General features: G+C 60.4%; 49 protein-coding genes (2 of these 49 cut by a window edge). 33 read left to right on the plus strand and 16 right to left on the minus strand.

The window, feature by feature from the left end; all coding sequences use genetic code 11:
• On the plus strand, positions 1-310 hold the 3' end of the coding sequence (locus tag AC522E_RS18220) for a LysR family transcriptional regulator (RefSeq protein WP_500747641.1). Its footprint begins 638 nt before the window's first position; the window shows 310 of its 948 coding nt (coding positions 639-948); the start codon falls outside the window, past its left edge; its stop codon occupies positions 308-310.
• Here AC522E_RS18220 and AC522E_RS18225 read toward each other — a convergent pair.
• From AC522E_RS18225 to AC522E_RS18235, 3 genes are all read right to left on the minus strand, one after another.
• On the minus strand, positions 264-1,451 hold the full coding sequence (locus tag AC522E_RS18225) for a multidrug effflux MFS transporter (protein ID WP_500747642.1): 1,188 nt from the start codon (positions 1,449-1,451) through the stop codon (positions 264-266). The genes AC522E_RS18220 and AC522E_RS18225 overlap by 47 nt on opposite strands.
• Positions 1,452-1,694: 243 nt before the next feature.
• On the minus strand, positions 1,695-3,350 hold the full coding sequence (locus tag AC522E_RS18230; protein ID WP_500747643.1) for an ABC transporter permease: 1,656 nt from the start codon (positions 3,348-3,350) through the stop codon (positions 1,695-1,697).
• Positions 3,347-4,423 carry an ABC transporter ATP-binding protein gene (locus AC522E_RS18235; RefSeq protein WP_500747644.1) on the minus strand — a complete coding sequence of 359 codons (1,077 nt, stop codon included), beginning with the start codon at positions 4,421-4,423 and terminating at the stop codon, positions 3,347-3,349. Before AC522E_RS18235 ends, AC522E_RS18230 begins: the two co-directional genes overlap by 4 nt.
• Positions 4,424-4,533: 110 nt before the next feature.
• Here AC522E_RS18235 and AC522E_RS18240 point away from each other — a divergent pair, with 110 nt between their 5' ends.
• From AC522E_RS18240 to AC522E_RS18250, 3 genes are read left to right on the plus strand one after another with little or no spacing between them, the layout of a single operon-like run.
• Positions 4,534-5,505 (plus strand): extracellular solute-binding protein, encoded by a 972-nt coding sequence (locus AC522E_RS18240; protein ID WP_500747645.1) that lies wholly within the window; start codon positions 4,534-4,536, stop codon positions 5,503-5,505.
• A gap of 25 nt (positions 5,506-5,530) precedes the next feature.
• On the plus strand, positions 5,531-6,523 hold the full coding sequence (locus tag AC522E_RS18245) for a hypothetical protein (RefSeq protein WP_500747646.1): 993 nt from the start codon (positions 5,531-5,533) through the stop codon (positions 6,521-6,523).
• A gap of 26 nt (positions 6,524-6,549) precedes the next feature.
• Entirely contained in the window at positions 6,550-7,434 is an 885-nt protein-coding gene (locus tag AC522E_RS18250; protein WP_500747647.1) for a MurR/RpiR family transcriptional regulator, read from the plus strand.
• Positions 7,435-7,451: 17 nt separating this feature from the next.
• Here the strand turns inward: AC522E_RS18250 and AC522E_RS18255 are convergent, their stop codons facing one another.
• The gene (locus AC522E_RS18255) at positions 7,452-8,228 is read right to left on the minus strand and encodes an SDR family oxidoreductase (RefSeq protein WP_500747648.1); all 777 of its coding nucleotides are present in this window, start codon (positions 8,226-8,228) and stop codon (positions 7,452-7,454) included.
• A 148-nt stretch (positions 8,229-8,376) separates the two neighbouring features.
• On the opposite strand from AC522E_RS18255, the gene AC522E_RS18260 reads away from it, so the two are divergent.
• The 16 genes from AC522E_RS18260 (at position 8,377) to AC522E_RS18335 (ending at position 29,113) form a co-directional block, all read left to right on the plus strand.
• Positions 8,377-9,522, plus strand: a complete 1,146-nt coding sequence (locus AC522E_RS18260; protein ID WP_500747649.1) for a mandelate racemase/muconate lactonizing enzyme family protein — start codon at positions 8,377-8,379, stop codon at positions 9,520-9,522.
• Positions 9,523-9,534: 12 nt separating this feature from the next.
• Complete coding sequence (locus AC522E_RS18265; protein ID WP_500747650.1) at positions 9,535-10,410, plus strand: RidA family protein; 876 nt, start codon at positions 9,535-9,537, stop codon at positions 10,408-10,410.
• Positions 10,407-11,159, plus strand: coding sequence for a creatininase family protein (locus AC522E_RS18270; protein WP_500747651.1), 753 nt, complete (start codon positions 10,407-10,409; stop codon positions 11,157-11,159). Before AC522E_RS18265 ends, AC522E_RS18270 begins: the two co-directional genes overlap by 4 nt.
• An 841-nt stretch (positions 11,160-12,000) precedes the next feature.
• Positions 12,001-12,507, plus strand: coding sequence for a chemotaxis protein CheW (locus AC522E_RS18275; RefSeq protein ID WP_500747652.1), 507 nt, complete (start codon positions 12,001-12,003; stop codon positions 12,505-12,507).
• Positions 12,507-13,952, plus strand: a complete 1,446-nt coding sequence (locus tag AC522E_RS18280; protein WP_500747653.1) for a CheR family methyltransferase — start codon at positions 12,507-12,509, stop codon at positions 13,950-13,952. The genes AC522E_RS18275 and AC522E_RS18280 overlap by 1 nt, the downstream gene beginning before the upstream one ends.
• A gap of 1 nt (position 13,953) precedes the next feature.
• Positions 13,954-14,556 carry a chemotaxis protein CheW gene (locus AC522E_RS18285; RefSeq protein ID WP_500747654.1) on the plus strand — a complete coding sequence of 201 codons (603 nt, stop codon included), beginning with the start codon at positions 13,954-13,956 and terminating at the stop codon, positions 14,554-14,556.
• On the plus strand, positions 14,553-16,229 hold the full coding sequence (locus AC522E_RS18290; RefSeq protein ID WP_500747655.1) for a methyl-accepting chemotaxis protein: 1,677 nt from the start codon (positions 14,553-14,555) through the stop codon (positions 16,227-16,229). Before AC522E_RS18285 ends, AC522E_RS18290 begins: the two co-directional genes overlap by 4 nt.
• Positions 16,230-16,256: 27 nt before the next feature.
• The gene (locus AC522E_RS18295; RefSeq protein WP_500747656.1) at positions 16,257-18,515 is read left to right on the plus strand and encodes a response regulator; all 2,259 of its coding nucleotides are present in this window, start codon (positions 16,257-16,259) and stop codon (positions 18,513-18,515) included.
• Positions 18,512-19,585, plus strand: a complete 1,074-nt coding sequence (gene cheB, locus AC522E_RS18300) for a chemotaxis-specific protein-glutamate methyltransferase CheB (protein WP_500747657.1) — start codon at positions 18,512-18,514, stop codon at positions 19,583-19,585. Before AC522E_RS18295 ends, cheB begins: the two co-directional genes overlap by 4 nt.
• Positions 19,582-21,321 (plus strand): response regulator, encoded by a 1,740-nt coding sequence (locus AC522E_RS18305; protein ID WP_500747658.1) that lies wholly within the window; start codon positions 19,582-19,584, stop codon positions 21,319-21,321. Before cheB ends, AC522E_RS18305 begins: the two co-directional genes overlap by 4 nt.
• Positions 21,318-23,237 carry a response regulator gene (locus tag AC522E_RS18310; RefSeq protein WP_500747659.1) on the plus strand — a complete coding sequence of 640 codons (1,920 nt, stop codon included), beginning with the start codon at positions 21,318-21,320 and terminating at the stop codon, positions 23,235-23,237. The genes AC522E_RS18305 and AC522E_RS18310 overlap by 4 nt, the downstream gene beginning before the upstream one ends.
• Positions 23,238-23,530: 293 nt before the next feature.
• Positions 23,531-25,132, plus strand: a complete 1,602-nt coding sequence (locus tag AC522E_RS18315; protein WP_500747660.1) for an ABC transporter substrate-binding protein — start codon at positions 23,531-23,533, stop codon at positions 25,130-25,132.
• 63 nt (positions 25,133-25,195) lie between these two features.
• On the plus strand, positions 25,196-26,206 hold the full coding sequence (locus AC522E_RS18320) for an ABC transporter permease subunit (RefSeq protein WP_500747661.1): 1,011 nt from the start codon (positions 25,196-25,198) through the stop codon (positions 26,204-26,206).
• A complete protein-coding gene (locus tag AC522E_RS18325; protein ID WP_500747662.1) occupies positions 26,203-27,114 on the plus strand; it encodes an ABC transporter permease subunit in 912 nt (303 codons plus the stop codon). Before AC522E_RS18320 ends, AC522E_RS18325 begins: the two co-directional genes overlap by 4 nt.
• Positions 27,115-27,116: 2 nt before the next feature.
• Positions 27,117-28,133, plus strand: coding sequence for an ABC transporter ATP-binding protein (locus AC522E_RS18330; RefSeq protein WP_500747663.1), 1,017 nt, complete (start codon positions 27,117-27,119; stop codon positions 28,131-28,133).
• Complete coding sequence (locus AC522E_RS18335; protein ID WP_500747664.1) at positions 28,130-29,113, plus strand: peptide ABC transporter ATP-binding protein; 984 nt, start codon at positions 28,130-28,132, stop codon at positions 29,111-29,113. The genes AC522E_RS18330 and AC522E_RS18335 overlap by 4 nt, the downstream gene beginning before the upstream one ends.
• 11 nt (positions 29,114-29,124) lie before the next feature.
• On the opposite strand, the gene AC522E_RS18340 is transcribed toward AC522E_RS18335, so the two are convergent.
• Positions 29,125-31,149, minus strand: coding sequence for an AI-2E family transporter (locus tag AC522E_RS18340; RefSeq protein WP_500747665.1), 2,025 nt, complete (start codon positions 31,147-31,149; stop codon positions 29,125-29,127).
• Positions 31,150-31,513: 364 nt separating this feature from the next.
• Here AC522E_RS18340 and AC522E_RS18345 point away from each other — a divergent pair, with 364 nt between their 5' ends.
• Complete coding sequence (locus AC522E_RS18345) at positions 31,514-32,152, plus strand: dienelactone hydrolase family protein (RefSeq protein WP_500750756.1); 639 nt, start codon at positions 31,514-31,516, stop codon at positions 32,150-32,152.
• A 36-nt stretch (positions 32,153-32,188) separates the two neighbouring features.
• Entirely contained in the window at positions 32,189-34,270 is a 2,082-nt protein-coding gene (locus AC522E_RS18350; protein WP_500747666.1) for a M3 family metallopeptidase, read from the plus strand.
• 257 nt (positions 34,271-34,527) lie between these two features.
• Here the strand turns inward: AC522E_RS18350 and AC522E_RS18355 are convergent, their stop codons facing one another.
• The 3 genes from AC522E_RS18355 to AC522E_RS18365 form a co-directional block, all read right to left on the minus strand.
• Positions 34,528-35,544, minus strand: a complete 1,017-nt coding sequence (locus AC522E_RS18355; RefSeq protein ID WP_500747667.1) for an aldose epimerase family protein — start codon at positions 35,542-35,544, stop codon at positions 34,528-34,530.
• Between the two features lie 3 nt (positions 35,545-35,547).
• Positions 35,548-36,426: an SMP-30/gluconolactonase/LRE family protein gene (locus AC522E_RS18360; RefSeq protein WP_500747668.1), complete on the minus strand. Its 879-nt coding sequence runs from the start codon at positions 36,424-36,426 to the stop codon at positions 35,548-35,550.
• A 65-nt stretch (positions 36,427-36,491) separates the two neighbouring features.
• The gene (locus AC522E_RS18365) at positions 36,492-37,691 is read right to left on the minus strand and encodes an amidase (protein WP_500747669.1); all 1,200 of its coding nucleotides are present in this window, start codon (positions 37,689-37,691) and stop codon (positions 36,492-36,494) included.
• 160 nt (positions 37,692-37,851) lie between these two features.
• Here AC522E_RS18365 and AC522E_RS18370 point away from each other — a divergent pair, with 160 nt between their 5' ends.
• The 8 genes from AC522E_RS18370 (at position 37,852) to AC522E_RS18405 (ending at position 45,792) form a co-directional block, all read left to right on the plus strand.
• Positions 37,852-39,057, plus strand: a complete 1,206-nt coding sequence (locus AC522E_RS18370) for an ABC transporter substrate-binding protein (RefSeq protein ID WP_500747670.1) — start codon at positions 37,852-37,854, stop codon at positions 39,055-39,057.
• Between the two features lie 54 nt (positions 39,058-39,111).
• Positions 39,112-40,959 carry an ABC transporter permease gene (locus tag AC522E_RS18375; protein WP_500747671.1) on the plus strand — a complete coding sequence of 616 codons (1,848 nt, stop codon included), beginning with the start codon at positions 39,112-39,114 and terminating at the stop codon, positions 40,957-40,959.
• A complete protein-coding gene (locus AC522E_RS18380; protein WP_500747672.1) occupies positions 40,956-41,729 on the plus strand; it encodes an ABC transporter ATP-binding protein in 774 nt (257 codons plus the stop codon). Before AC522E_RS18375 ends, AC522E_RS18380 begins: the two co-directional genes overlap by 4 nt.
• A complete protein-coding gene (locus tag AC522E_RS18385; protein WP_500747673.1) occupies positions 41,726-42,439 on the plus strand; it encodes an ABC transporter ATP-binding protein in 714 nt (237 codons plus the stop codon). Before AC522E_RS18380 ends, AC522E_RS18385 begins: the two co-directional genes overlap by 4 nt.
• A 173-nt stretch (positions 42,440-42,612) precedes the next feature.
• On the plus strand, positions 42,613-42,927 hold the full coding sequence (locus AC522E_RS18390; protein ID WP_500747674.1) for a 2Fe-2S iron-sulfur cluster-binding protein: 315 nt from the start codon (positions 42,613-42,615) through the stop codon (positions 42,925-42,927).
• Positions 42,928-43,007: 80 nt separating this feature from the next.
• Positions 43,008-44,054, plus strand: coding sequence for an NAD(P)/FAD-dependent oxidoreductase (locus AC522E_RS18395; protein ID WP_500747675.1), 1,047 nt, complete (start codon positions 43,008-43,010; stop codon positions 44,052-44,054).
• 65 nt (positions 44,055-44,119) lie between these two features.
• Positions 44,120-45,358 (plus strand): allantoate amidohydrolase, encoded by a 1,239-nt coding sequence (locus tag AC522E_RS18400; protein WP_500747676.1) that lies wholly within the window; start codon positions 44,120-44,122, stop codon positions 45,356-45,358.
• Positions 45,355-45,792 (plus strand): GNAT family N-acetyltransferase, encoded by a 438-nt coding sequence (locus AC522E_RS18405; protein WP_500747677.1) that lies wholly within the window; start codon positions 45,355-45,357, stop codon positions 45,790-45,792. The genes AC522E_RS18400 and AC522E_RS18405 overlap by 4 nt, the downstream gene beginning before the upstream one ends.
• Here the strand turns inward: AC522E_RS18405 and AC522E_RS18410 are convergent.
• The 6 genes from AC522E_RS18410 to ugpB form a co-directional block, all read right to left on the minus strand.
• A complete protein-coding gene (locus AC522E_RS18410) occupies positions 45,789-46,307 on the minus strand; it encodes a GNAT family N-acetyltransferase (RefSeq protein WP_500747678.1) in 519 nt (172 codons plus the stop codon). The two genes, AC522E_RS18405 and AC522E_RS18410, sit on opposite strands and share 4 nt — an antisense overlap.
• Positions 46,308-46,737: 430 nt before the next feature.
• Positions 46,738-48,369 carry an HAL/PAL/TAL family ammonia-lyase gene (locus tag AC522E_RS18415; protein ID WP_500747679.1) on the minus strand — a complete coding sequence of 544 codons (1,632 nt, stop codon included), beginning with the start codon at positions 48,367-48,369 and terminating at the stop codon, positions 46,738-46,740.
• A gap of 135 nt (positions 48,370-48,504) precedes the next feature.
• A complete protein-coding gene (locus AC522E_RS18420; protein WP_500747680.1) occupies positions 48,505-49,581 on the minus strand; it encodes a sn-glycerol-3-phosphate import ATP-binding protein UgpC in 1,077 nt (358 codons plus the stop codon).
• 110 nt (positions 49,582-49,691) lie between these two features.
• Complete coding sequence (gene ugpE, locus AC522E_RS18425) at positions 49,692-50,540, minus strand: sn-glycerol-3-phosphate ABC transporter permease UgpE (protein ID WP_500747681.1); 849 nt, start codon at positions 50,538-50,540, stop codon at positions 49,692-49,694.
• Complete coding sequence (gene ugpA / locus AC522E_RS18430) at positions 50,540-51,421, minus strand: sn-glycerol-3-phosphate ABC transporter permease UgpA (RefSeq protein ID WP_500747682.1); 882 nt, start codon at positions 51,419-51,421, stop codon at positions 50,540-50,542. The genes ugpE and ugpA overlap by 1 nt, the downstream gene beginning before the upstream one ends.
• A 119-nt stretch (positions 51,422-51,540) precedes the next feature.
• Positions 51,541-52,851, minus strand: coding sequence for a sn-glycerol-3-phosphate ABC transporter substrate-binding protein UgpB (ugpB, locus tag AC522E_RS18435; RefSeq protein ID WP_500747683.1), 1,311 nt, complete (start codon positions 52,849-52,851; stop codon positions 51,541-51,543).
• A gap of 208 nt (positions 52,852-53,059) precedes the next feature.
• Here ugpB and AC522E_RS18440 point away from each other — a divergent pair, with 208 nt between their 5' ends.
• Positions 53,060-53,725 (plus strand): hypothetical protein, encoded by a 666-nt coding sequence (locus AC522E_RS18440; protein ID WP_500747684.1) that lies wholly within the window; start codon positions 53,060-53,062, stop codon positions 53,723-53,725.
• 28 nt (positions 53,726-53,753) lie between these two features.
• Here AC522E_RS18440 and AC522E_RS18445 read toward each other — a convergent pair whose 3' ends face one another.
• The gene (locus AC522E_RS18445; RefSeq protein ID WP_500747685.1) at positions 53,754-54,959 is read right to left on the minus strand and encodes an NAD(P)/FAD-dependent oxidoreductase; all 1,206 of its coding nucleotides are present in this window, start codon (positions 54,957-54,959) and stop codon (positions 53,754-53,756) included.
• Positions 54,956-55,384, minus strand: coding sequence for an Lrp/AsnC family transcriptional regulator (locus tag AC522E_RS18450; RefSeq protein WP_500750757.1), 429 nt, complete (start codon positions 55,382-55,384; stop codon positions 54,956-54,958). The genes AC522E_RS18445 and AC522E_RS18450 overlap by 4 nt, the downstream gene beginning before the upstream one ends.
• A gap of 116 nt (positions 55,385-55,500) precedes the next feature.
• Here AC522E_RS18450 and AC522E_RS18455 point away from each other — a divergent pair, with 116 nt between their 5' ends.
• Complete coding sequence (locus tag AC522E_RS18455) at positions 55,501-56,607, plus strand: saccharopine dehydrogenase family protein (RefSeq protein WP_500747686.1); 1,107 nt, start codon at positions 55,501-55,503, stop codon at positions 56,605-56,607.
• A gap of 212 nt (positions 56,608-56,819) precedes the next feature.
• On the plus strand, positions 56,820-57,671 hold the 5' portion of the coding sequence (amaB, locus tag AC522E_RS18460; protein ID WP_500747687.1) for an L-piperidine-6-carboxylate dehydrogenase. 714 nt of this gene lie beyond the right edge of the window; the window shows 852 of its 1,566 coding nt (coding positions 1-852); the start codon lies at positions 56,820-56,822; its stop codon lies off the right edge, out of view.

Raw genomic sequence — 57,671 nt, forward strand, 5'->3', positions numbered from 1 at the left:
TATTGGGAACGCACTTCGCGGACCGCGGTTCGAACAATTCGCAATGGTCGCTCAGGCAGCCGTGGCTGGGCTCGGGGTCGGACTCATTCCTCATTTTCTGATTGCTGACGAGCTCGCCTCGGGCCGTCTCATCATCCTGTTTCCGCAGAGCCTGGTCAGCAGCGGCGCCTATTATCTTGTCTATCCAGAGCCTAAGGCAGAGGCGCCGCTCGTGCGTTCGTTCCGAGACTGGATCAAGGAGAAAGCTCAACAGGCTCCCGCCATTATGGATAAGACGCCCGGCGTTCCAGAACCGTCCAGCTCAAGGTAAAGGCGCCCCAGCCACAAGCCGCAATGGCGACCACCATGGAACGAGGCGTTCCGTCGAAGAAGGCGCTCACCAGGGCGATCATGACGGCACCCGTGCAAAGCTGCAGCGTCCCCATCAGGGCGGAAGCAGTTCCCGCAATTGGTCCATGAGTTTCCAGAGCCAGAATCGCAGTCGAGGGAATCACGAGACCGAGGCAGCCGAACGATGTAAACAGGAACGCCCAAAGGAGGTAGGGACTGTCAATCCCCCACAGCGTCAGCACGAATAGCGCCGTCGTTAGGACAGCAAAGATACTGATAGCCGATCGGACGACACGCTCCGCCCCGAAGCGCCGCATCAGGGTGCTGTTAAACTGGGCCCCGCCGATGAAGGCAATCGCATTCGACGCGAAGACCAAGCTGTAGCGGGACGGCGTGAGGCCGAAATGCTCGATAAACACCACGGAAGAACCTGCCAGATAGGCGAAGAAGCTCGCCTGACCGAGCCCCCCGATGAAGACAAGTCCAAGGAACCTCCAATCCTTGAGCAGGCTTCCATAGGCTCCGAGGACCTGACGGATGCTGCGATGCCCGGAATTTGCCTTCCGCGTCTCGGGCAGCAGGGTTGCAACGACGGCAAGTCCCAGAAGACCGATGCCGGCGATAACCCAGAAAATGACGCGCCAGCTATAGAATTCCGTCAGTGTGCTTCCTGCGAGAGGTGCCAGGATGGGCGAGACGCTGAAGACCAGCATGGTTGTCGCCATCAGGCGTGCAGCCTCAGCCCCAGTATGCAGATCCCGGATAATGGCGCGGGTAATGACCATGCTGGCGCAGGCCCCCACCCCCTGGAGGAACCGGAACGCAATCAGCGCCTCCGCACTTCGGGCAAAGCTGCAACCGATCGCACCGACAACGAATAGGGCCAATCCAAGATAGATCGGTGGCTTGCGGCCGACCTGATCAGATACGGGACCGTAGATAATCTGGCAGATAGCAACCGCGAGAAAGAAGCTCATCAGGCTCATCTGGATGGCGCCGACATCAGCCTCCAGTTCCCGGGCAATCGCCGGAAAAGCAGGAAGATACATATCAATAGCGAAGGGCCCGATAGCGGAGAGCATACCCAGAACGAGGGCATTGCGAAGAAACGTGGTCTGCATGGAAGTGGATTCCGTCAACCGACCTGACGATCGGAAAAGAGCAACGGCCTGCGTCCGAGGGAACGCGGGGAGCGACAAAACAGGAAAGTGCAAAGGGAAGGACCGGAGTTACAGCAGGCAGATGCCCAATCGCTGCAATGCATAATGTTATGCCGTCCCGATCAGCGACGCAAGACAGGAATTTATACAATAAGGCCGTGTCGCGAGCGGGGTGCGACACGGCCTGAAAGGCATGCGATGGTCCTAGAGGAGTGCGCTCTCCTTACGTCCCGAGAGATGGAAAGCGGCGTAAACCGCCACGACCGTCATCGAGAGCAGAATTGTCGAGAGGGCCGAGGCCGTTCCGTATTCACCATCCATGACGGACAGATAAATTCGCACCGGCATCGTGATCGTACGACCGACATAGAGCACCAGCGAGGATGACAGTTCATTCATGGCTGTCACGAAGCTCATGAGGCCGCCGGCGAGGATCCCCGGAACAATGAGGGGGACCGTCACCTTCAAAAAGGCTTTTCCGGGCGCGTAGCCGAGACTGACGGCGGCATCCTCGAGGTTCGGGCCAACCTGCTTCAACGCCGCTGCGACCGAGCGAGCCGAGTAAGGCAGGCGTCGCACATAGACCGCAAGGATGATGATGAGCCCGGTTCCTGTGAGGGCCAGCGGAGGGTCGTTGAATCGCGTGATGAAGGCGATGCCCATTACAATCCCCGGCACGATGTAGGGAATCATCAGCAGGGCGTCGAGGGCTCCCGTAGAGACGCTTGGCCGCCGCGAGATCAGGTAGCCGATCAGGGTCCCGCTGATGACGATGGCGACGACCGCCACCGAAGAGAACAGCAGAGTGTTCCAGATCGGGTCGGACACGGTTGCAATCACCTTCTCATAACTCTGCAAGCTGAGGCCGGGCTGAAAAACCGGGCCGCTGGTACGGCGGAAGGAGAAGATGACCACGATGATGGCCGGCAATGCGCCGAGAAGTACGATCACATAGGCGACGAGATGCAGACCAAGCGCCTTCAGCCCCACCGCCCGCTGACGCTCCGGCTTCTTGATGAGATTGCTGTAATAGACGTTTTTGCGCAGTACCCAGCGCTGCCCGAACACGACCATCATGGACAGGACGATCAGGACGATGCTCAGCGCCGATGCCATGCCGGGGTTTCCTCCGACCTCACCCGCAAAAAGGTTGAAAGCCTCTGTCGCCAACACGTTGAAATCGCGTCCGATGATGCGCGGAGTGCCGAAATCGGCGATCGACAGCACGAAAGTCAGGAGAGCGCTCGCCGAAATGGCCGGCAGGATGAGTGGAAACGTAACGATGAACAGGCGCTTCCATGGCGGCACGCCCAAGCTCTCTGCTGCTTCCTCGACGGAACGATTGATGGCAGCCAACGCGCCCGAAGTAATCAGGAATACATGCGGAAAGAACTTCAAACTGAATACGAGGATGACCCCCGCCACGCCATATATCGGTGGAATGGATATCCCGATGGATCCGAGCCCCTTGCGGACGACGCCGCTGGCGCCGAACAGGACGATCCACGCATAGGCACCGATGAAGGGTGGAGAAACGAGAGCCACGACCGCAAGCGTTTGGATCAGCGTACGGCCTACAATGTGAAAGCGTGTCATCACGAAGGCGAGGGTTACGCCCAGGACAAGTGCGCCTGCCATACCGCCGAACCCGGCGATGAATGTATTGCCTATGGCCCGCTGATACGCCTTGACAGTGAAGATCTCTGCATAATGGACAAGAGTGAATGCCCCGGTCTCGTTGTCGATCAGACTGGCCCACAGGATCGACGACAGCGGCCAGACAAGAAGAAGGAGAAGCACGGCCCAGGCCGCGATAAGGACAATGGTCCAGAGGTCGAAGCGAGTGCGCCTTTTCATCATGACCGTTCAACCTTCACCACATCTCCGTTCTGATCGAACAAGGCGATCTTCGCGAGAGGCAGGAGAACATCGACGGACTGGCCCTCCATCGCAATGAAGTCGGCACTGGGATCCGCAACCTGGGCGATGATCTCGCCAGCCTCGGTCTTCAGGGAATAGTGGGCCTCGCGTCCGAGAAAGGTAACTTTTCGAACTTCACCCCGCAGGGCCACCGCCTCTCCATCGGCCCCTTGGCGGCCAAGAATCACATTCTCCGGGCGAATGGCGAGTTCGAAGGTGCCGCCTGTGCCGGCATGAGGAAACACCAGCGACTGGCTGCCGACTTGAAGGCGACCCCCTTCGAGTTCGGCTGCCACGAAATTCATCGTGCCCACGAAGCTCGCTGCAAAGCGGCGGATGGGACGCCGGTAGATCTCGAAAGGTGTCCCGATTTGTTCTGCGCGGCCTTTATGCATGACACAGATGCGGTCGGAGACTGCGAGAGCCTCCTCCTGATCATGGGTAACATAGATCGTGGTGATCCCAAGTCGCCGCTGAATATCGCGGATGTCTTCGCGCAATTCGATGCGTAGCTTGGCGTCGAGATTCGACAGGGGCTCGTCCATGAGGAGGAGGGTCGGACGGATTGCCATGGCCCGGGCAAGGCCAATGCGCTGCTGCTGGCCGCCGGACATTTCCGCGGGAAGTCGGGCCTGGTAACCGTCGAGGCGCACCATCTTCAGGCTCTCGGCAACCCGGGCCTCAATGTCGGATTTGGACAGAGAGCGGGCCTTGAGCCCGAATGCAACGTTCTCTGCAACCGTCAGATGGGGGAACACAGCGTAATCCTGAAACACCATGCCGATGTCACGCTTGTGGGCGGGCTTATCATCGATTCGCTCGCCCTTAACGATAATTTCGCCCCGGTCTTGGCGCTGAAAGCCTGCGATCGTCCGCAAAAGGGTGGTTTTTCCACACCCACTTGGGCCAAGCAGAGTGAAGAACTCGCCCGAGGCAATCGTGAGATCGATACCCTCGAGGACCCGAACGTCCCGATAGCTTTTGGCCAGCCCCTGGATCCTCAACTCCGCCACACCCTGCTCCTCATCTTGTATAATTACGTCATGCTGTTAGCCGACTTTACAAAACTTACAGCTTTCAGCAACATGGCGTAGCTTTGCTACTTAATCTGGGGAGGGATGAAATGCTGAAGGTGAGTTTGGCGGCTGGTATATTGTTGACATCGTTGAGCGTCGCCGCCATGGCGCAGGATAAGTCAGTGGTCGTTTATACGGCTCACAAGGCTTCGATCGTCGATGCCCTGGTTCCTAAATTCGAAAAAGAGACCGGAATCAAGGTCGACGTGGTGAAAGCTGGGTCCGGCGATATCATCAAACGCGTGAAGGCTGAGTCTTCCGCACCCAAGGCTGATGTGATCTGGAGCATTGGCGGCGAACAGCTGGAGGATAACAAAGATCTGCTGCAGACATACGTCCCGAAGGACGACGCGGCTATCCTGCAGGCCTACAAAGTCAGCCCCGAATGGATCCCCTATACGGGTATCCTTCTCGTCATGGCCGTCAACAACAAGGAGTTGAAACCGGCCGACTACCCCAAGACTTGGGCTGAGCTCGGCGATGCCAAATGGAAGGGCAAGGTCTCATCGGCACGGGCGGATTCCTCCGGATCATCCTTCCAGCAACTTGCGACCGTACTTCTCGCTTATGGCGACAAGGGTTGGGATGTTTATAACAAGACCCTCGCCAACATGAACCTCTCGGACTCCTCGGGAGCCGTCCCACGCTATGTCAACGATGGCGAGGCTCTTGTGGGCCTCACCCTCGAAGACAACGCCCTCGACTACGTCAAGGGCGGCGGCAACGTCGCGATCGTTTATCCGGAGGACGGATCCTCGACGGTCGCAGACGGGGTTGCGCTCGTGAAAGGTGCGCCGCACGCGGACAATGGGAAGGTCTTCATCGACTGGCTGTTGTCCAAGCCTGTTCAGGAGCAGCTTGTATCGGATATTGGCCGTCGTTCGGTACGCAAGGACGTGACAGGCGCCGGGTTGAAGCCGATCAGCGAGATAAAGCTGGTCGATTACGACATCAAGAAGGTGGCCCAGCATCGCACTGAATGGATCGCCAAATGGAAAACTGCCCTGCAGAACCGCTGATCCGCGTTGCAGCGATGACGACGTCATGCTGATCGAGGCGTTTACCGAGGCAAAGGATCCCTCTAGGCCTCACACCAACGAGGATCGCCTCGTCATTCTGCCGGGATGCGGTTATGCGGTCATCGACGGAGTCACGGACCGCCTCGGAACGCGATATGATGGTGTCCTGTCCGGCCAGTATGCTGCCATGATCGTCAAGGGCGCGCTCGAGCACATGCTGAGCGCGCCCGATGCACCCACGGACGGCATGACGATCGTTCGAGGTCTCACTCAGGCGATCGAAAATGCCTACCTGGCCCATGGCATGCTCGATAGGGCGCGAACTGACTGCAACGTGCGCCTTTCGGCGGCGCTCGCCCTGGTCCTGGTTCACCAACGAAGTCTCGACGTGATCCTTGTCGGTGACAGCGGCGTGCGGCTCAACGGCCGCGAGACTCTGCGCATGGAGAAGGACCTGGACCTGATCACGTCGATCCTGCGGCAGCAGGCTTGGCCCATGATTGGCGATAGGACGAGCGATGCCACCATGCGGGAGCAACTGTCGCGACGCATTACTTGGCACGGAACCCGTCAGGCAGTGAATTCATTCGACGGCGTTCTAACCCTGGATGATATGAACCGAATCGAAGAACTTGCCATCGGTGCCAATCTCGCAGCTCTGCCTCATGTACCTGGCGACCTGATCGAACATCTCGTGACCGGCGGCATTGTCAACGCTCAAGGCGGTTATCAGAACGACCCTGCCACAATTCTCGGATACCCCTGCCTCGATGGTTTCCCGGTGCCGGAAAGCCTGATCCGCATGGAGAGCTTTGACCGGGAAGATATCGATACGATCGAAATCTATTCCGATGGATATTTCAAAACTGGCAAGGGCTTCGGCGTCGAATCCTGGGAGACCGCCTTCGCAGAGGCAGAGCGCGATGATCCAGCAAAGGTTATCTTGTACCCTTCCCCAAAGGGATCAACGCAGACAAGCTGGGCAGACGATAGAACGTATCTCGGCGTTCGTCTCTAGGGATTTGATCTGTCCGGAATGATGGAATGAACTGCTCCAGCAACCTGATCGAAACCATCGAGCAAATTGCGCCGACCTTGAAGAAGGCGGAGCGTCGGGTCGCTGACCTTGTCCTGCAGGACATCGAAGGAACCACTCGTGCCAGCATCAAATCCTTCGCCATACAGGCGCAGGTCAGCGAGCCCACTGTGATGCGATTTGCGCGCCGCGTGGGCTGCGACGGCTTTAGCGACTTCAAGATGCGGCTGGCGCAAGACTTTGCGGTCGGGCGCATGTACATCGAGGCCGAGCGCAAGGTACAGGCCGGCGATGCCGGAACTACTGCGCAACACGTGTATCGATCGGGTATGGATGCCCTCAGTACCGCTTTTGCAGGGCTTGAAGAGGATGCGCTGACGAAAGCCGCGACGGCGGTCGCCAATGCCGACCGCATCGCGTGCCTAGGGGTCGGTGGCAGTTCCGCCGTGATGGCCCAGGAAATGGAGAACCGACTGTTCAGGTTCGGCCTGCCGGTGACAGCCAGTGCAGATCCTTACAAACAGCGGATGTTGGCAGCGATCGCCGACAAAGGCGACGCGTTCCTGATCTTCTCGGTAACGGGCAAGCCGCGCTCTCTCGTCGATGCCGCCGGAATTGCCGTCGACCGGGGCGCCGTCGTCATCGCGATCACATTGCCACACTCTCCATTGAGTGCGCATGCGAGCCTGCTTCTGCCGCTCGCCATCCCCGGGGACGAGGTTCACTTCAATTTTCCGAACCGCACACGCTACGGCCAACTCCTCGTCATCGACTGCCTTTCCGCTCTTGTCGGGGCAATGAAGCAACCAGTCTCGGCGCGCAAACTTCACCGGATCAGGACAACCCTTGTCGCGTTGCACGGGCACACGGAGGCGCAGCCGATTGGGGACTAGAGGTGCGCCGCCTTGCTCTAGAATTCTTCTCCACAGAATTCGCGCGCCATGGTCGCCGAGCCAACCGACAATCCACCATCGACTGGCAGGACGACGCCTGTGATCATGCGCGCATCCGGTCCGATCAGGAACGCGGCCACGCCTGCGACGTCCTCGGGGATGCAGACATCGCCCAAGGGATACCAACGCTTCAGACGCTCGAAGATTTCAGGATTTTGCTCCACACGAGCTTTCCAGGCCTGGGTCTTGACGCTGCCCGGAGCAATGGCATTGGCACGAATGCCATACCGTCCCAGTTCTACGGCCAGAAACCGGGTCAGCTGCGCGAGGCCTGCCTTGGCGGCGCTGTAGGCCGGATAACCATAGATCCCCGTCCCATTGACCGAAGAGATATTGACAACCGTTCCGCGGCGGCGCGCGACCATTCCGTCCTGCACCGCGCGGACGCATCGCCACGCCCCATTGAGATTAAGCTCGATATCGGCCAGCCACGCAGCTTCGGAAGTGGTGGCAAGGGTGGGGCTGACGACACCCCCCGCATTATTGACAAGGACATCGATTGGGCCGAGGCGCATTTCCACCTGTGCGACGGCACTGGCTACAGAAGAAAGATCAGTGATGTCGGCCGCAACCGGCATCAGGCTTATCGGAGCATCGATCGCACGGGCGACTTCCCGGAGGGCCGATGCGTCCTTGTCGAGCATGGCAACGCGATGACCGTCCCGCAGAAATCTTGCGCACAGTGCACGGCCGATGTCTCCCGCGCCTCCCGTTACGATAATCGTCTGTCCCATGACCTCGCTCCTGTCTCCTCTGCGAGCTATAACGAAAATGTAGCGCGATGAAAATCAGACGACGAGAACGCAGAACATTGCGATAAATTCCGTTGTTTCACTACTTTTTTCGATCTAGTCTTCCTGCCTACACTTTCATCGGTGCCGCATGGATCCCAACGCCAAAACCATTGTCCGTTTCGACTACGAAGAGGTCATCGTTCCCGCTCGCCCTGGGGTGATTAATTCCGAGAGCCTGAACAAGCCGCTCCATATGCTTCCTGTCGGCGGAAAGCGGGCCTGGTCGGTGCAGTTCGACGAATTGCCGAAACTCATTCTGCGGATGACGCTGAAGGACGGGACCGTCGGTCTGTCGGAGTTCTACCGGGATCACAACTGGTCGATCATCGAGAATGTCTCCAACATGCTTCTCGGCCAAAGCATTGCCGTAATGCCTCTGCAAGACCTGCCGATTGCGCTGTGCCGCGAGTATGATGGGTTCGAATGTGCCATTTGGGATGCCTATGCAAAATCCCTTGGCGTCCCGATGCATCGCCTTCTCGGTGGCGCAATCCGTAATCATGTTAAGATCAGCGCGTGGTCGAGCCACCGTACTGTAGGCGAAATCGGTCCCTGGGTCAGGCAATATCATGAGCAAGGTTTCGACTGCATCAAGTTCAAGTGCGACCTTGAAGATGATGTGGTGGCTTGGTGCAGGGAAATCAGGATGCACGCTCCTGGCATGAAGGTGATCTTCGACCCGAACCAGCGGTGGGAGAATTCGGGGAATGCGCGCCCGATCATCCGCGAGCTCGAAAAGGTCGGCAACGTTCTTCTGCTTGAAGATCCGATCCAGCGGTGGATGATCCAGGATTACGCCAATCTCCGTCAGTTTAGCGCCATTCCGATCGCCCTTCACGTGTCCTTGCCTTATGTCTTCCAGGGCCAGCGCCCCTATGAGGCCGTGAACGCCATCGCCCATGGCGCAGTCGATGGATTCAATTTCAATGGAGGCCTCGCCAAATTCAAGGCCCTTGCGGATCTTGCGGCGATAACGGGAGTGCCGTGCTGGCATGGATCGGAGGTGGACCTTGGTATTCTGGAGGCGATGTACGTGCACCAGAGCGCTGCCGCCGCGAGTTGCACTTGGCCGGGCGACATTTTCGGCCGCATGATCCGTTCGCATGATCTGCTCAGGACGCCGCTCGCCATCACGCCGCCCTATATCCACCTTCCACAAGGCCCTGGCCTTGGCATTGAGCTCGACGATGAGGCGATCCATCGCTTCAAGGTGTCGGAGCGGACATTCCGCTGAGGTGTCTCGATCATGAGCGATATCAATCCTTTTCCGCCCGCCGACGAGGCGCGTCATGCGATCTGGGAGATGCTCGTCCGCCGGGATATCGACGCTTTCGTGGCCGGTGACTGGGAGGCGCATTTCCACGATTTTGCACCTGATGTATTCTTCGGTATCGACGCACGGTTTTCTGACAACCCAGACAGTTGGCGCATCACTTATGCGAGCATCGACCGCTATCGTGAGGCTTGGCTGGCTGGCGCGAAAGAGCTCAAGGGCCGGATCTCGAACGACAGCATGCGACAATCTCTCTTCGGCCTCACCGGCCTTCAGGATATCGAGATCATGGGCGACTTCGCGCTGGCGCGAAAGAAGTTCGATGGCTCCATTCGTCTGGACGATGGAGAGACGGTGACGTTGCGCTGGCAGACACAGTATTTCTGCCGGAACATCGGGAGGCGCTGGCGGATCGCGGGCTTCCTCGGCTATCTCCCCAATCCCATGGGATCGAGCCATACTCCTGCAACTGTCAAACATGTTCCGGCCGCCACACAGGCGCCCGGCCATGGTCCCTATTCGCCGGTGATCGAAGTCGCCCCGGGTCGGATTGTCGTGATCTCGGGACAGGCCGGCGTCGGAGCCGACGGAAGAACTGTCGGTGCCGATATCCGTGCGCAGGCCCGGACAACGATCGAGAATTGCGCCATGCAATTGCGCAGCGCCGGATGTACCCTGGCCGATGTGTTCAAGGTCAATGTCTATATGACCGACTTGAACGACTGGCCTGCCTTCAACGAGGTCTATGCCGAGATGATGCCGCAACCCCTGCCGGTGAGGACAGCGGTCGAAACAAGACTCCTGCGGGATTTTGTTGTCGAGATCGAACTCTGGGCGGTGAAGCCATGAGGTGGGAGAAGCTCACGACGCGCGAGATCGGTTCACTCGACCGCGCAACGCCCGTCATCATGAATATCGCGGCCATCGAACAGCATGGCCCCCACCTGCCGCTCGAAACGGACGCCAGGATCGGCGGCCATTTTCTTGATGAACTCGACAAAAGGCTCGGGAATCGGGTGCTCGTCCTGCCTTCGGTTGTCGTCTGCGCATCCGAGCATCATATGGACTTCCCGGGCACCCTTACCGTGCAGCATCAGACCCTGCTGGCATACGTGACCGATATTCTAGCATCGGTCGCTGCGCACGGCTTTACCAATATACTCCTGTTCAACAGCCACGGCGGCAACCAGGCTATAGGGCAGGTCATTGTCGAGAGCTTCGGTGCACGCCACCGCGATTGCCAGATTGGACTGCTTACGTGGTGGCGGATCGCGACGGATGCGCTGCTTAAAATACAGGATAGCGGTTTCGGTGGCGTCGGTCATGCATGCGAGTTCGAAACATCGTTGATGCTCCATATCGACCAGGTCAGCGTCCGTAAGGATCAAATTGTCGGATTCAGTCACGATATGACCTACGAGTGGGCGAACTCGGATCTGCTGAGGAGCGGGCGCGGCTCCCTGTTCAGAACCATGGCAGATATCTCCGGAGGCACTGGCGTTGTTGGGGACCCAAGTCGGGCGTCAGCGGCAAAAGGTGCAGAGATCAGTCGAATCGTTGTTGATGCGCTCTGCGATATCGTCCTGTCTCTAAAATGACACACACTATATCAAGTTCTGTACAGGCGAGGATCTTCCCATCAAGCCAGAGGCCCCGGCATCGGTACCGGCTCCTTCTGACACGGCTGTCGCGGTATTGGCGCCGCCCGCAAGAAAAGCCCAGAAAGTCGAGGAGTCGCGCAAGGCGACCTATAACTGACAGGACATGTAGCAGCCGCGCCAGCCCCCAGCCGCCGACGGGTTGCCCACATGGGCAGCGACGGCCGCAACTGCACAACGACGCGATTCGGGTCCACTCTTGCCAGGAGCAGCGCCCAGCCTTGGCTGGTACCTCATGGAGCTGTATTGTCCGATGGAGGCAGTAGCCGCCTTCGATCGGCGGTGAGCCCTGGCAGCGCGACGACCTGGGAACAGACTACATATGGCAAGTTCCGCGCCCATCTGCGTAAGGATCTGGCCAGTGGCGCTGCGGTCGCCCCGCAGGCCCTCAAACCCTGGCGCGGAGGACCGAGCTGAGCGCGGCCATCCTCTCCCACCGCGCCGTTGCAGCCTATCGGGACGGGCAGTGGCAGACATTACTGTAACCCAGGGAGAACGAAGCAGGATCGTACCTGAGCAGAACGACCTGATACTGCTGTGCGGCTGGTCATACTTCAAGCTGGGTCGCTACGACGGTGCAGCGAAGGTTATTCGGGCTGTTCAGCGGACCGGCTACTCGAATGAAGTGGGCATTGGGCCCAACGCCATCATGGGAATCACCGGATAGATCCGCCCATACTGGCCGGCGCCGGATGGAGAGGGCTTTGCAGGCCGAGCCTTCCGATCCATATACGAGAGCCGGGATATCCATGTCCCTCTCCTGATACTTAAGTCGCGAGCCATGGCAAACCTGCAGATCATTCTCTTTGACGTGGGCGGAACCCGATGTGCGTTGCGCCGAAACGCCGTGCAGGAACTTCTGCCTCTTCCGCATTTATGGCGCCCGCCGAGCCTTCCCCGGCCAGTTGCCGGATTCTTTAATCTGAGCGGTACGGCAATTCCGGTTATTGAGCTTGACGTCCTATTTGGAATGGACCACGACCGAATCTCTCCCGAAGCCGCGCTTTATCGGCACCTTGTTTTGATACAAGGGATAGCGCCCGACCTGCAGACTGCACTTCTTGTCGATCGGGTCGAGGATTACGTGGAGATCTCCCCATCCCTTCTTTCGCCGGTGCGAGCAGATGAGACCTTGAACGGCTGCGTGGAAGCGGAAATTGATTTCGGTGGAAGGCTTGTTCACCTGCTTTCTCTGCAGCGAATCCTCCTGGCCCAGGAACAGCAGGTACTCATCGAATTAAGTCACCAGGCGCAGAACCGCCTCAATGCATGGTCGGTCGACGCTTGATGGTCCGGGAACGCGCTTCCAAACTCGAATTCGATGCTGGTTTTTCACGTTTGAAGAACCGTGTGATCGAACGAACAGGGCATTATTATTATCAGGACAAGGATGACCTGCTTTGGGAGCGGGTTAGGAAGCGCCTGCGAGCGACAGGCTGCGGAGATGCTGCCGGCTACCTGGAATATCTCGACGATCCGGATCTCGGACCTGAGGAATGGGCCCACCTTGAAGCCGGAATCACTATCGGGGAGACCTTCTTCTTCCGCTATGCCGAGCAATTCACGGTCCTTCGGGAAAGGATTTTGCCCGAGATCATCGAACATCGGCGAAAGGAACGACGCTTGCGCATCTGGAGCGCAGGCTGCGCTACCGGCGCTGAGCCATATTCCATCGCTATCCTGGTGAACCAGCTGCTTGGGGATGACCTTCAGAATTGGCGTATCAGCATCATCGGCTCCGACATCAACGAGGCGTTTCTTGAAACGGCGCGTCGTGCCTCATTCGGCCGCTGGCCGCTCCGGACTCTTTCCCGCCAAGATCTCGCAACGTTCTTCGAGCCCATGGAATCCGATGGCCGGTGGCGATTGAAGAAGGAATATCGTGCGCTTGTCCGGTTCGAACGGCACAATCTTCTAAGCCTGCTCGACGGGACATCGCCACTACAATTCACTGAGTTCGATCTCGTCCTGTGCCGGAATGTATTGATCTATTTTCATCCTGCCGCAGTAGTTCAAATCGTCGGGGCTCTGAATAATACGCTGCGCGAGGGTGGTTGGATGCTGCTGGGGCACGCAGAACCGAACCCGACTTTCGCCAGCTTTCTCGAGGTCGTCAATCTGCCTGGGACCACTGCCTACCGTCGCGGACCTGCCGCGACGCCCGGCTCCGAGGCGTCCCTTGGGCGCATCCAGGCACTGCCACTGCTGCCTCAGCTACCTCCCTTGCCGCCAGTTCGGCAGCCTCTGCCGAGGCAACCCGCCCGAAGACAACCTGTTCCTCCGTCAGTGGATCGACCTGCCCTTGCCGAGCCACTCTATCCCGGCACCCTGCTTGCCGAAATCCGAGCTCTCGCCAATGCGGGTCGGTTCGGTGAGGCGGAAAAGCTTTGCCAAAAGGCGCTTGCGGACACCCCTCTGAACCCGGTTCTTCATTATTTCGAAGGTCTCACTGCCCAGGCTATGCATAGGCCTAGTACGGCCGAGAAGGCCTTTCGCCGGAGCATCTATCTCGATAAGAACTTTGCTATGGCTCACTACCACCTTGGACTTCTGCTTCTGGCGGATCGGCGACCTGAGGCGGGACGACGCTCCCTCGCCAATGCGGCGCGCATTGTTTCCCTCATGCCTGGTGAGACAGTGCTTGACGAGGCCGATGGGCTGACGGCCCAGGAGATGCGCGACCTCGTGCGCCTGCACCTTGGCGTTCTGGTTCAGTCCGGTATAGGGAGCTGACATGGCGAAATCACTTCGTCGAAAGCTGAGGCAGATTAACCGTGCGGGAGTGTTTTCTGCTGAAGAGAGAACGCGCCAGATCCTCGACGAGCGAACAGAAAGACTGGCAGCCCGCTCAGAGAAGAACGAAGCGGCGGCTGCTGATTCATCAACGGTGCTGATTTGCGAGGCTGGGCGTGAGAGTTACGGAATTCCGCTCGATGCGGTGGTTGAAGTCCTGCCGGCACGGGAATGCCTTCCCGTGCCGGACGGCCCTTCCCCTCTGGTAGGGCTTCTCGGTAGAAATGGACAGCTTCTTAACGTCATCGATTTGGGAGCCGCCCTGGGCATCGCACCTGCTACCGAAAGCGGTGGCAGGCACTTCGTTCTGCTACGCTGGTCCACCCCCAGAATAGCGTTGCGGGTCGATTACGCTCGCGGCGTCGAAGCTGTCGTGAGGGTCGCGTCTGAGAAAGGCAGCGGTTTCCGCAAGGAGGCTGTCATTGGTTATGCCAAAGCCCAGTCCGATGTTGCCGATCAGGAAAAAATCCTATCTCTTCTGGATATCGACTGCCTTCTTCGCCCCATTCTGTCACCCTTTTCTGCCCCCGGAGCTTCATCGTGACGATCTCGATTGCGAATCGCATCCTCCTCGGCTTTGCCGTCATCGTTGCACTGATGGTTGGCCTCGGTACCTATGCGATCAACCAGCTCGACGATGTCCGGGCCTCCACGGAAACCATTGTTGAGCGTGATCTTTCGCTCATGCGGCAGGTGGAAGCCATCGGCGCTCAGCAGAACGAGATGCGCGCCCTTCGCGAGGAGGTCTTGTCGCGCTTTCTTCTGCGCTCGCTTGGCCAACAGCAGAGTTCTTACGAGAACCTGATCGCCGAATGGGCCCAACGCGCTGCTGCCACCGAATCCGCTCTGTCGCAGACGATTGCCACTGCCAACAACTTTCAGACGCAAGCTGTATCGACCCAGAGAGCGGCGGCATGGCGCCGATTCGTCGACCTGGTGACGGTAGCCGGCGCAAAGTTCCGCCAGTTGAAATCCGAGTCCGAAAGACAGTTCGCTGCTTTCCAGAGCAATGACCTTGCAACTGTCCTAACGACGCAGACCTCTCTGAATGCAGCTCGCAGCGACTGGGTGAAAGCCTTGGAGGAGACAAGGGGAATCCTAGGGGAAGCTATTGCTGCGGGCCAACGCCGCGTCACGCAAACCTACGACCAAAGTCGCCTCTCGATCATACTCGCCCTCATGGGAGTCGCGATTCTGAGCATTCTGATCGCTTATGTCCTGCGCTCGTCCATTGCCAATCCGCTAAGTGCCTTCATGCAGTTCGTGGAGCGCGTCGGACGTGGCGACCTAGCTGGGCAAACCGCGACGGCCGGAAGCGATGAGATTGGACGCCTAGGAGCAACCCTCAACGATATGGTCGACGGCCTGCGGCAGTTGGCCAAGCAAAGCCGCGAGGCGACAGAAAACCTTAATGCGGCGGCGGCGGAGATTCGCGCGTCTACACAGGAGCAGGCGGCTAGCGTAGAGGAGCAACTCGCCGCTGTACAGGAAACAGCCGCAACGGTGGATGAGATTACTCATGCAGGCGCACAGATCGGCAAGCGGGCTCAGGAGGTCATTGCCTCCGCGCAGGCAACAGCTCAAACCAGCGTCGCCGGCCTCCAGGCAGTCGACGACACAGCGCTGGCGATGGATGCAATCCGCGAGCAGGCGGAGGCCGTTGCCGAGAACATCGTGGCCTTGAGCGAAAAGACCCAGGCGGTCGGCGAGATCATCTCTTCCGTCAACGACATCTCCGAGAGGACGCACCTGCTGGCGCTCAATGCCGCCATCGAGGCTGCCGCCGCTGGAGAAAATGGGCGCAGCTTTGCGGTTGTCGCCTCTGAGATGAAGGTCCTGGCCGATCAGGCAAAGGATGCGACCGGACAGGTTCGTTCTATCCTGGGCGATATCCAGCGCGGCATCAACGCATCTGTGATGCTCACGGAGGAAGCCGTCAAGCGCGTTGGTGCTGGCAAGGAACGTACTGATATGACGCAGCAGACCATTACGGAGATTTCGAGCCGCGTTCAGGAGAGCGTCCAGACCTTCCAGCAGATCGTCGCCTCCACCAACCAGCAACAGCTTGGAATTGAACAGGTGATGGGTGCGCTCCAGAACATCCGCCAGGCGAGCCAGCAGACAGCCGCTGGCACCCGCCAGCTCGATGCCGCGGCGGCAAACCTTTCCGATCTGTCGCAACAACTCCTCGCTCTGGTCGAGCGATATCGGGTGTAGGACTAGGGGAATTGAAAGAGTAGCCCTGTGACGGACATCCGCAAACAATTGCTCGCCGCGTTCGAGGTGGAACACCGGGAGCATCTGCACGCGATCCGGGAGGCGCTCGACCTGGCAGGAAGCGGTGTGCCCATCGAGATGGCGGATATCTTTCGCCGCGCCCACTCTTTGAAAGGAGCCGCCCGGGCGGTCGATCTTCCGGCCGTCGAGGAGATGGCCCACCATTTGGAGACCTTATTCTCAAACATCATCGAAGATGATCAAGCGCTCGATGAGGCGGCGATCGCTAGAGTGCGCACGAGTCTCGATACCATCGAGGATCGCGTTGCCGAGGCGTTACGCCCGTCCAGCAGCGCCTCGCCCGAAAAGATCTTACCGGCACCATTGCAGAAATCTGGGGCGAAGGCTCCTCGTTCTGCTGGCCCGATGGCACCCACGGTGGCAAAGTCGCCACCTGCACCGACTGGTGATCAGGCAGCAGAACCAGGAGCCGGAACCTATCTTCGGGTGGCGGCCGAGCAGATCGAGGAGCTCTCGATTTCTATGCATCAACTCCTCTCGGAGTTGCAGGCGGATGAAGCGATGGCCGCCACACTTCATGGGGTCGAACTCGATATCCGGGGCTTGAGACGCAACTGGGATGCCCTCCATGCCCAGATGGTCTCAATGTCGATGCCGCAGCGGGTCTCAGAATTTCCAGGCGGAATGGCACGCACCACGTCAACCCGCCTCCGGGATTTTGACCAGGATCTGAAAGGCCTGTTCCGTAAACTGTCGGCCTTATCCCGCAATCACAAGCTGTCGAGCTGGACGATGGATCAGGCTGCTCGACAGGTGCAGGAAGGTATCGAGCGGGTTTCGCTCGTCTCCGCAGAAACGGTTTTTGGAACGTTCGGCCACATGGTCCGTGAGATCGCGCGCGAGGAGGGGCGGGATGTGAATGTCCGTGTGACCGGCCTTGAGATCCAGGCGGACCGCCGGGTGCTTCAGGCCCTTAAGGATCCGGTCATGCATCTTCTCCGGAACGCTGTCAGCCATGGGGCCGAGGATATGGCCGAGCGCGTCGCCAAGGGCAAACCGGAGGCGACGGAGGTCGCTCTCGAGCTGGCCTCGCGCGGTGGACGCCTCACTGTCAGCGTCCGTGATGACGGGCGCGGGCCGGACCTTGTGCGGATCGAGCAGGTCGCTATTGACCGGGGTCTGCTCCGGCCGCGGGGCGACAACGACCCAGCGCCAATGACGGACCAGTTGCTGTCGCTGGTGTTCGCACCAGGCTTCTCAACAGCGGGCGCGATCGACCGCCTGTCCGGCCGTGGCATGGGGCTCTCCGTGGTCGCGGAAGCGATCCGCAATCTGCATGGATCCGTCCTTCTAAGGCCTCGCTTTCCATGGGGAACCGAGGCGCTTCTGTCCGTGCCCTTTACAGCCGCGCGCCACCCCCTTTTGCTGGTCGAGGCGGAAGGGCGAGCGTTCGGACTTCCCGCACATGGAATCGAGCGCCTGCTCCGGCTGAGGGCACAGTCGCTGGAAAGTGTCGAAGGACGTCCTGTCGCGCGGATCGATATACGGGGTCAGGACGTTGTTGTTCCCGTCGTCGCTCTTGCCGCCCTGACCGGTTCGCCGAATGCGCCAATTCCAATCGAGGCTGGACATACGAAAGCCGTTCTGGTCCGACACGGATCCCGCTATTGTGCCCTGGCGGTCAATGCCCTTCATGATGTCCGCACTATGCTGGTGAACGAAGTCCACGCCATTGGTCTCGGCGACATGGTAACAGGCACCGTTCTTCTGGACGACGAGATGCCTGCCCTCGTTCTCAGCTCCGAACTCCTGGTTGAGCACTGGGTCCGCAACGAGAGCCGCCTAGCCGCCGGTGGCCTCGGCCTTGCAGAATGGGCGGTGACAGCGAAAGAGCACGGCCCAGCGATTCTGGTCGTCGATGATTCCATTACGACCCGCACACTTGAAAAGAGCATTCTCGAGGCGCAGGGTTACCGTGTTCTGCTGAGCGTCGACGGTATCGATGCCCTCAACGTGCTACGTTCCGGTGAGGAGATGGTTGATCTCATCATTGCTGATGTGGAGATGCCGCGTATGGATGGATTTGGCCTTCTGCAGGCGATCAAGACAGATCCGCGATTGGCAGCGACACCCGTTATCCTGATGACCTCAAGGGCAGATCCTGCGGACGTTCGTCGAGGACTCGATCTCGGAGCCAGTGCCTACATCACCAAGCAGAAGTTCGACCAGCGCGAGCTTCTGGCAACGATAGGACAGCTTCTATGACCGCCGCCTCGCAATCGCGCGTTCGCGTGATGGTCGTTGAGGATTCGTTGGTCATTCGCCAGCTTCTCGCTCATATCATCGCTCGTGATCCGCGCTTGATCCTGGCCGCTGCAGTTGGATCCGCAGAGGAGGCTCTGCGGGAGATCGGGCGTGTTCAGCCCGATGTGATTTCCATGGATATCCGCCTCCCCGGCATGGACGGCCTCGAAGCGACCCGCCGCATCATGTCCGAGCGCCCGACACCGATTGTGGTGATCGCGGGCAGCGTGGAGGATTCCGCACTTCGGATTTCGATGAATGCGTTGCGTGCGGGCGCACTGTCCGTGGTGGAGAAGCCCGTCGGCGTCACAAGTGCCGGATATGACAGTATTGCCGAAACAATTTGCACCCAGCTCTACATCATGAGTCAGGTTTCCGTAGTGCGGCGGAGATCATTCGCATGGCGGTCGGAGACGGGAACGCAGCCGTCCTGGAGGGACGAGGTCGGCAGCTCCGTTCGGCCTGCGGTTCTCGGCATAGCCGCCTCTACGGGCGGACCTCCCGCCATCGCTAAGATCCTGAGTGCTCTGCCGGGAGACTTTCCGATCCCCATTCTTCTGGTCCAGCACATGGGTGCGCCCTTCATGGAGGGTTTTGCTTCCTGGCTGAATGGGCTGGTCGCTCTCGAAGTCCGCCTCGCCCGGGATCAGGAAATTCCGTTGTCGGGTAAGGTCTATGTCGCCCCGGGCGACAGTCATTTGCTGCTGTCGCCAGCTGGAACCCTGCGCCTGAGCGCCTCGCCTCCGGTCGGCGGACAAAGACCTTCCGCGACCCTGATGTTCGAATCGATTGCCGAGACCGCTGGTGGGAAGGGCCTGGGTGTTCTTCTTACCGGCATGGGAGAGGATGGTGCGAAGGGGCTTACGGACCTCCGCCACGTCGGGGGCTATACGGTCGCGGAGGACGAGAGCACAGCGGTCGTCTATGGTATGCCGGCCGCCGCTGTTCGCATGGGTGGCGCCCGTGTCAGTCTGCCGCTCGACCTCATCGCCCCGCGCCTCCTCCGCCTTGCCAGAGGAGATGGTGAATGAGCACAAGTCCCGCCGCGCCGGCGGCTCGCATTCTCCTTGTCGAGGACTCGGAGACCCAGGCGCTCCAACTCCGACATATGTTGCAGACAAATGGATTTGCTGTGGACTGGCAAGCCACCGCGGAAGCCGCCCTCGACAGCCTCAATGTGGGACTACCTGACCTTGTGATCGCCGACTACCACCTACCGGGTATGAACGGTGACGAGTTGTCGCGCCAGATGCGCCTGAACGTTCGGACCCGTGCCATTCCGGTCATCATGCTTACAGAAGCGCGGGAACGAGCTGTCGAGCGGCAGGGCCTTGAAAGCGGGGCGGATGCCTATATCTCGAAGGCGGCCGAGCAGGATCTGATCATCCTTCGGATCAAGGCGCTTATGCGGCGTCGGTCCGCGCCGGATTTCAAGGAAGGGCGGGAGGCTCCGAGCTTCAGTACGTTCCGGCGCGCCCGCCTCCTGGTCGTCGACAACAGCCTGACCCGGCGGACGCATCTTCAGGACCTGCTCAGCCGTGAAGGGTATGAGGTCACAATGACTTCGACACCGGCTGAAACTCTAAAGCTCGTCAGTGGACCCGGCGTGTCGTGGGACTGCATTCTCGTCAACATTCTCAGTCCAAGCTTCGATGGCATCGAGCTGTGCCGGCAGCTGAATTCCTATCGCGGCCTTGCAACTCTGCCAGGAATGGAGCTGCCCAGTTTTTCCATCGTTGGCCTGGGCAACGAAGAGGGGGGCGACATCCTGGCCCGTGCCTTCGCGGTCGGAGCAGACGACGTCGTCCCGGTGACGGCCGAGCCGGACGCGATGCGGGTCCGCATTCGGGCCCTTGTCCGGCGAAAGCTTTTGCAGGATGAAAACTGGCGCATCGAAATAGAGTTGCGAGAGCGGGATCTTGCCGTCGAGCGGGCACGTGCCGAGGCGGCCTCAGCAGAAGCACGGGCTTCCCTTGCAGGAGCGCTCGCGAAAGCCAATTTTCAGCTCGAGCAGGCCAACCATCAACTCCGTGAGACCCAAGCCAAGCTCGTGCAAGCGGCCAAGATGGCCTCTCTGGGCGAGCTAGTGGCGGGCATCGCACACGAAATCAACAATCCGCTGGCCTTCATCATGGCGCACCAGGGGACGATCGAACGTCTGCTCAAAGATATTTCAGGCAAGGTGCCGGCCGAGCTCGGACTTGAGCGCCCCCTTGGTAAGGCCCTTGAGCGCGTTAGTGCGATGAAACTGGGGCTGGGGCGGATTCAGGAACTCGTTCTCAACCTGCGGCGCTTCTCACGCTTGGACGAAGGCGGATTTCAAACGATCAACGTCCGCGAATCCATCGAGACGGTTCTCGCGCTGCTCGGCCATAAGCTTGGCACGCGCATTGACGTCCGCCGCCATTATGGTGGAGCTCCCGATCTGTACTGTTCCCCTGCACTGCTCAATCAGGTGGTCATGAACATCATTGGCAATGCCGCCGATGCGATTGTTGGAACGGGCGCCATCCAGATTGAAACGTCGAGCGACGATACAACATATAATATCCAGATCAGCGATACCGGCCCCGGCATCCCGGCACAGGTGCGCGAGCGAATCTTCGAACCGTTCTTCACGACCAAGCCGGTCGGAGCAGGAACTGGACTCGGCCTTGCGATCGCATATAGCGTTGTCGAGGCCCACAAGGGAACGATAGCGGTTGACGAGGGTCCGTTGGGCGGCGCCCGCTTCACCGTTACAATCCCAAGGCAGAACGTTGAATGACCGCGGCAAACGAGTCTCTCTCCAAGCTTGGCACGATTCTGGTCGTTGATGACGAACCGGACATTCTTGTCGCGATCGAAGATCTGTTCGAAGAAGATTATCGGGTGCTGACTTCGTCGTCGCCCACCAAGGCACTCGAGATTCTTCGAAAGGAACCCGATGTTGCGGTCATTATCTCGGACCAACGTATGCCCGAGATGCAGGGAGATGAGTTTCTGGCCAAGGCACGCGTGCACAGCGACGCAGAGGCCATTCTGCTCACAGGCTACGCCGACTTAAAGGCAGTGATCGGCGCGGTGAACAAGGGCCGGATCATGGCCTTCGCACCGAAGCCGTGGGATCCTGCAGCGCTGTCTGGCATGGTTGTATCCGCATCCGAGCGGCATCGACTGGCTCGTGAGCTGAACACTGAACGGGCGTTGCTCCGTGGCCTTATGGAGAGCATTAGCGACCAGATTTCCTTCAAGGATCCCGACGGCCGTTTCGTGCGGGTAAACAGCAGCAAGGCAGCAAGCCTCAACCTGAGCGTCGAGGGCTGCCTAGGTCGAAAGGAGAGCGACCTCGTTTCGAGAGATCGGTCCAATGCCATTGTCCAGGCCGAACGGCAGGCTGTTGAAGCTCGCGGCCCTGTCGAGCAGGTCGAGGAGCGGTACGGTGCAGATGGGAACTCCCAATGGTTCCTCGTCACCCAGATTCCGATCCTCGACCAGTCTCGCAATGTGACGACGATCGCGACGATTGAGCGCGACATCACAGAGCGCAAGTTGATGGAAATGCGACTGCGGCAGGCCGACAAGATGCAGGCGCTGGGAACATTGGCTGGCGGTGTCGCGCACGATTTCAACAACCTCCTCATGGCCGTTCTCGGCAGTCTAGATCTTGCTTCACGCAGAGCACCCGACGATCCACGCCTCAACAGGCTTCTGAAGAATGCGATCTATGCGGCCGAGCGGGGTGCTTCATTGACCCAGCGCCTCCTGAGCTTCAGTCGTCAGCGGGACCTTCGGCTTCAGACCGTAGATGTCAATCGCGTCATCGGAGACATGAATGACCTTCTCCTACGCACTTTAGGAGGAGTGATACGTGTCGAGAAGAACCTCGCTGAGGATCTTTGGATGGCTATCGTCGATCCGGACCAGCTCGAACTTGCTGTGCTGAACCTCTGCATCAATGCCCGCGACGCAATGTCCGAAAACGGCACGCTCACGTTGTCGACACGGAACCAGACCGTCTCGGAGGGACAGATCCCCGACTTAGAGAGCGGCGATTACGTTGTTGTCTCCGTGGCTGATACAGGCGCTGGCATTCCTCCTGACATTCTGAACAGAGTACTCGAGCCATTCTTCACCACCAAGGAAGTCGGCAAGGGCACAGGGCTCGGCCTTCCTATGGCCTATGGGCTCGCTCGCCAGTCAGGCGGGACGGTTACCATCGATAGCACGGTCGGCGTTGGCACGAATGTCGAGCTGTATCTGTCCCGCACCGCTGCAGACCGGCGCGAGACGGATCCAGAGGAGATCGCGTCTGCGTCATCGATCCACCGGGTGCGTATTCTGCTCGTGGATGATGACCCGGACGTGAGAGCCGTTACGGCCGCCTATCTGACGGAAATGGGGCACCGGGTCGTAGAGGCCTCCGACGGCGCCTCGGGCATCGATATCCTCCAGGCAGACGACCAAATCGATCTCTTGATCGCGGATTTCGCGATGCCGGGCATGACCGGGCTGGAACTCGCGATTCAGGCCCGCCGGCATCGGCCGAACGTTGCTGTCCTCCTCGTTACTGGATACGCGGATCCGGAGCGCATGCCGGAGGGCTACCCCATGCTGCACAAGCCTTTCAACCAGCGTGAACTGGCATCAAAGGTGACGGAGGCCGTCCAGGCTTCGGCCAAGGCGGGAAAGTCCCTTCCCTAGTGGGACTAGGTCGGGGCCCAAGGTTCCGCTACGGGATCGTTTATCTTCCATCCACAGCCCCGCAGATTGGTAAATTTTCCTCTCGAACACGGCTCACGGCCGGGCGGCCGCCGTCGGAGTCGCGCAAATTTGACGGCTCCTAACCCGAATATCTGCGTCCCCGGGGCTGAAATGGTATATTTTTTCCAAAAGTTTTGAATCCAGGGAGGGACAGATTGACATTGAACGATGTTCGCACCTTAACTCTGTCGCGGAACGGCCATAATCCAGAGCCGTCTCAGAGGACTTTCATAATGAAGAAATCAGCTCTTCTTGCAGCTGTCTGCGTTCCGGCGTTCCTGGCAGCCGCTCCGCTATCGGCCAAGACGCTCGTGTATTGCTCCGAGGGCAGCCCCGAGAACTTCTATCCCGGCGTCAACACCACCGGCACCTCGTTTGACGCCAGCGAGCAGATCTACAACCGCATCGTCGAGTTCGAGCGCGGCGGCACGAAGGTCGTCCCCGGCCTTGCCGAAAAGTGGGATATTTCGGAAGACGGAACGGTCTATACGTTCCATCTGCGCAAGAATGCCAAGTGGCACTCCAACAAGAACTTTACCCCCACACGCAATGCCAACGCGGATGACGTGGTCTTCATGCTCGAACGCCAGTGGAAGGAAGACAATCCCTTCTTCAAGGTGACGAGTCCAAATCATTCCTATTTCGGCGACATGGGCATGCCTGCCCTCCTCAAGTCGGTCGAGAAGGTGGACGACTACACAGTCCGCATCACGCTCAACCGCCCCGAGGCACCTTTCCTTGCCGACCTGGCGATGATGTGGGCCAGCGTCCAGTCTAAGGAATATGCCGATGCCATGATGAAGGCCGGTACGCCTGAAAAGATCGACCAAGAGCCGCTCGGCACGGGTCCGTTCTCTCTCGTGCAGTACCAGAAAGACGCCATCATCCGCTACAAGGCGTTCCCTGACTATTGGAACGGCAAGGCGAAGCTCGACGATCTGGTCTTCTCGATCACGCCGGATGCCTCCGTGCGCTGGGCAAAGCTCCAGAAGGGCGAATGCCACGTCATGCCGTATCCGAACCCGGCGGATCTCCAGGCCATGGAGAAGGATCCGAATGTCACCATCCTCGCCCAGGCCGGCCTGAACATCGGCTATCTTGCCTATAATACGACGAAGAAGCCCTTCGACGATGTCCGCGTCCGCAAGGCGCTGAACATGGCGATGAACAAGAAGGCTATCGTCGAGGCCGTGTTCCTCGGCAGCGGCGTTCCGGCGAAAAACCCGATCCCGCCGTCCATGTGGTCCTACAATGACGCCGTTAAGGACGATCCCTACGATCCGGAGGCCGCCAAGAAGCTGCTTGCGGAAGCCGGCTATCCGAACGGCCTCGAGACCGATCTCTGGGCCATGCCGGTCCAGCGTCCCTACAACCCGAATGCGAAGCGCATCGCAGAGCTGATGCAGGCCGACCTCGCCAAAGTCGGTGTGAAAGCTGAAATCAAGAGCTTTGAGTGGGGTGAGTACCGCAAGCGCATGCAGGCCGGCGAGCACCAGATGGGCATGCTGGGCTGGACGGGCGACAATGGCGACCCGGACAACTTCCTGCACACCCTCCTTGGCTGTGATTCGGCAAAGAGCGCCTCTGGTTCGAACGTTGCGAAGTTCTGCGACAAGAGCTTCGACGATCTCGTAACCAAGGCGAAGGTCACGACCGATATCGGCCAGCGGACGAAGCTCTATGAGCAGGCTCAGGTCGTCTTCAAGGAGAAGGCGCCCTGGTTTACCATCGCTCACGCGGTGCAGCTGAAGCCGGTCCGCAAGGAAGTGGTCGATTTCAAGCTCTCCCCCTTCGGTCGTCACACCTTCTATGGTGTGGACATCAAAGGTAAGTAAGCTCTTTCATCCCACCTCTGGCGGAGCGGCTGAAATGCCGCTCCGCCTTTTTACATTCAAACGATGTTCCGCTTCATCCTCACACGCGTCAGCCTGATCATCCCAACCTTCATCGGGATCACGCTGCTCGCCTTCTTCCTCATCCGTCTCGTCCCGGGCGATCCGATCGAGACCATGGCTGGCGAACGCGGCATCGATGCCGCGCGACACGAGCAGCTGCGTAAGGAGTTCGGCTTCGACAAGCCGGTCTTCGTCCAATACGGCATTTACATCTCACGCGTGCTGCAGGGTGATCTCGGCAAGTCCATTGTCACGCAAGCCCCGGTGTGGGAGGAATTCAAATCGCTGTTCCCGGCCACGATGGAACTGGCAATCTGTGCGATCCTCTTCGCCCTAGTCTTAGGACTCCCCGCCGGCATGCTCGCGGCGATCCGACGAAATTCCATCTTCGATCATGGGGTCATGGGCATATCGCTGACCGGCTATTCCATGCCGATCTTCTGGTGGGGCCTGATCCTGATCCTGGTTTTTTCGGTGCAACTCGATGTGACTCCGGTCTCCGGCCGCATCGACGTTCTCTATTACATCGAGCCGGTCACCGGCTTCCTTCTCATCGATAGCCTCCTGTCGGGGGAGGAGGGAGCTTTCGCTTCCGCAGTCGAGCACCTCATCCTCCCGACGATTGTTCTCGGGACGGTGCCGCTTGCCGTGATCGCCCGCATGACGCGATCTGCCATGCTCGAGGTTCTCGGCGAGGATTACATCCGCACGGCCAAGGCGAAAGGACTCTCCCGTTTTCGCGTGATCGCCCTGCACGCTCTTCGCAATGCGCTTATTCCTGTTGTCACCGTGATCGGTCTCCAGGTTGGTGTTCTGTTCACTGGTGCGATCCTGACCGAGACGATCTTCTCCTGGCCGGGGGTCGGCAAGTGGCTGATCGATGCCATCTTCCGCCGAGACTACCCGGTCCTCCAGGGTGGCGCCCTTCTCCTCGGTATCGTTGTGATGAGCGTCAACCTTCTCGTCGATCTCGCCTACGGTCTTATCAATCCGCGCATCAGGCATAACCGATGACCGCAGAAACCATGGAAGCTCCCGCAGTCGCCGTGCCAACGGCAACGCCCCCACACCCGCTCCGTGAGTTCTGGGGCTATTTCAGCGCCAACAAGGGCGCAGTCGGAGGCCTTGTCGTCATCGCCTTCGTGGTGATTGTCGCACTCCTTGCCGATGTCCTTGCGCCCCACTCGCCCTATGTCACGGACACGTCCATTGCTCTGAAGCCGCCCTTCTGGCAGGAGGGTGGAAGCCTCGCCTACCCGCTCGGAACGGACCCGATCGGTCGCGACATTCTTTCGCGCCTCATCTACGGATCGCGCCTGTCGCTTCTGATCGGTATCGTGATCGTCTCGATCTCGATCGTCCTCGGCACAGTGCTCGGTTTGGTCGCAGGCTTCAGCCGCGGCGTCACAGAGATCTTCATCATGCGCCTGATGGATATCATCCTGACCCTGCCTAGTCTGCTGCTGGCCATCGTCATCGTCGCGGTGCTTGGACCAGGCCTTATCAACTCGATGCTGGCCGTCGCGCTCGTGATCCTGCCGCACTACGTTCGTCTTGCGCGCGCCGCCGTCATCACGGAAACCTCGAAAGATTACGTGACAGCTGCCCGCGTGAGCGGCGCCAGCACGCTGCGTCTCATGTTCAAGGAAGTGCTGCCCAACTGTACAGCACCGCTGATCGTGCAGGCATCACTCGGCATCTCGACCGCGATACTCGATGCCGCGGCGCTCGGCTTCCTCGGCCTCGGCGCACAGCCGCCGGCGCCGGAATGGGGCACAATGCTGGCCGACGCGCGCGAGTTTGTGCTCCGTGCCTGGTGGGTCGTGACCTTTCCGGGCCTTGCAATCCTTATCACTGTGCTGGCCTTCAACCTTCTGGGCGACGGCCTTCGCGACGCCCTCGATCCTAAATTGAAACGCTGATCATGGCATTGCTCGAAATTGAAAATCTTTCGGTCGAATTCCCGACCCAGGGCGGCATCATGCGTGCCGTCGACGGTGTCAGCCTCAAGCTTGAGGAAGGCGAGGTACTCGGCGTCGTCGGCGAATCTGGCTCCGGAAAGAGTGTCACGATGCTGGCACTCATGGGCCTGGTGCCTTTCCCCGGGCGAGTGCGGGCGGATAAGCTCTCGTTCAACGGCCGTGATCTTCTGACGATCTCCGACCGCGACCGTCGCAAGCTTACGGGCAAGGACGTCGCGATGATCTTTCAGGAACCGACGACCAGCCTCAATCCCTGCTTCACCATCGAGTTCCAGCTCACCGAGACGCTGCGGCTGCATGAGGGCATGGACCGCAAGACAGCCCGCCGCCGCGCCATTGAGCTTCTGGACCAAGTCGGCATTCCATCGCCGGAGAGCCGCCTATCAGCATATCCGCACCAGCTTTCGGGTGGCATGAATCAACGCGTCATGATTGCCATGGCCATCGCCTGCAATCCAAGGCTGTTGATTGCGGACGAGCCGACGACCGCTCTCGACGTGACCATTCAGGCACAGATCCTGGACCTTCTGGTTAATCTGCAGAAGGAGCGTAACATGGCTCTGGTGATGATCACGCACGACATGGGCGTCATTGCCGAGACGGCCAAGCGCATCATGGTGATGTATGCCGGCCAGATCATGGAAGAGCGCGCGGCCGACGAACTCTTTACCTCGCCTCAGCATCCCTATACCGCAGCTCTCCTCGCCGCCTTGCCGGAGAACAGTAAAGGGGGGCGCCTTTCGACGATCCCCGGTGTCGTCCCCGGCCTTTACGACCGTCCGCGGGGCTGCCTGTTTAGCCCCCGCTGCATCTACGCAACGGAGCACTCGCGCAACGTACGCCCTGAACTCCGTTCCTGGGCCGGTGGACAGATCCGTTGCCACTATCCTCTCGGCGACCCGAGCCGTGCGGAACGGATCAAGGCCGATCACCCTCTTGACGCGGAGGCTGCATCGTGACCGGTCCCGTAGTTGAAGCTCGCAATCTGAAGCGCGTCTACGAGGTGCGTCGCGGACTGTTCAAGGAGCCTGGTCGCCTGCAGGCCGTAGGAGGCGTTTCGTTCTCCATCGAACCCGGCAAGACGCTGGCCGTCGTCGGCGAGTCCGGGTGTGGCAAGTCTACGCTTGCTCGAATGGTGACGCTGATCGAGAAGCCGACCGAGGGCACGCTGAACCTCGACGGCATGGATGCCATTCATCCGCCGGCCGGCAAGGCGAAGGATCTGCGCCGCACGGTGCAGCTCGTGTTCCAGAACCCTTATGGATCGCTCAATCCTCGCAAGAAGGTCGGGACGATCCTTGAGGAACCCCTTGCGATCAATACCAGCCTCTCCTCGGCCGAGAGAACCGAGCGGGCGCGCGCCATGATGGCGAAGGTCGGCCTGCGGCCCGAGCACTACGATCGCTATCCGCACATGTTCTCGGGTGGCCAACGCCAGCGTATCGCCATCGCGCGCGCGCTCATGCTCTCACCCAAGCTCGTCGTCGCCGACGAACCCGTCTCCGCGCTTGACGTCTCGATCCAGGCACAAGTGCTCAATCTGCTGGCCGACCTGCAGCAGGAGATGGGGCTCGCCTATCTGTTCATCTCGCACGACCTGAGCGTTGTTCGCTACATCGCGGATGATGTGTTGGTCATGTATCTCGGTTTTGCCGTTGAGCAGGGGCCGAAGGCGCGCATTTATGAACGTCCCTTGCATCCCTATACACAGGCGCTCCTGTCATCGACGCCCGGCACGGGGGGAGAGAAGCGCAAACGCATCGTTCTGAAAGGCGAGCTGCCTTCGCCGCTCAATCCGCCGAAAGGCTGTGTGTTCTCGACACGCTGCCCCTTCGTAACGGAACGATGCAGGGCCGAGCGGCCCGCCCTGCGCCCTCTCGACCAACGTCTTGTAGCGTGTCATTACGCCGAAACCTTCCTCGAGAACCCACCTATTTGACGTTTTTGCCCTTAGGCTGGGAGCGGCAGGCGCGCCGCCCCCGGCATGGTCTGAACGGCCTGCGACGGAGACGAGGATCTGTCCTCCAATGACTTCTCCTCACCTGTCGCACTCTTCACGCACAAGACAACGGCTTCGCGCAGGGACGATACGTAGTAATCGGCACCGAGTGACGCTTGTCGGCTCTGATTGCTGAGCACCGCATCATCCATCGGCCAGAGACCGACCAGGATTGGTAAATTCGGCAGGCGGTTACGAAGACGCCGCAGCAGATAACGCAGGTGAGCCGGAGTGCCGCCAATCTCGAGATAGGACAGGCATATCATCCGAACATTCGTGACATCGAGGGTCGCGATTCCGACGCGGGAGACGGCCGCATAGGGTACCGTGCGGGTCCCCAGGCCGTGCTTGTCAAGCAGCTGCGCCAGCATGGAGGCAGCGGCTTCATCGAGGGGGCCCCTGCCGGCGATGCACAGGACTGCGCCTTCGGCCCGCCATTCTTCGGGAATCGGCGCCGCCACGGGCGGCGACTGCCCAATGGCGGGCTCCTTGATCACTGGCTTCTCACTCACGGGAGATGCCACGGGCTCATCCTCCGTCTCCTTGTGCTCGGGCTCCACATCGTCATGTCCATCCAGGTCCTGGACAAGCGCTGCGACCACGTCCTTGACCTGCTCCAGCTGGTGGACGGTCAGCACCCCGCGACCTGCATCGTTGGCCGCCAGCTGCAGTCCCTTAAGGGCAACTTCGTCGTAATATGATGTGAGCGAACGCTCCCGAAGCAAGATTTCTGCGGATTCGAGCGCCTCGTCGGGATCGCCAGCCAGCATGCGCTGATAGAGGTTCTCTGCTGGCGTCAAGGCAGGCCGGTCACCGAGGAGGACATCCAGGAACTCGAGCCTCTCCACGTGGCGCCCCAGCACGACGAGGCAGAGCGTCAAGGGCGTCGCGATCAACAGTCCGACTGGACCCCAGACCCACGTCCAGAAGATGGCGGAAAGGACGACGGCGAAGGGCGAAAGCCCAGTACTTTGTCCGTAGACAACAGGTTCGATCACATGTCCCATGAGCGGCTCGCCGAGCAGGAACAGGGCCGCCGTCATCACGGCCATGCTCCACCCAGGGTCGACGGCGGCGGCCAGCGCGATCGGGAACGCGGCGGCAATGAAAGACCCAATATAGGGCACGAACCGCATCAGGGCCGAGAAGACGCCCCAGAGCAGCGGGCTCGGCACACCAATGGCCCATAGCCCGATGGCCACAAAGACGCCAAATGCCGTGTTGAGGCCAAGCTGGATTAGGAAATAGCGGCTGAGCCTGCGAGCGGCATCATCCATGGCGAGAGTGGTACGGTGCAGATCGCTGGAGCCGAACAGGCGGATCATGCGGTCACGCAAGTCCTCACGCTGAAGCAAGATGAACACCAGGACGACGAACACGATACCCATCGTCGCAAGGGGTTGGAGCAGCGGCAACACGAAGTTCCGAGCCAGTTCGACAGGCGTCGGATCGGGCTGATGCACTTCCACCGGAAGAGGAGCCGGAGGCTCGGGCTCCTGCGAAGGAGCCGGAGAAGGCGTGGATGCCTGCTTTTCCTCGGGATTCTGCTGGACCGCACGGTCGAATTCCCGGCCCATGTTCTTAAGGAGAGAGGGTATCTGCCCGAGGGTTCCCTCCCTGAGGGAACCGACCTTCTCCTTGATGGTATGCTGGTAGCGTGGGAGATCCGTCGCGAGGCCCGCGAGCTGGAAGCCGATCACGGTGCCGAGCGAAAGAATGATGCCGAGAGCGACCAGAACGGCGATGATGACGGAGGGGACGCGGCCCAAATGCCATCGCCGCATGATATCGACAAAGGGGGCAAGCACAAAGGCGAGCAGAATCGCAAGCACGATCGGCAGGAAGACATCCTGTCCGATATAGAGCGCTGCCAGCACCACGATGCCAACAATCAGGGTCATTAGGCCGGAAATGCCGGGGACGCTCGGCGGGGGAACCTCGGTCTGAGGGGGTGTAGACGGCTGGGCAGCGGACATGAATCCCTCTTCTCCGAGACCGTGGGACAGTTCTTGGCTTCCCTACAACGCTCCTGGCCCCTGAACGATCCTTGGCCGTTCCACGAATGGGACCTTTTGCCATCTGGCAGTACCGGTTCTCCACCCCACCTCGGAGAGGAAGGATCTTAGGGCAGCGCGTTCATGCCATGCCTCGCGACCCTTTAAGGACGTCCATTCCAGTCGCCGCGTGAAGAAATATCGGGACCAATCCTCATTGGGGCGACCCGACATCCCGTTGCCCCAGTCCCTCCAAATCGGAGAATCCGAACCGATGACGGTCATTGAAACACGCCGGAGCTTTTCCAGCGGCGGGAGGGGTATTGCCGTCGAAGTGTTCGAAACAATGCAACTCCCATCCAGCCCAGCAGTAATCATGCTTCACGGAGCTGATGGCCTGGGACTCAATGCACAATATCGCACTGGCGCCCGAGCAATCGCCGCTTCAGGGTATCGAGTCCACCTCATCCACTATCTCGACAGAACAGGAGAGCAGCGTGCCTCGTTCGCGACCCTCTTCCAGAACTTCTTGCCCTGGACCGAGACAGTGCGGGATGCGTTGGCCTGGGTTTCCGGCCGAGCCGAGATCGATCAAAGCAGAATCGGGCTTGTCGGAATATCACTGGGAGCGGCGCTAGGACTGGCTGTCTCCAGCATTGATTCCCGAATCCGGGCAATGGTCAGTTTTTTCGGACCATTGCCACAGGGCGCCGTCAGTCACGACGCCCGCTTGCCGCCTACCCTCGTTCTGCACGGTGCCCTCGATCCGATCGTGCCAGTGGTCAACGCCTATGCCATCGAAGCTCTGCTGCGGCACAGGGACATCCCCCATGAGGTGAAAGTCTATCCGGGCGAAGGCCATGGGTTTCGGGACAGAACCCAGAAGGATGCGACGCGGCGTGCCCTGTCCTTTCTTCATCGCCATCTCGCGTGCGATCCAGAGTTCGAACCCAGTCCTCTTTCGCCCATCGACCAGGATAGGTAATAAGGAATTGTAGGAACGGCGGGAATGAAGATCGTCATGGCATCATCAGCGGCAGACCAGATTGCGAACCCCCTTCTCGAACCATGGACGACGCCTTACGGGCTGCCGCCCTTCCAGAGCATCTTGCCAGAGCATTATCGGCCTGCCTTCGATAGAGCTCTCGCAGAACAGAAGGCGGAAGTCACCGCCATTACCGAGAACGGCACCGCTCCCACATTCGCCAACACCATTGAGGCTCTGGAGCGCAGCGGCGCGGCACTCAAGCGAATCGGTGGGGTGTTCTTCAACCTCGCTGGATCGCATACAAACGATGCTATCCAGGCCGTCGAGCGTGAGATGGCACCCCTTCTCGCCAAGCATCGCAACAGTATCTTCATGGACGGGGCTCTGTTCCAACGTGTGGATGCGCTCCATGGAGAGAAGGATCGCCTTGACCTTTCCTCCGAGCAGTCGCGCGTTCTCGATCGTTACCATACGATCTTCGTCCGTGCGGGAGCGCGTCTCGGCAGCGAGGACAAGAAGCGCCTCGCGGAAATAACCGAGCGCCTTGCAAGCCTCGGCACACAGTTTTCCCAGAACGTGCTGGCCGACGAGAAGGCTTACCGTCTCGTCCTTGAAACTGAAGACGATCTCGCCGGCTTGCCTCCATTCCTGCGGGAGGCTGCGGCACAGGCTGCCGAAGACGCCGGCCTGAAGGGAAAGTACGTCATCACCCTGTCGCGCTCCAGCATCGAGCCGTTCCTTCAATTTTCGAGCCGTCGCGACCTGAGAGAACAGGCCTTCCAGGCTTGGGCGCGCCGCGGTGAGAATGGTAACGCTGCAGACAATGGCACCATCATCGCGGAAATGGTGCGCCTGCGTGCCGAGCGCGCGAGGCTCCTGGGCTACGACACCTTCGCAGACTTCAAGCTCGCCGATACCATGGCCAAGACACCGGAGGCGGTTCTTTCCCTTCTGCGGGAGGTCTGGTTGCCGGCACGGCAGCGCGCCATGCAGGAGCGTGACGACCTTCAGTCTCATGCGCAATCACATGGCGATAACATCATCATAGAACCATGGGACTGGCGCTATTATGCCGAACAGGTGCGAAGCGCCAAGCATGATCTCGATGAAGCCGCTATCAAGCCATACTTCCAGCTCGACCGGATCGTGGCTGCCGCCTTCGATACGGCACATCGTCTCTTCGGTCTGAACTTCGAAGAGTTGAAGGACTTTCCCCGCTACCATCCGGATATTCGCGCATGGAAAGTCAATGACATGTCCGGGGAATTTGTGGGCATCTTCATCGGCGATTATTTTGCCCGCGCCTCCAAGCGAAGCGGAGCTTGGATGAGTTCCTTCCGCTCGCAGGAGAAGCTGAGCGGAGATGTTCGGCCCATTATCGTCAATGTCATGAACTTTTCCAAAGGAGGGCGGGACGAGCCATCACTCCTTAGCTTCGACGATGCAAGGACTCTGTTCCACGAATTCGGCCATGCGCTGCATGGCCTGCTTTCCAACGTAACCTATCCCTTGCTGGCCGGGACAAGTGTTTCAACCGACTTCGTCGAGCTTCCGTCACAACTCTATGAGCATTGGTTATCGCAGCCGGGCGTGCTGCGTCGCTATGCGATCCATTATAAAACCGGCGAACCGATCCCGGAAGACCTGCTGGAACGCTTGATGGCCGCGCGAAATTTCAACCAGGGCTTCGCGACCGTGGAATATCTCGCTTCTGCATTTGTCGATATCGATCTCCATCGTCTGACGGACGCGAACGAACTGGACGTGAGCGCCTTTGAGCGAGCATCTCTCGACCGGATCGACATGCCGCGTGAAATCATCATGCGTCATCGGACCCCTCATTTCACGCATGTCTTTTCGGGAGATGGCTATTCGTCCGGCTACTACAGCTATCTCTGGTCAGAGGTCCTGGATGCAGACGCTTTCAACGCATTCGAGGAAGCGGGCGATGCTTTCGATGCGGAAGTCGCGACACGATTGAAGAACTACATCTATTCAGCGGGAAACCTGCGCGATCCCGCCGAGGCGTACATCGCCTTCCGGGGTCGCCTGCCGACGCCGGATGCGCTTCTGGTCAAACGGGGATTGACGGCTCCTGTCACGCTCGAGGCGTAAGCATTAAAGCGCTGTAGCCGTGTGGAGGCGCCATTCACGTGGCTTCGCAGAACAGGCCGGCTTGCGGTTGGGGGGAATCGTCCGTTCCAGTGGCGACGCGGATCGAGGCTGACGCAGAACACTCAACAGGAAGGCTGCTCCCTGCGGGTCAGACTTCAAGGCGTTCGCATCGAGCACCGGCATATCGGTCTTCCCCTCACCTGCGCCCACGGAAAGCGCCTTACGAAAACAACAGCTCATCAAACGGCAAAGTTCCCTCAAAAGGAGACGAATCGAAGTTCGCTGATTTGTCGGGAAACCAAACCGGGAGACAGAATACAGGCAGGAAAATGGGCGTTATTAGGGCCGTCGGGAAACCGCTGCGGCTCAAGGCAGAGTCCGGCATGGGGTCCGTAATGGATACCATTCAGGCCAGCGGCCGGGACATCGAGCATGTGCCCATCGTAGAACTGGACTCCCGGCTCCGTGGTCCAGAGTTCCATCGCAAGATTGTTGCCGAGGGATTGCAGTAACGCCACGTGGCGAAGCTCGCCCGCGCTTCCATTCAGGACGTAATTGATATCGTAGGGGATTCGTTCCTTCAGCAACTGGGCTGCACCGATGGGCCGGGGATGCCGGAAATCGTATGGCAATCCTGTCACGCTTCTGATTTCGCCCGTCGGAATGAGATTCGGCATGGTGGGGGTGATGTAATCAGCGGCGATCATGAGGTGGTGCGAACAGATATCCGGGCTGCCATCGAGATTGAAATAGCTATGCGTGGTCAGATTGACCGGCGTCGCCTGGTCGCAAACAGCCTCAAGTGCGATTCTCACCGTGGCAGGAGCCAGAAGCGAATAGGTGCAGGTCGCCATCAGGCGGCCGGGATAGCCCATGTCCCCGTCCGGGGAAACGAGGGCGAGCGTGACACTGGACGGATGCAGGTCGATCACGGTCCAGAGGCGGGTCCCGAAGCCGCGCGATCCGCCGTGAAGCTGGTTTCTTCCCTCGTTTGCATCCAGCTTGTAGGTTACTCCGTCAAGCGTGAACTGCGCCTGTGAGATCCTGTTGGCGTATCGGCCCACGATGGCGCCGAAATAAGGGGAGTGGGCCTTGTAATCCTCGATCGTATTGAGGCCGAGGACCACGTGCTGCTTCCTCTGCCGCGTGGGAACGATCAGATCCCTGATGACGGCGCCCCAGGTCAGGACGTGCATTTCCACCCCGTCGGGACCCTCCAGCACGATTTCCTGGACCTCTCCCTCGTCAACAGATCCGAACCGACTGACCGTCATGACCTATCCCTCGAAGATGTTGGCCGTGACGCCGTGGGTGCCTGTCTCGACGGCGTAGAGATGTCCAGCCATGGGATCGGTGTGAGGATCGTGGCCGATGCTGGCTGTAGTAATGTAGAGCGTCCTGAGATCCGGGCCTGCGAATGCGCAGTTCGTTACCTCTGCCGTGGGAACAGGCACGACGAGTTCAGCTTGCCCATCTGGCGTGAAGCGCGTGATGCGCGACCCTCCCCAATGGCACACCCAGACATGGCCCCTGTGATCGACCGTCATCCCATCCGGATGTCCCCATCCTTGCTCGAACTGGACGAAGATGCGCGGCTTCCCGAACCGGCCCCTATTGAAGTCGAAGGCATAGATGATCCCGCTTGTCGTGTCGGTCGCGTACATCGTCCTCCCGTCCGGGCTCGAGGCTGGACCGTTCGTGACAACGATGCCTTCATGAAAGCAGGAGAGTTCCTTGCCGTCCCAACGCCAGAACGCCCCCGTCGGCGCCGTCTCCGCGTCGTGCATGGTGCCGAAGTAAATGGCGCCGTCAGGACCCACATGACCGTCGTTAATGCGATTGCCCGGCCGGCCAGGCTCCGGCGCCACGACGGGAATGAGTTCGCCGCTCGAAAGATCCAACCGGGCAAGCCCTGACTTGAAGCCGCCGATGACGACATTTGGGTCGAGAGTGAGCACGACAAAGCCGACCTCCTCGGGCACCTGGAGGCGCTGGTGCTGGCCCGTTGCGGGTCGATAGCGCCACACGCTCGGATTCTTGATGTCGACCCAAAGCAAGGTTTCCGTGCGGTGATCCCAGACCACGCCTTCGCCCAGGGTACAGGCGCTAGGCACGACGACGTGTGGAACTTTGGCATAGACGATCGGATGGCTCATCTTCGCCCCTCTCCGTGCCGTTGGCATTTCCCCTCTGGCCGTAACTCGGCCGGATGCGGATCGATTCAAGCCCCGATCCCTCCGGCTCTGGCGATTCGGGCTGCCAGAGCCACGAGACTGAGATCGGACTCCGCAGGGCCCAGCAGGGACAGGCCAAGTGGCGCCCCACTCCTGGTCGCAAGAGGAATTGAGACTTGCGGCAGGCCGGAAAGCCCCGCGAGACATTGCAGATTCAAGGCCTTGTTGCGGTAGTCGTTCAGCGTCTCGTCGCTCTCGGTCAGGAGCGGTGCCACATCCGGCATGCTCGGCAGAACCAGAACGCTGTCCGTGCCAAGTGCGGCCTTGAAACGCTCTCGAAAGGCGTTGCGAATCACCTGAGCTTCAGCGACTTGGCGATCGGTGATCCCTTTCGAAAATTCGAAACGATCGGTGACGCCCAGGCCCAGCGGTGGCTTCAGGCGCTCGATCATGGCGCCGTCGACGCTCCAGGCCTCCCGGCCCTGGATGTAGCGCATGGCCCAGTAGAGGGTCGTGAACCCTTCGCCCGCCACTGCAATCTCCCGGATCGGACCCAGCACCATTTCAACGTGTCGGACGGCAGGAGCCAGAGCTGATCGAACGGCGCCGTCGAGTAAGGCAAACGCGTCCTTCGCCACCAACACCCGGGGATGAGCTGGCAGGGGGACGCTGTCAGCACCGAGGAGCACCTTGCCGACGCTTTCGAAGACCGCACCATCGCGGGTAAAATAGCCGCAGGTGTCGAAGGATGGAGCTAGGTCGTGACAGTTTTCCAGGCTGATCCGCTCATGAGTCGGACGAATGCCGAAGAGGCCGCAATGACTGGCCGGGGCCCGGATCGATCCTCCCGTGTCGGTGCCGAGAGCGAAGTCGCACAAGCCGTTCGACACTGCCGACGCCGAGCCGGACGAGGAGCCACCGGGAATCCGGTTGGGTGCCCGCCCATTCACAGGCGTGCCGAAATGGGCATTCTTGCCGCTCATGGAGAAGGCAAGCTCATCCGTGATCGTCTTGCCCACGAAACGTGCGCCTGCATCGAGAAGTTTCCGCACCATGGGTGCGGTCCGGGTCTTGATGCCAGACATGGCCAGCATCTGCGGAGAACCTGCGCTCGTTGGGTAGCCGGCTACGTCGAACAGGTCCTTGACAGCAAAGCTCAAGCCAGTGAGCGGCCCGTTTTCGGCATTCGGCACATCGGCGGGCGGATACGGCATGAAGGCGCGGGCAGGATCGTGATCAAGGAGCATGGCGCAGCGCTAGTGACGGAGGGCGAGGAGACGTATGAGATTGGCACCGGCGTCGCACCCGTGGCAAGGCAGGAATTCCTCTTCTCCAGACGATTGAGGCTTCCTTCCCGGTACGATTAGCCCTACACCCTCGCTGATCCTTAAATGCAGGGGATGACAGATGGTGAAGACGTCGGCGGCCCGCTGGATGGTTCTCGGACTGGGATTGGCGCTCGCAGGACCCGCTGCCCAAGCGCAACCCGCTCCAATCAAAATCGGCGAATTGAACTCCTATGCCAAATGGGCCGCCTTCACTGTGCCCTACCGTCAGGGTTGGCAACTTGCCCTCGACGAGATCAATGCCAAGGGCGGCGTGCTCGGCCGCAAGATCGAAATCGTTTCCCGCGACGACGGAGCCACGACTGGCGATGCGACCCGTGTAGCGGAGGAGCTCGTGACACGCGAGGGCGTCTCCTTCCTGTTCGGCTCCTTCCTGTCGAATGTAGGCGTCGCCATGGCAGACTACGCCAACCAGAAAAAGATCCTCTATATCGCCGCCGAGCCGCTGACTGATGCCATCACTATGGCGCAGGGCAACCGCTATACCTTCCGCGTTCGGCCAAGCAACTTCATGCAGGTGGGCATGCTGGTGGATAAGGCGAAGGCCTCCGGCGCCAAACGCTGGGCCATCATCGCGCCCAACTACGAATATGGCCAGTCCGCCGCTGAAGTGTTCAAACGCCTGATCAAGGAGCGCGTCCCGGGCGCCGAGATTGTTGCGGAACAATATCCGGCGCTTGGCAAGATTGAGGCCGGAGCCACCGTGTCCGCCCTTGCACAGGCAAAGCCGGACGGTATCTTCAACGTCACCTTTGGGCCGGACCTCACGCAATTCGTCCGCGAGGGCAACTCGCGTGGATTGTTCGAAGGAAAGACGATCCTATCGCTGTTGACCGGGGAGCCCGAATGGCTTCTCCCCCTCAAGGATGAGATTCCAGAAGGTTGGACCGTCACCGGTTATCCCTGGGATCAGATTCAGGATCCCAGGCACAAAGCCTTCGTCGATTCCTACCGCGCGAAGTACAACGATACGCCGCGGCTCGGCTCGCTTCTCGGCTACATCGTCGTGAACATGATCCGGGATACGATCGAGCGTGCCGGATCCGTGGAGACGGATGCTCTGATCAAGGCTCTCGAGGACGCGAAATTCGACACGGTGATCGGACCGGTGACGATGCGCGGCATCGACAATCAATCGACCATGGGTGCCTGGGTTGGAAAGCTCGTCCTCAAGGGCGCGAATGGCGGGATGACCGACTGGGGGTACAATGACGGCACATCATTCATGCCGTCTGAGGCCGAGGTGAAGGCAATTCGGAAGGACTGATGCGGCTATGGCCTCGCGCGGGTTAGCCCTCTCCTCGAGGAGTGGGGCATCTCGATGGACCTGACATTTCTCGCCATTCAGGCGCTGAACGGACTTGCCAGCGCCTCATCGCTCTTTATCACCGCCTGCGGCCTCACCCTCGTCTTCGGGGTGACGCGCATCGTGAACTTTGCACATGGCTCTCTCTACATGGTCGGAGCCTATACGGCGGCGACACTCGTGCCGCGGCTGCTCGAACTCTCCTACGGACCTGTCTCGTTCTGGGCGGGCATTGTGATCGCGGCTCTTGCTATCGGCCTGATCGGCATCGTGCTCGAAGTCCTTCTTCTACGCCGCATCTACCAGGCGCCGGAGCTCTTTCAACTCCTTGCCACCTTCGGCGTCGTCCTGGTGTTCCAGGATCTCGTGGTCCAGGTCTTCGGCCCGCAGGACATTCTCGGTCCGCGTGCACCCGGCCTGCGTCAACCGGTCGAGATTCTCGGCCATCGTTTTCCGTCTTACGAGCTTGCGCTCATCGGTGCCGGCCTGGCAGTCCTGGGCGCCATCTGGCTACTCTTGCGCAGGACCCGTTTCGGGATTCTCGTCCGTGCGGCGACGCAGGATCGGGAAATGGTCGCGGCGCTGGGAGTGAACCAGGCGCTCCTGTTCACGGGCACATTGTTTCTGGGCGCCTTCCTCGCAGGCCTCGGCGGTGCGCTGCAGATCCCTCGTGTGGCAGCGAATACGGGAATGGATCTGTCCGTGATTGCCGAATGCTTCGTGGTCACGGTGGTCGGCGGCATGGGCAGCGTGCCCGGCGCCTTTCTTGCCGCGCTCATCATCGGGCAACTGCAGGCTTTCGGCATCCTCATCTTTCCCAAGAGTACGCTCGTCGTTGTGTTTCTTCTCATGGCCGTCGTGCTCGCTGTGAGGCCTTATGGATTCTTCGGGCGTCCCGAGACGATCGTTGGGCCCCATGCGATCGGCATCGCAAGCCGCATACCCTCTCGTCACAATTCCATCATCGCAATCGCGATTCTTGTCCTTCTGGCCGGTCTTCCGCTTGTAGCGGATTCATACCTCCTGAAAGTCGCGACAGAGATCCTTATCTTCGCCCTCTTCGCCTTCAGTCTGCAGCTGCTAATCGGAGTCGGCGGCCTCGTCAGTTTCGGTCATGCCGCCTTTTTCGGGCTGGGAGCCTACGGGGCGGGGCTTGCCGTCAGGTGGCTGGGAGCGCCGATGGAGGCCGCGTTGCCTGTCGGCCTGCTTCTTGCGGCCTGTGGTGGGGCACTGATTGGAGCCTTCGTCGTCCGCCTTTCCGGAATTTACCTTGCCATGATGACGCTTGCGGCCGCGCAGATTCTGTACGCGGTCGCCTTTCAATGGGTTGACGTCACCGGCGGCGACAATGGCATCGTCGGGATCTGGCCCTCCCCCTGGGCTGGGGGGCGCACGGCCTATTATCTTTTGACTCTCGCCGTCACGGCGGCAGCCCTACTCCTGCTTACCCGCGTGATCGATGCCCCTTTCGGCTATGCCTTGCGCGCAGCGCGAGATTCGCAGCCCCGCGCGGAGTCCATCGGCCTCCACATCCGCCGACATCGCTGGATGGCGTTCATCATCGCTGGCGCAAGCGCCGGATTGGCTGGCGGCCTCTATGCATTTTCGCGCGGTTCCGTCGATCCGAGCCTGCTGGGTATTTCGACCTCAGTCGATGCACTTACCATGCTGCTGCTCGGCGGCATCGAGACGCTTGCAGGCCCTTCGGTGGGCGCCGCAGTCCTCCATGCCCTCAGGGATCAGATCATGCCACTGACCCCCTTCTGGCGCCTGCTTCTTGGCCTGAGCATCATCACCATGGTTCTGGTGTTTCCGCGCGGGCTCGTTGGCACCGTTGAAGGTTGGCGCGAGGAACGTTCATGACACTGCTCGACGTTCAGGGCTTGACCAAATCGTTCGGTGCCGTCGCTGCAGCGCGAGATGTGACCTTCACGGTCCAGCGAGGAGAAATGGTCGCCCTCATCGGGCCGAACGGGGCGGGCAAGTCGACGGTATTCAACATGATCGGTGGTCAGCTGCGCGCCGACAAAGGGCGGATTTTGCTCGATGGCGCCGTCATCACGGATGCCTCGCCACAGGTGCGGTTTCGGAAGGGCATTGGCCGCACATTTCAGGTGGCACAGGCATTTCCCTCCATGACTGTTGTCGAGAATGTGCAGATAGCGCTGATCAGTCTGCATCACGAAAGCCGAGCCCTCTGGTCCCCTGCGCGGCAGCACCATCGGGACGAGGCTATGGCGCTCCTGGCCCAGGTTGGCATGGAAGGCGTCGCCGCGCGATCCTGCGCGGAACTCGCCTATGGAGACGTGAAGCGGGTGGAACTCGCCGTGGCCCTCGCAGGAAATCCGAAGCTCATCCTCATGGACGAGCCGACGGCCGGAATGGCGCCCGCGGAGCGCTCGGCGCTCATGGAACTGACCAGCTCGATCGCACGGACGCGCCAGATCGGAATCCTTTTCACCGAGCATGACATGGATGTGGTTTTTGGCCATGCGGACCGCGTGCTCGTACTTCTGCGGGGCGAGGTCATCACGGTTGGCACACCCGAGGTCATCCGACAGGATGCGCGAGTCCGGGAGGCCTATCTCGGGGACGCTCACGTCCTTCGGCCACTCGTGGTGGGACCGTCATGAGTGCACCGCTCCTGGACGTGGTGGGGCTGACGGCGACCTATGGCCGTGCCCAGGTTCTGTTCGGCCTGTCGCTCCAGCTTCATCCTGGTGAGATTATGGCTTTGATCGGCCGCAATGGCGCAGGCAAGACCACGACCCTGAAGGCCATCCTTGGGCTCGTTCCCGCGCGGGCAGAGCGTCTCGACTTCAGGGGTCGCTCTCTGGCTGGTCTTCCCACCTACAAGATCGCTCGCCTTGGGCTCGGCTATGTGCCGGAAGAGAGGCGGATCTTTACCGACCTGACAATCGACGAGAATCTCGAGGTGGGCCGCCAGGCCGGACGGGCCGGCCGTTCGCCCTGGACACCGGAGCGGCTTTTCAGACTTTTCCCGAACCTGGCTGCGATGCGGGGTCGGCGAGGCCACGAAATGTCTGGCGGAGAGCAGCAGATGCTCTCGATCGCCCGCACCCTCATGGGCAATCCTGTTGCCATCCTTCTCGACGAGCCTTCGGAGGGCATCGCGCCGGTTTTGGTTCAGGCCCTGGCGGAGGCGGTGCGCGCTATGAAGGACGAAGGCGTAGCCATTCTCCTATCCGAACAGAACTGGACCTTCGCGGCAGCGGTCTCCGACAGGGCCTGCGTCATCGAGCGGGGTGAGATGCGATTTCAGGGGTCGATGGCTGACTTTCTCGGCAATGAGGCCTTGAGGACGCAGACCCTGGGTGTTTGAGGCCGGAAAGCTTCTCCGCGGGCGCCTTCCACCTGCCAATGCTTGAAGAAGGCAGGGATCGCGACGCACAAACGTTGACGGAACGGGCCAAAGGTCCGATATCGAGCCCGGCTGGTGCGGCTCCGCACCTTGCCCTCCGCCTGCCGAAATTTATCTGAGGAATTCCCCCTTCCATGGGCGTCATCCATGTGACCGACCGCTCCGGCCAGCGCCATACCCTCGAGGCCCTCGAGGGCTGGCGGGTGATGGAGATTATCCGGGACTGGGGCCTACCCATCGAAGGCCTATGCGGCGGCGCCTGCCAGTGCGCTACCTGCCATGTCTTCGTAGCGGACGAATGGCTTCCGAAACTGTATCCCCCGACGGAAGAGGAAGAGAATCAGCTCGACACGGTCGTCACGCAGCCTAATTCCCGCCTGTCGTGCCAGATTATCTGGACTCCCGAGCTCGACGGCCTTGAGGTTACCCTCGCTCCCACCGGGAGCTGATCCCACCAACCGGCCCAGCCTGCCGCATTGCCAAAGACGGGAGACCGTGCTTTTCGAAGGTCTCTCGAAGGAGCCTGTTCATGACTGACAATATCGAAACGGACGTCGTCATCATCGGTGCAGGGCCCGTGGGCCTTTTCGCTGTTTTCGAGCTCGGGCTCCTGGATATCAAATGCCATCTGATCGACATCCTGCCCAAGGTGGGCGGTCAATGTGCCGAGCTTTATCCCGAGAAGCCGATTTACGACATTCCTGGCTTCCCGATGGTGACGGGCCAGGGCCTCGTCGACAATCTGATGGCTCAGATCGACCCATTCCATCCCACCTTCCATCTCAATGAAATGGTGGAGAGCATCGAATCGATCGGAACTCCGGACGAGCCCCTGTTCCGGGTAAAGACCTCGGAGAACGAGACCACGTTTACCTGCAAGGCTATCGTGATCGCGGCCGGAGGTGGATCGTTCCAGCCCAAGAAGCCGCCAATCGACAATATCGAGGCCTTCGAGGGTACCGGCGTGTTCTATGCGGTGCGCCATATGGAAATGTTCCGCGACAAGCGGATCCTGATCGTCGGCGGAGGCGATTCCGCCCTCGATTGGACGGTCAATCTTCAACCACTCGCAAAGCGTCTCACTCTGCTTCATCGTCGCGACGCCTTCCGCGCCGCCCCCCATACGGTCGAGAAGATGCGTGCTCTCGTGGCCGCCGGGGACATGGACCTCCACCTCGGCCAAGTGACATCACTCAAGGGCAAGGCACCACCGGTGCTCGAAGGTGTCACGATCAAGAAGGACGATGGTTCGACCTTCGATATCGACTGCGACGTGATGCTGCCGTTCTTCGGGCTCACCATGAAGCTCGGCCCCGTCGCCGATTGGGGCTTGAACCTTCACGAAAACCTCATCCCGGTCGACACTGAAAAATTCGAAACCAATATTCCCGGCATCTTCGCCATCGGCGACATCAATACCTATCCGGGCAAGCTGAAGCTCATTCTTTCCGGCTTCCATGAGGGGGCTCTCGCCGCTCAGAGAGTGCATCACTACGTGTATCCCCATAAGAAGCTCCTGTTCCAATACACAACCTCGTCGACGAGTCTGCAGAAAAAGCTCGGTGTCGCAGCCTGACGCGGCCTACCGCTGGAGCAGCTTTCGCTTGCGGATAGCACGGGTTCCTGAAAGTCTTCTCCGTCATGACGAACCGCCTCGATCCGATCCTTGGTCGCCGAGCCCTGGCGATGCTCGACGAACTCGCGCGCTACAGCGACGAGCCCGGCCGCCTGACGCGCCTTTATCTCTCGCAGGCTCATCGCGCCGCGGCGCAAGCGACCCTCGGCCTCATGCGGAATGCCGGCCTCGACAGTTACATCGATGCACTCGGCTCCGTCATCGGCCGCATCGATGGCGCCAATCCTGACGCGCCCGCGCTGATCATCGGCTCCCACATTGATACCGTGATCGATGCAGGCCGCTATGACGGGACGCTCGGTGTCGTGCTCGGCATCGTCGCGGTCGAGGCCCTGCGGGATGCAGGCATCGTCCCCGCCTGCCCTATTGAAATCGTCGCTTTCGGCGACGAGGAGAATGCGCGCTTCCCGACCAATCTCTCGACCTCCTATGCGCTATCTGGCAACTACAACGCCGATTGGCTCGATGGAACCGATGAGAATGGCATCGCCCTGAGGGAAGCTCTGGCGCAGTTTGGCGGGGACCCGGAAGGGATCGCAATGATAACCCGGAACCCGGAGCGGTACCGCGGCTATCTCGAAGTCCATATTGAGCAGGGACCCCAGCTCGAAGCGGACGACCTGCCTGTCGGCCTCGTCTCCGCGATCAATGGAGTCTCGCGGGCCCGTGCGACAGTGATCGGAGAAGCAGGTCACGCAGGGACAGTTCCCATGCCCATGCGCCGTGATGCCCTCGCCGCTGCCGCAGAAATGATCGTCGCCGTGGAGCGGACAGGATCCATCCGGACGGACACGGTCGCGACGGTGGGGGTCACGAAGGTTCAACCCGGTGCGATCAATGTTATCCCGGCACGCGTCGATTTCACGATCGATGCGCGCTCGCCGAACGATATGGTGCGACGGGACATGGTCGCCGACATCCTTGCCGAATGTGAGAGCATCGCGACGAAACGCGGTGTCACATTCACCGTCGAGCCTTTCATGGATTCGCCTGCGACACCGATGGACAAGGCTCTGATGATGATGCTGGAGGGTTCTATCACGTCTCTCGGCATTGTTCCCCGGGTCTTGGCCTCCGGTGCCGGTCACGACGCGGTCGCGATGGCAGCGCTCTGCCCTGTCGCGATGCTGTTCGTGCGCTGCAAAGGTGGCATCAGTCACAACCCGGCGGAGTCGATCACTCTGGAAGATGCCGACATTGCTGCGCGCGTTCTCTTGGACACCGTCAAAAAGATCGCTTCGTGATCTATGACTTCGAATTGCTGGCCTCACCCGATCAGGCCATTTACGACCTGATCCGGGATCGGCTGCGTGAATTCAATCGCGAAGTTCTTGCTCCCGGCCTCCCAACCGGAGATCTCGCCGTCGTCATCCGCGAGCCGGGAAGCGAGACGATTCTGGGCGGCCTCTGGGCGCGCACCGGGCGCGGATGGCTTTCGATCGAACTGATTTTCGTGCCCGGGCGCCTGCGCGGGCGTGGCATCGGGCGCCGCCTGATCGAAATGGCGGAAGCAGAGGCACTTCGACGAGGTTGTCATTCCGCATGGCTCGACACGCTCAATCCCGACGCCGCAGCGCTTTACGAGCGACTGGGCTATGAACGCTTCGGCGAGTTGAAGGACTTTCCCATTGGGAACAGCCGCCTCTTCTTCCAGAAAAGACTGAGGAACGACGTCTAGCGCCTGTCCCAGTCCTCGGAGAGGATCGCCCAACGCTCATGATCGCGCCACTCCCCGCCGATCTTGAGATAGCGTGGCGAGTAGCCCTCCTGCCGGAAGCCGAGCCGTTTCACGAGTGTGCGAGATGGCTCGTTCCCCGGCTGGATATTGGCCTCCAGGCGATGGAGGCCCGTGATCTCGAAGGCATGCGACACCACCAGGGCGACCGCCTCGCGCATCAGGCCACGCCCCCGCCATCCGACCATGCCATAGTAACCGAGATAGGCACTCTGAAAGAGGCCCCGGACCATCTCGTTGATATTCACAACGCCGACGATCTGGCCGGTGTTACGCTCGCGCGCAATGAAGCCTTCCGACCGCACACCATCGCTGCGCGCCAAGTAGGCTTGAAAGCCCGCGGTATCGCGGCACGGATAAACCCACGGTTCATGCACATCGACACTTGCGAGATTTGCCGCAATGAGTTCGGTGCAATCAGCTGCGGCGACTCGCTTGATAATGACACGGGGCTGCATTCTCGAATGTCACCTTTTCTGGAACCTTGGCTTCTTCATTCCGTTATTGTCGGTCATTCTAACATATCGAAGGATCGGATTATGCGAGCCATTGTCCTCCCAGCATTTGCCGTAGCCCTTGGCATTGGGTTCTTTGTCGCTCCAGAAGCACAGGCTCGGTTTAACGGAGCCCAAGTCCAGGCTCCCTCTCTCGTGGAGGATGTCGCTTGCGTGACACGTCGGGTTCGCACCGTCCGTCCGAACGGCCGCGTCGTATATCGGACGATTCGCGAATGTGGAGTTAGGCCGGCTAGGCATTATCGCCGGGGACCGTGCCGGACGATCCGGGAGCGGGTCGTACGCCCGAACGGCAGCGTCGTGTATCGCACCGTTCAACGCTGCCGCTGAACCGCTTTTGGAAAAGGGCCCGTTTCCGGGCCCTTTTCGTTGTCTATTCCAAGACGCCGACTGCACTCTCGACGGCCTCGACCACGGCGCCTGAGCGCACGAGATCGAGAGCTTGGCGCATCTCCATCGCATACCAGCGATCGCCATCAAGCGCGGGCGGAACCACGGCACGGATCGCTTCCAGAGCGGCCGCCGATCCTTTGCCAAGGGCATAGTTATCGGCGAGCGGCGCTACGAGGCTGAGCGCCTGTGCCGCCATCAGCAACTCGCCTGCTACGATCTGCTCGACATTTTCAACGATGGTTCGCGCCTTTCGTCCACACCAGGTCGAGTTCGATACGTGATCTTCCGCATTGGATTTGCCGGGGATCGAATCGACGGAACCGGGTGTCGCAAGACCGCGATTCTCCATGACGAGTGCCGACATAGAGCATTGCACCGTGGCAAAGCCCGTATTGAGGCCCCGCTTGCCGGCCAGGAGATTCCGCGGAAGTCCATAGGACATGGTTGGGTCGATCAGGCGAGCAAGGCGACGCTCGGAGATCGACCCGAGATCTGCCATGGCGATCGCCAGCAGATCCATGGCCTGCGCCACATACTGGCCGTGGAAATGTCCACCCGAAATCGAAACATATCCGCCCTCGCCGTCATCGAAGATCAGCGGGTTGTCGGTGGCCGAGTTCACCTCCGTACCGATGATACGCTCGACATAGTCCACCGCCTCCACGGCCGGGCCATGGACCTGCGGCGTGCAACGCAGGGAATAGACGTCCTGGACACGGGGAGCCGCCGGCGTACCGGGCTGGCGCGCTTCGTCGGGGAAGACGACATCTCGGGCTGCCTGCGAGCATCGTTTCGTGCCCTCCAGAATTCGCAGGAGGTTGCGTGCGATCCGAGCCTGGCCGGGGTGTGGTCGCGCCCTGTGCACTCTTGGGTCGAAGGCTGCGAGCTCCCCGCGCATGGCCTCGAGTGAAAGGCACATGGCGATGTCCGCGTGCTTCAGGAGACGGCGGGCGTCGATCGTGGCGAGCGCGCCGAGGGCGAGCGATGCCGTCGATCCGTTGATGAGGGCCGAAGCGTCCTTGGCGCCAAGATCGAAATCAGGATCGAAGCCCGCCTTCGCAATGGCTTCGCGCGCGGGCATGCGCCGCCCCTTGTAGATCATCTCGGCTTCGGCGAAACCGCAGACAGCGCCCGCCATATGAGCCAGCGGCGCAAGATCACCCGAGGCACCGACTGACCCCTTTTGCGGGATGACGGGATGCAGCCCCGCATTCAGGAAGTCGATCAGTCGCTCCACGAGCTCGACCCGTGGGCCGGAATAGTTGGAGGCGAAGGCATTGGCGCGCAGCAGCATCATGGCCCGGGTCACGTCCTCCGGGAAAGGCTCTCCTACCCCCGTCGCGTGGGCATAGATGGACTTGCGCTGATAATCCGCCATGTCGGCGATCAGGACACGCTGATCCTTGAACAGCCCGACCCCCGTGTTGAACGCATACATGAGCGGCGCATCGTCATGCATCCAGTGACGGTCGATATAATCCCGGGTCACTGCAATGCGGTCCCGCGCGAGGGGATGGAGGGCGGCCTTCTCAAAGCGCCCTCTGCCGTCAGGGCGCGCCACGCGCGCCACATCTTTGATCCTGAGCTTGGCTCCGTCGACCTTGACCGTCATGCCGCGTCCTCGTGTTTCAACGAGGCATAAAGATGCCGCTCGCGAGGTGCAACAGCAATGGGCTCAAGCGGGCTCTTTCCGTCCGTCTGGTGGCCCGATCACGTGCGCGTCGAGCCTCCCGAACGACCGATACGCTCAAACGCGTCCGAGGCGCTTCGTGGTCTGCGCATCAAAGAGGTGAACGTTGGCCGGGTCGATGGACAGCGTCAGGAGACCGGCATCGGCGGGGATCTGACCAGTAGAGGCCTGCACCACGAATTCGGATCCGGCCACCTTGCCGTGGAAAAGCTGCGTCGCGCCGAGTTCCTCGACAAAATCGATATTCAGGGCCAGCGTGCTCGTGCCGGTTGTCCCGGCCTGCACGTCCTCCGGCCGCAATCCGACCTCGATGGGGGTGCCGGGGGTCAGCCCATCGCGCATATCGGTCACCGCGATCACCTGCCCACCCACTGAAACCCGGCCGGGCCCTTCGACCTTGCCCGGAAGTATGTTCATCGGCGGAGAGCCAATGAAGGTGGCTACGAAACGGGTTTCCGGGCGGCGGTAAACCTCGGACGGGGTGCCGACCTGTTCGATCTGCCCTCCGCTCATCACCACGAGCTTGTCGGACAAAGTCATCGCCTCGACCTGGTCGTGGGTCACATAGATTGACGTCACGCCGAGCGCGCGCTGGAGCCGCTTGATCTCCACGCGCATCTGAACGCGCAGCTTCGCGTCGAGGTTCGAGAGCGGCTCATCAAACAGAAAGACCTGCGGCTTGCGGACGATGGCGCGACCCATCGCGACGCGCTGGCGCTGGCCGCCGGAAAGCTGGCGCGGCTTGCGATCCAGGAACGACTCAATGGCGAGGATGCGGGCAGCTTCCTTCACACGCTTCTCGATCTCGGGTTTGGGTGTGCCGCGGTTCTTCAGGCCATAGGCCATGTTGTCGTAAACGCTCATATGCGGATAGAGCGCATAGTTCTGAAACACCATGGCAATATCCCTGTCCGAGGGCTCGATCTCATTCACGACGCGCTCGCCGATCTTGACGGTGCCGCCGGAGATCGTCTCGAGACCGGCAATCATGCGCAGCAGTGTAGACTTGCCGCAGCCAGATGGGCCAACCAGGACGCAGAACGATCCGTCCTCGATGCCGAGCGAAACGCCCTTCACGGCCTCGACATTGCCTGCATAGATCTTCCGCACCGTATCGAGCGTTACGCCTGCCATCGTCTCAATCCTTCAAATCGACCCGTGCTGCTCATCGAGACACGAAAGGTCGTTTCCGTCTGAATTCGTTCGAACTCCCCGTCTCCGGGGAAGCGACGCCTGAATGCGCGTCACTTTTCCGTTTCGACCAGCCCTTTCACGAAGAGGCGCTGCATGAACACAACCACAAGGACGGGCGGTACCATCGCGAGCACGGCAGTGGTCATGGCGATCTGCCATTCGGTAAGGGCGTCCTGAGTCGTGATCATCTTCTTGATGCCGATAACGATAGTCTGCATCGAGCTCTTGGTGGTGATCAGCAACGGCCAGAGATACTGGTTCCAGCCATAGATGAACTGGATCACGAACAAAGCCGCGATCGTCGTAATCGACAGAGGAAGAAGGGTATCCTTGAAAAAGCGGAACGGACCGGCACCATCGATCTTGGAGGCTTCCAGAAGCTCGTCTGGAACCGTCATGAAGAATTGCCTGAACAGAAGCGTGCCCGTAGCGGATGCGATCAGCGGGAGAATGAGGCCCGTATAGGTGTCAAGCAGGCCAAGATCGGCAACGATCTTGTAGGTCGGATAGATGCGGACCTCCACGGGCAGCATCAAGGTGATGAAGATCACCCAGAAAGCCGTCTTGCGGAGCGGAAAGCGGAAATACACGACCGCGAAGGCGGACAGGATCGAGATCAGAATCTTCCCGATCGCGATGCCCATGGCCATGATGAACGAATTCGTCATCATCAACCCGACCGGCTCACGGGAGGTCCGGGACGCTCCGACGAAAAGCGTCCGGGAATAGTTCTCGATCGCCTGATCGCCCGGGACGAGCGGCATATTGCCATTGATGATCGTCGCGGCATCGAAGGTGGAGGCCAGGATGGCCAGATAGACCGGGAATGCAACGATGACGACGCCGATGGTCAGGACGAAAAAGGCAAGGATGTTTCTGTAGCGTCTATTCTCGACCATCAGTACTGCACCTTACGCTCAACATATCGGAATTGAACGGCGGTGAGCGCGATCACGATGATCATGAGGATCACGGATTGCGCGGCCGAGCCGCCGAGATCGCCGCCGAGACGGCCGTCCGCATAAACCTTGTAGACGAGCGTCGTCGTCTGGCCCGCCGGACCACCACCTGTTACGGCATCGATGATGCCGAAGGTATCGAAGAAGACATAGACGATGTTGACGACGATGAGGAAGAACGTCGTCGGCGACAACAGCGGGAAAATAATGGTCCAGAACCGCCGGATGGGCCCCGACCCGTCGATTGCAGCGGCCTCGATCACGCTCTTCGGGATGGCCTGCAGGCCGGCGAGGAAGAACAGGAAGTTGTAGCTGATCTGCTTCCAGGTTGCGGACAGGATCAACAGGATCATGGCATGCTTCGCGTTGAGCATGGGATTCCAGTCGATCCCGATCGCCTTGATGGGACGTGACAGCGTGCCCAGGGTGGGATGGAACATGAAGATCCACAGGACGCCAGCGATGACCGGAGCGACCGCGTAGGGCCAGATGAGCAGGGTCTTGAATCCCTCGCCGCCGCGCAGCTGCTTGTCGGCCTGCGTCGCGAGAAGCAGTGAGCAGGCAAGAGACAGAAACGCGACAGAGGACGAGAATACGACCGTCGTGACCATCGCCCTGTAATATTCGGGCTGTTGGAACAGATGCCGGTAGTTTTCAAAGCCGACGAACTCGCTCGAAAGCCCGAACGCATCCTCGAGCAGGAACGATTGCCAGACGGCCTGGGATGCAGGCAGGTAGAAGAAAATGATCGTGATCGCCAGCTGCGGAACGAGCAACGCATAAGGCAGGATCTTATTGGAGAAGAATGCTCTTTTTTCCATCGTGCTCGGGCATCCGGTGGCGGCGAACAGGGATATTTCCTGAGCCGCAGGCTCAACTCATAAGATCATCCCGGGCGACCAGGGGCCGCCCGGGATGAGATGGATTTCAAACGAAAACCTTAGCGGCTGACGGTCCGCTCGAACTGGCGGAGCAGCTGGTTGCCGCGGGCGACCGCCGCATCGAGTGCGTCCTTGGCGGACTTCTGTCCGGCCAGAGCAGCCTCGATCTCCTCAGACCAGACGTCACGCATCTGAACCATGTTGCCGAGACGCAGACCGCGCGAGTTCTCGGTCGGCTCCTTGGTCGTCAGCTCGATGAGGGGGGTCTGAAGGACCGGGTTCTTCTCGTAGAAGCCGGAAGCCTTGGTCTTCTCGTAGGCTGCCTTGGTGATCGGGAGATAGCCCGATTCCTGGTGCAGCTTGGCCTGACGGTCAGTATCGGACAGGAAGGCGAGGAACTTGGCGACGCCCTTGTATTCCGCATCCGACTTGCCGCCCATGACCCAGAGCGAAGCGCCGCCGATGATGGAGTTCTGAGGAGCATCCTTTACGTCAGGATAATAGGGCATCGGCACCGACGTGAAGTCGAACTTGGCATTCGCCTTCACATTGCCGTAGAAGCCCGACGAGGTCAGCATGATGGCGCATTCGCCGGAAGTGAAGCGGCCCTCGGAGCGGCTGTCGCGGCCCGAATAGTCGTAGGTCTTATCCTTCTGCAGGTCGATCAGGTTCTGCAGATGCTTCACATGCAGGGGCGAGTTGAACTTCAGCTCGGTATCGAAGCCGTCGAGGCCGTTGGCCTTGGTGGCGAGCGGCACGTTGTGCCAGGCCGAGAACTGCTCGATCATCGCCCAGGTCGTCCAGGCGGAGGTGAAGCCGCAGGTGTTGTGACCGGCAGCCTTCAGCTTCTTGCCGGCTTCGAAAACTTCAGGCCAGGTCTTCGGAATCTCGGTGACGCCAGCTTTTTTCAATTCGTCCTTGTTGATCCACATGACCATCGAGGAGGAATTGAACGGGAAGGATAGCATCTCGCCCTTGGCGGTCGAGTAATAGCCTGTGATCGTCGGCAGATAGGCCTTGGGATCGAACTTCTCGCCCGCGTCGGCCATGAGCTGGTAGACCGGCTTGATGGCGCCCTTGGCGCCCATCATGGTGGCGGTGCCGACCTCGAAGACCTGCAGGATGTGGGGAGCGTTGCCGGCGCGGAAAGCGGCGATGCCGGCGTTCATCGTGTCGGCGTACTGGCCCTTGTAGCTAACGACGACCTTGTAGTCCTTCTGCGAGTTGTTGAACTCTTCTGCGAGGCGGTTCACCACGTCGTTGTTGGCGCCCGTCATGGCATGCCACCACTGGATTTCCGTCTGCGCGAAGGCCGAGGTGCTCGTCGCAAGGCCGATAGCCAGTGCGGCGAGGAAGGATTTATGCTTCATAACCGGTCTCTCCCTTATCATCCCACCAGGGACGTTTTGGTCGTTCATCACCCCAACGCAAAGGTGGGATGACGGCTTTATGACAAAAACATGACAAGCATAGCCGGCTCCAAAATGGAAGCCCTTTCTTTTGTCAGGCTTAATGGTGGGCCGGAACGTCGGGGGACTGAATTCGTTGAAGAAATCGTTCCCCCAACGGAAGACTTTCATGCCCCATCTCGTGACGGCGATCTTCAATAATAGCGGACAGGCGCAGAAGGCTCTGCAGGCATTGATGGAAGTGGGAATAGCTTCATCCCGGATGACGGCAATGGGCATTCCCACAAGCCGCAAGATATCCTCCATTTCGGGATTTCGGTCCCTCTCCGCAGATCACGGCGATGTCCTCGACGCTCTGAAGCAACTTTCGCTGCCCGAGGAGGACCTGCGTGCGTTCGAGCGCAATCTGAGGCAGGGCCATACCCTTGTCGCCGCGCAGGTCGGCTCAGCCGATAGAGACAACGCCATCCGCACCCTTGAAATGTTCGAGCCTGTCCGTCTCGACGGGGCCAGTGGGAATGACGATGCAGGGACGTCCGAGGCCGGCACGCCCCTTGCCGCAGGCGTTCCGGCTGAAGGACTGACGAATACCGACTCGCTTCCCGGCATGGGAGCGTTGGCCGGTGGCGCGGATGATCTCGGGACCTCAGACCTGGGGGCGGGCGATGCGCGGTCAGGCCGCAGTACTGTTCCGATCGGAAGTCCTGGCGAAGGACGGGAAGAGCGCCCTGGCGTCAACGAGCTTCGCCGTGACGGGGTTATGGCCGACGTGAAGGGCCCGCTTCATCGGGAAACCGATCGGCGCTCTGCCGTCTGGTCCTATCGGAGCGCGTGAACGAACCTTATTTTGTCGAGCCTCTCGTTCAGATGACGTTCCGCTCCAGGAGGGGGCGGTTCGCTCGCACTCGCTCATAACCGAGCTCCGAGAGGTCCAGCGTCTTGTAACGTCCGTGAAGGATCAGCTCGGCGAGCCCCCGGCCGATCGCGGGTGCTTGCTGCAAGCCATGGCCGGAGAACCCGTTGCAGAGGTAGAAATTCTCCATGTCGCCGGCTTGGCCGATGATGGCATTGTGGTCGAGAAGCGACATGTCGTAGGGTCCCGACCAGGCGCGGCCCGTCTTGATGGCCTCGAAAGCTGGGATCCGGTGGGCCAGCGCAGGCCAGATGAACTCCTCGAAGAACGAGAAATCGATTTCCTGGGAGGCAGGATCCTCATCCTTCCAATCCGGATCGAGATCGGCTTCGGGTGACGCCCCGCAAATGAAACCTTCTCCCTCGGGCCGGACATAGGCCCCCGTCGTGTCGATCAGCAATGGGCAATTATCCACCCTGTCGCGGCACGTGAAGGTAAAGACGTAGCGGCGCTTTGCCTGAACCGGGATCTCGAGGCCCGCCATCGCGGCGACTGCGCGACCGCCCGATCCGGCGCAGTTGACGAGACTGCCGCAGGCGATGCGCGTTCCGTCGGCCAACCGGACGGCAACCACGCGGCCACCGTCTCGCTCGACATGGACCACCTCTCCCTTGACATAGTCCGCCCCGAGAGAGCGGGCCTTCTTGCGGAAGGCCTGGAGCAGGCCCCAGCCATCGAACCAGCCCTCTCCGGTGCGGCCCCAGGTGCCGGCGGCAAGATCCTCGACGTTGAGCCAGGGGAAGCGTGCGCTCAGAGCCGACGGGTCGAGCAGGAGGATATCGGCGCCTTCCGCGGTCTGCAGCGCCTGGTTTTCTTCGAGGACAGGAGCGCCAGCCGCCGTCGCGCAATAAAGATACCCACCTTCCTTAAGGTCGATCTCGGGCCGCTCGCCATCCACCGCGAGGTGTTCGCCGATGCTGCGCAGGAACTGGATACCGTAGAGCGAGATGCGAATATTCACCGCGCTCGAATATTGCTGGCGAATGGACGCCGCCGACAGAGCCGACGCGGACAGCGTGTAGGTCGGATCCTTCTCGACAACGATGACGCGCCCCTTGAACCCGAGATCGGAGAGCAGATGGAAGGCAACGGAGGAACCCATGACGGCGCCTCCGACAATCACGACATCGGCGAAGTTTGAAGCGGTGGAGGTCATCGTTCGAATTTCGTTGAAAGTATGATGGAGGACTGGGTGCGCTCGACACCCTCTATGGCGCCGATTCGGTCGATGGCGGTGTCGAGGGAGGGAACATCCTCAGCCTCTACCACCGCAAGAAGATCGAAAACACCGGCAACAGAATGCAAAGCGCGCAACTCCTCCATGCGTTGCAATGCGGCAACGACACTCGCGGAGGCCTTGGGTGCCACGACGATGGTGACATGCGCCCGCACCATGCGGCGGCTCACCTCCTCGGCCAGCCGGACCGTATAGCCGACGATGACACCGCGCCTCTCAAGGCTCTCGACCCGAGCCTGCACCGTCGTGCGGGAGAGGTCGAGCCGCCGCGCGGCTTCGGCGTGGCCGATCCGGGCATTTTCGCGGAGCAGGGCGATCAGGGCGCGGTCCGTCGCATCGAGCATCGTTATGGCCATTCACTACGGCGTTTCGCCGTAAACTATTCGGCTTTTCGTCGTCCTGTCTATGGCGTTCTGCAGTCACATGCCTTTTTCTTCCAGTATAACCCGGAGGTTCAGTTATGCATTCCACTCTCGTCATCGGTGCCGGCAAAATCGGCTCCACCATCGCCGACATGCTGCACGAGACTGGCGACTACGCCGTGACCGTTGCGGATGCCTCCGCGGCCGCTCTCGCGGCTATTGCCAGGGACGGCGTCAAGACGGTCCAGCTCGATTTCAACGACGCGGTTGCCCTGCAGGCTGCCCTGAAGGGACACTACGCGGTCCTGAGCGCTGCCCCCTATCACCTGACCGGCCACGTGGCCCAGGCCGCGCGCCTAGCGGGCGTCAACTATTTCGACCTCACCGAGGATGTCGCCACCACGCGCATGGTGAAGGAGCTCGCGGAAGGCGCCACAACGGCCTTCATTCCGCAGTGCGGCCTCGCTCCTGGCTTCATCTCCATCGTCGCCCATGACATCGCCAGCCGCTTCGACAAGCTCGACACGGTTCGCCTGCGGGTCGGCGCCCTGCCGCAATACCCTTCGAACGCCCTCTCCTATAACCTGACCTGGAGTACGGACGGGGTCATCAACGAGTATATCGAGCGCTGCGAGGCAGTGGTCGACGGCAAGCTTCGTGAAGTTCCTGCCATGGAAGAGCTAGAGGAATTCTCCCTCGATGGCACGCGCTACGAGGCCTTCAACACCTCGGGCGGGCTCGGCACTCTGTGCGAAACCCTGGAGGGCAAGGTCCGGACGCTCAACTACAAGACCATCCGCTACCCCGGCCATTGCGCCCTGATGCGGGTCCTCCTGAACGACCTTCAGCTGCGCAACCGCCGTGAGGTCCTCAAGGACATCCTCGAGCAGGCCGTACCCTCCACCATGCAGGATATGGTAATCGTGTTCGTGACCGTGACTGGTGAGCGCAACGGCCGGCACGTGCAGGAAACCTATGCCCGCAGCATCTATGGCCAGACCATCGGGGGGCGGCAGCGTACGGCCATCCAGGTGACCACGGCGGCGGGCATCTGCGCCATGCTGGACCTGCTCGTCGCCGGCAAGATCGAAAAACAGGGTTTCCGGCGGCAGGAGGAGATCGACCTCGACACCTTCCTGGCCAACCGCTTCGGCCGGGTCTATGCCGGTGAGCGCCTCGACGACAAGGCCGGTCTCGCCGCATAACAGCCTGAAACTTCTCCTTGTTCCAGGACGGGAGAACCAGGTTCAGGGTCTTTCCGAAAACGCATGATCTTATTCGGGAAAAGCGGTTCTCGCTTTTCCCGATCATGCTTTAAGACGGTGGCACGTAAGGCCGCCACCGTTTTCGTTCAAACGAGAAGCGGAGGTGGCGGGCCCGATCGGGCCCGAACACCCTTTCCCATGGGAGATTGAAGATGTCCGTCCGCGACCAAGCTGCCCTCAAGGCCGTTCCCGCCGCTCTGTCGAGCATCGCTGAGGAAGCCCGTTCCATCCTGAAGCGCCTGGGCGTTCCGGAGAGCGTCTTCGCGCCGGCCGGTCGACCGGCCACATCGCCCATCACCGGCGAGACCCTCGTCCATATCCGCGAAACGACCCCGGACGATGCCAAGGCCGCCATCGGCCGTGCCGACGCCGCCTTCAAGGCCTGGCGCAAGATTCCTGCCCCGAGGCGCGGGGAATTCGTGCGCCTGATCGGCGAGGAGCTTCGCGCAGCCAAGGACGACCTCGGCCGCCTCGTGACCCTGGAGGCCGGCAAGGTGACCTCCGAGGGCCTCGGCGAGGTGCAGGAGATGATTGACATCTGCGACTTCGCCGTCGGACTGTCGCGCCAGCTCTACGGTCTCACCATCGCCACCGAGCGCGCCGATCACCGCATGATGGAGACTTGGCATCCCCTGGGCGTCTGCGGCGTCATCTCCGCCTTCAACTTTCCTGTCGCCGTGTGGTCGTGGAACGCGGCGCTCGCGTTTGTCTGCGGCGATTCCGTGGTGTGGAAGCCCTCCGAGAAGACCCTGCTGACCGCGCTTGCGACCCAGGCCATCGTCGAACGCGCCGCCAAGCGCTTCGGCGGCGTGCCGGAGGGCCTGTCCTCGGTTCTCCTCGGCGGCCGAGAAATCGGCGAGATTCTCGTCGACGACCATCGCGTACCGATCCTCTCCGCCACCGGCTCGACCGCCATGGGCCGCCAGGTCGGCCCCAAGCTCGCGGCGCGCTTCGCCCGGGCAATCCTCGAGCTTGGCGGCAACAATGCCGCCATCGTGGCGCCG

This window comes from Microvirga sp. BF8 (genome assembly GCF_059888585.1).

Excerpts from the sequence above, each read along its gene's own strand:
- AC522E_RS18225 (WP_500747642.1), bottom strand. The coding sequence starts at position 1,451 with ATGCAGACCACGTTTCTTCGCAATGCCCTCGTTCTGGGTATGCTCTCC.
- AC522E_RS18230 (WP_500747643.1), bottom strand. The coding sequence starts at position 3,350 with ATGATGAAAAGGCGCACTCGCTTCGACCTCTGGACCATTGTCCTTATC.
- AC522E_RS18240 (WP_500747645.1), top strand. The coding sequence starts at position 4,534 with ATGCTGAAGGTGAGTTTGGCGGCTGGTATATTGTTGACATCGTTGAGC.
- AC522E_RS18245 (WP_500747646.1), top strand. The coding sequence starts at position 5,531 with ATGCTGATCGAGGCGTTTACCGAGGCAAAGGATCCCTCTAGGCCTCAC.
- AC522E_RS18250 (WP_500747647.1), top strand. The coding sequence starts at position 6,550 with ATGAACTGCTCCAGCAACCTGATCGAAACCATCGAGCAAATTGCGCCG.
- AC522E_RS18255 (WP_500747648.1), bottom strand. The coding sequence starts at position 8,228 with ATGGGACAGACGATTATCGTAACGGGAGGCGCGGGAGACATCGGCCGT.
- AC522E_RS18260 (WP_500747649.1), top strand. The coding sequence starts at position 8,377 with ATGGATCCCAACGCCAAAACCATTGTCCGTTTCGACTACGAAGAGGTC.
- AC522E_RS18265 (WP_500747650.1), top strand. The coding sequence starts at position 9,535 with ATGAGCGATATCAATCCTTTTCCGCCCGCCGACGAGGCGCGTCATGCG.
- AC522E_RS18270 (WP_500747651.1), top strand. The coding sequence starts at position 10,407 with ATGAGGTGGGAGAAGCTCACGACGCGCGAGATCGGTTCACTCGACCGC.
- AC522E_RS18275 (WP_500747652.1), top strand. The coding sequence starts at position 12,001 with ATGGCAAACCTGCAGATCATTCTCTTTGACGTGGGCGGAACCCGATGT.
- AC522E_RS18280 (WP_500747653.1), top strand. The coding sequence starts at position 12,507 with ATGGTCCGGGAACGCGCTTCCAAACTCGAATTCGATGCTGGTTTTTCA.
- AC522E_RS18285 (WP_500747654.1), top strand. The coding sequence starts at position 13,954 with ATGGCGAAATCACTTCGTCGAAAGCTGAGGCAGATTAACCGTGCGGGA.
- cheB (WP_500747657.1), top strand. The coding sequence starts at position 18,512 with ATGACCGCCGCCTCGCAATCGCGCGTTCGCGTGATGGTCGTTGAGGAT.
- AC522E_RS18305 (WP_500747658.1), top strand. The coding sequence starts at position 19,582 with ATGAGCACAAGTCCCGCCGCGCCGGCGGCTCGCATTCTCCTTGTCGAG.
- AC522E_RS18310 (WP_500747659.1), top strand. The coding sequence starts at position 21,318 with ATGACCGCGGCAAACGAGTCTCTCTCCAAGCTTGGCACGATTCTGGTC.
- AC522E_RS18315 (WP_500747660.1), top strand. The coding sequence starts at position 23,531 with ATGAAGAAATCAGCTCTTCTTGCAGCTGTCTGCGTTCCGGCGTTCCTG.
- AC522E_RS18320 (WP_500747661.1), top strand. The coding sequence starts at position 25,196 with ATGTTCCGCTTCATCCTCACACGCGTCAGCCTGATCATCCCAACCTTC.
- AC522E_RS18325 (WP_500747662.1), top strand. The coding sequence starts at position 26,203 with ATGACCGCAGAAACCATGGAAGCTCCCGCAGTCGCCGTGCCAACGGCA.
- AC522E_RS18330 (WP_500747663.1), top strand. The coding sequence starts at position 27,117 with ATGGCATTGCTCGAAATTGAAAATCTTTCGGTCGAATTCCCGACCCAG.
- AC522E_RS18340 (WP_500747665.1), bottom strand. The coding sequence starts at position 31,149 with ATGTCCGCTGCCCAGCCGTCTACACCCCCTCAGACCGAGGTTCCCCCG.
- AC522E_RS18345 (WP_500750756.1), top strand. The coding sequence starts at position 31,514 with ATGCAACTCCCATCCAGCCCAGCAGTAATCATGCTTCACGGAGCTGAT.
- AC522E_RS18350 (WP_500747666.1), top strand. The coding sequence starts at position 32,189 with ATGGCATCATCAGCGGCAGACCAGATTGCGAACCCCCTTCTCGAACCA.
- AC522E_RS18355 (WP_500747667.1), bottom strand. The coding sequence starts at position 35,544 with ATGACGGTCAGTCGGTTCGGATCTGTTGACGAGGGAGAGGTCCAGGAA.
- AC522E_RS18360 (WP_500747668.1), bottom strand. The coding sequence starts at position 36,426 with ATGAGCCATCCGATCGTCTATGCCAAAGTTCCACACGTCGTCGTGCCT.
- AC522E_RS18365 (WP_500747669.1), bottom strand. The coding sequence starts at position 37,691 with ATGCTCCTTGATCACGATCCTGCCCGCGCCTTCATGCCGTATCCGCCC.
- AC522E_RS18370 (WP_500747670.1), top strand. The coding sequence starts at position 37,852 with ATGGTGAAGACGTCGGCGGCCCGCTGGATGGTTCTCGGACTGGGATTG.
- AC522E_RS18375 (WP_500747671.1), top strand. The coding sequence starts at position 39,112 with ATGGACCTGACATTTCTCGCCATTCAGGCGCTGAACGGACTTGCCAGC.
- AC522E_RS18380 (WP_500747672.1), top strand. The coding sequence starts at position 40,956 with ATGACACTGCTCGACGTTCAGGGCTTGACCAAATCGTTCGGTGCCGTC.
- AC522E_RS18385 (WP_500747673.1), top strand. The coding sequence starts at position 41,726 with ATGAGTGCACCGCTCCTGGACGTGGTGGGGCTGACGGCGACCTATGGC.
- AC522E_RS18390 (WP_500747674.1), top strand. The coding sequence starts at position 42,613 with ATGGGCGTCATCCATGTGACCGACCGCTCCGGCCAGCGCCATACCCTC.
- AC522E_RS18395 (WP_500747675.1), top strand. The coding sequence starts at position 43,008 with ATGACTGACAATATCGAAACGGACGTCGTCATCATCGGTGCAGGGCCC.
- AC522E_RS18400 (WP_500747676.1), top strand. The coding sequence starts at position 44,120 with ATGACGAACCGCCTCGATCCGATCCTTGGTCGCCGAGCCCTGGCGATG.
- AC522E_RS18410 (WP_500747678.1), bottom strand. The coding sequence starts at position 46,307 with ATGCAGCCCCGTGTCATTATCAAGCGAGTCGCCGCAGCTGATTGCACC.
- AC522E_RS18415 (WP_500747679.1), bottom strand. The coding sequence starts at position 48,369 with ATGACGGTCAAGGTCGACGGAGCCAAGCTCAGGATCAAAGATGTGGCG.
- AC522E_RS18420 (WP_500747680.1), bottom strand. The coding sequence starts at position 49,581 with ATGGCAGGCGTAACGCTCGATACGGTGCGGAAGATCTATGCAGGCAAT.
- ugpE (WP_500747681.1), bottom strand. The coding sequence starts at position 50,540 with ATGGTCGAGAATAGACGCTACAGAAACATCCTTGCCTTTTTCGTCCTG.
- ugpA (WP_500747682.1), bottom strand. The coding sequence starts at position 51,421 with ATGGAAAAAAGAGCATTCTTCTCCAATAAGATCCTGCCTTATGCGTTG.
- ugpB (WP_500747683.1), bottom strand. The coding sequence starts at position 52,851 with ATGAAGCATAAATCCTTCCTCGCCGCACTGGCTATCGGCCTTGCGACG.
- AC522E_RS18440 (WP_500747684.1), top strand. The coding sequence starts at position 53,060 with ATGCCCCATCTCGTGACGGCGATCTTCAATAATAGCGGACAGGCGCAG.
- AC522E_RS18445 (WP_500747685.1), bottom strand. The coding sequence starts at position 54,959 with ATGACCTCCACCGCTTCAAACTTCGCCGATGTCGTGATTGTCGGAGGC.
- AC522E_RS18450 (WP_500750757.1), bottom strand. The coding sequence starts at position 55,384 with ATGCTCGATGCGACGGACCGCGCCCTGATCGCCCTGCTCCGCGAAAAT.
- AC522E_RS18455 (WP_500747686.1), top strand. The coding sequence starts at position 55,501 with ATGCATTCCACTCTCGTCATCGGTGCCGGCAAAATCGGCTCCACCATC.